This window comes from Leptospira adleri (assembly GCF_002811985.1).
Taxonomy (GTDB): domain Bacteria; phylum Spirochaetota; class Leptospiria; order Leptospirales; family Leptospiraceae; genus Leptospira; species Leptospira adleri.
The window spans coordinates 1-49,632 of record NZ_NPDU01000032.1 but is presented as its reverse complement, the minus strand read 5'-3'; the positions used below and the strand labels follow the sequence as shown (position 1 = coordinate 49,632).

Genomic DNA, 49,632 nt, shown 5'->3' with positions numbered 1-49,632 from the left:
TGAGAGCACTACGGTTCTTAAGCTGAATGCTAAAAATTTTCGAGGTTTAAAATTGGCCGCTGTTTGTTTTGTTTCAGTGATCGCCCCGCTTCCGTGTAAAAACGCAGGAGTTCCCACAAATTCCGACCTTTCAGTGATCGACACGCTTCCGTGCAAAAACGAAGGAGTTCCCACAAATTCCGTTCTTTTCCCAAAATCTCAGAGAAACGTTCGTTTTAGATGGAATCCGCCCAAAGACGGATTTGTTTTTTCGAAACAAAAGGAAAATGTTTTTTAGAAATCAGGAAGAGAAGAAAAGAGAATTAGAAAACTTTTTTCTTAGCGAGTCAGGTTTACGATGAGATTCAGTTTTTCGGAAACGGTGATCACGTCTTGCACTCGATTCTTATCCACGAGAACCGCGGTCGGACCAATCTCGTCGAGGACGATCTTCTTCCCTTTGATCTGGCCCAAAAGAAGTTCCATCGTATTTTGATCCTTTGTGCGAACGAGAACGCAATCTTCCGTGATATCGACAACGGGAAGATTTCCGCCCCAGTCTTCCAATAAGAAGAGAAGATTCTGCGCGAGATCCGCTTTGCTGGAAGTCTTTAAGAAATCGATAAACTCCGCAGGTTTGTATCCGAGAAGAATTCCCAACTGAAACGCTTCTTTCGTAAGAACGAACGTATAAACGCGGTCGTAGTCTTTGAGCTCGGTAAATGCCTTGAGAAGATGTAGCCCGTGAATGGAAACCCGATCCGGAAACGCGATGATCGTGAAATCCGGATTGATCGTGATTCCGCCTTTTTCCGTTTTGTGGGATAATTCTCCCGTTTGAAAAAAGTATTCTCCCAGTTTGGAAAGGGTCAAAAAACGATTCGGATATTCGATTTCCAAAAGTCCGAAAAGATGAAGATAAAAAATTCCGCTCATAATTTCCTTGCGGAGTTCCGCGAGGTCCGATTGGAAATTCTTCGTTCTAAATCCGGGAGAAAGAATCATGTGCTCCCGAATGATATTCGAAAAGATCACGGAAAGATGAATTCGTTTCGCCTTGATGATCAAACTCACACACTTGTCGAGGATGAGCTTATCGTAGAACGGCATCTCGGTCGCGGTGAAGACCTCGGCCGGAATGACACGTTTCATTCTCGCTTCGTTGACTTCGTGCACGACGAGTTTCATAATTTCAAAAATATCTTTTTCTATAAAACCGCTCACGTCCCCTTTGAGGACGATATTTTCACCCTTGATATCCACGAGGTTCAAAAGTTTAAGAACGGGAAGAATGAGCTCCATCTGATAGATCTGGCTCTTTTCCGGAAAAATTCCGATATCCGGGTTGAGAAGCTCCTGTTCCGTTCGTTTGTGATCGGCTTGTTTTACCTTTCCCGATTTGGCTAGAACAAGTCCCTTGCGGCTGATATAAGAGATCAATTTTTTCGTATTGAGAAAAAAGTCGAGATCATTCGCCGCGAGTTTTTCGGTTCTTTGTTTCGTTCCTTTTTTTACGGAAGGAAGAATCGGATGAGTCTGAACGTATTTAAGAATTTCATCGGGGATCGCAAACACACGAACGAACTTCTCGTCGACAAAACAAACGTCCACGACCATTCCCTTTGCGATAAGCGCCGGAACGATCTGTTCGTATTTGCCGCGGCTGGTCACGACGTAACTGCGAATGTCTTCGGCTTCGGAAACTCCGCCGCTGAGATAGATTCTTACAAGAGTGTCTCTTTCCAAATCTCCGAGAGATTGCAGATTGAGATCGATCCCTTCTTCGGAAGTCGCGATCGAATAGAACTTTTTGATCGAGTCGACTTGTTTCGGCGCCTTTACCGCCGCCTTCCATTCGTCCGCGATCTCGGTGGTTTTTTTACGATCGAGGATTTTCTCCAAGGAGATCTTGTATTTGTCACCTTTTAGATTCTGATCCAAAGGAACGAGATCTGCGATCTCCTCAAACGCATGATATTTATCTAAATTGTTTGTGAGTCTTTCCCGATTTTTTCTCTGATAAACGAGTTGGTATTTGCGGAGAAGATTGAGTTCCATCTCGACGTTGATCGGAGGAATGTTCACCTTGCGCGAAATTTCGCCCAAGGTCAGAACGTTTTTATTCTTAAGAATGCTCGTATAGATCGTAACCTGAAGTTGAGTGAGTTTTTCCAAAACCCCTTTCAGATAAAATTCATCCTGAAAGATCTCGTAGAGATAGGTTACGTTTTTATTCTTTTCTTTGTAGGGAAGTTTGGCTAGATTCCAGAGGGTGGCGACTTTCTTCAGGTCGTTGAGTTCAAGTTTATCGAGTTCCTGAAGTAATACTGAATCGCTACTCATAGAGAAGATACGCCCGCGGAGGTGTATTTTATGTAGCCATAATCAGAATTTGGCTTCGTTCGTAAACAAAAAAGCGGTTTCCTCCCGCGTTCAACCGCCCATTTTTTAAGCCTCCTTTCTGTAGTTGTATTTTGAAAGGAAGTTCGAAACCTTTGTGAATATGGCCGGATTTTTTGATTCCCTGAAAATGGGTTTTGGCGGTGCCTCCCGTATCTTAAACAGCGGTTTTGTATTCTCTACCAAAACCCTTCTTCTCTTAAAAGACCTCGCCTTGGGCGGAGGTTCTTTGGAAACATTTCCCATCCGACTCAGAGAAGCCTTCGAGGACCTCGGGGCCACCTATATCAAATTAGGTCAGTTCATCGCGTCGGCTCCGTCCTTATTTCCGGAAGAATTCGTTACCGAAATGCAAAAATGTTTGGATGGAATCCGGCCCCTTCCCTATTCCACGATCGAAAAAATCGTCAGAAAGGAACTCGGAGGTCAACTCACGGATCATTTCTACAGCGTGGAACCGATCCCGATCGCTTCGGCTTCGATCGCGCAAGTGCACGCCGCGGTCACCAAGGACGGACTCGACGTCGTCATCAAAGTGCAGAGACCCGATATCGAATCCACTCTTTCAGCCGATTTGAATCTGATCTACTTTGCCTCCGTTCTTTTCGAAAGATTCGCGCCCGGTTTGAGCAAATCGGGAATTTCGGACATGGTGGAACAGTTTCAAAGTTCTATATTAGAAGAAATTGATTTTTATAAGGAAGCCGACAACATAGAAGAATTCGAACGGGAACTTCTCGCGATGGGAGAAACCAGAGCGAGGGTTCCGAAAGTCTACAGAGAACTTTCGACAAAAAAAATTCTTACTATGGAACGTTTTTACGGAGCTCCGATCACGGACGAACAATCGATCCGCAGATATTCCTCCGATCCTCAAAAGACACTCACGGAAGCGCTCGAGATCTGGTTTTCCACTCTTGCAAGAAACGGATTTTTTCACGCGGACGTACATGCAGGAAATCTAATGATTCTTCGGGACGGAACCGTGGGTTTTATCGACTTCGGAATTGTGGGAAGAATTTCGCCTCGCGTCTGGGAAGGACTGATGATTTTTTTGGAAGGTTTAAGCCTCAACCGGACCGAAAAGATCGCGAAAGGTTTGATCCAAATGGATTCCACCGCAAAGGGTGTGGACGAAAAAAAACTTTCCAAAGACTTAGAGGCGGTGTTCTCGCGTATGACGGAGATGGTGATGAAACTTCAGATGGGGGATTTGGAATCTCTCGACGATAAGAAGTTGAACGCGATCCTTTTCGAGTTCCGCGAAATTTCTCTCAGAAACGGACTCAAAATTCCTAAAGAATTCGGACTTCTGATAAAGCAGATTCTTTACTTCGATCGATACGTCAAGACGATGGCTCCGGACATCGATCTGATCCGGGACAGAGAAAAATTTCTGATATGACATTATTGTTAAGCGAATTGAAAAAAGGCCAGGAAGCCTCCATCGTATCTCTCGTCCAAGAGCCGGGAAAAGAAGACCTTTTCCGAAATATTCTGGATATCGGTCTATTACCCGGAATCAAAGTGCTAATATTAGAAAGATACGAATCTCAGAAAAAAATCATCCTAAAAGCGGGAGACGTGAAAATCGCGATTCGAGAAGGAGAAGCGGAATTGATCCGGATAGGAGACGTCAAAGATGGGTCACTCTAAGCCTCATACGAATTCTAAAACTTCCCGGATCCTAATGGCGGGAAATCCGAACTGCGGTAAAACTACATTGTTCAATCGCCTAACAGGCCTTAGACAAAAAACCGGAAACTATCACGGAGTCACCGTGGAAAAAGCCGAAGGTGTTTTGGGTCGTCAAGGAGAAAGTTCTCTTAGAGTTTTGGATCTTCCAGGCGCGTTCAGTCTCGGCGGAAACGCGGAGGATAAACAAGTCACGAGCCGAGTTTTGATCTCTCACGAAGAAGGAGACCGAATTCTTTTCGTGATGGACGCGTCCCTCGCGGAAAGGTCGCTCCAATTTTTACTTCAGATTTTAGAATTGAACGTTCCGGTCTTAGTCGCGGTTACGATGAAAGACGTTCTGGAAAAGAAAAGAGTTCGTCTGGATCTCGAGGCCCTCTCCCGCGAATTCGGAATTTTGTTTCAATACGTAAATCCGAAAAAAGGAGAAGGAATCAAAGAGCTCAAAGAACTTCTCGTTTCTCCGGGTGCGTTTCGACTTCCGATCAAATCCTTTCAGTGGGACCAAGAACGTGAAAAATTCCTCCACCGGCTTTTAAAATCGTTCTCCTCGGAACATTCCAATTCTCTAAAGTTCGTTCTGATAAATTCCCTCAAAGAACTCTCGGGTGAAACTCTCCAGAAGGGTCTTCCCGGTCTTTCGCTTCTTCCGGAAGAATCGCAGACTTTCGTAAAAGAACAATTCTCGGAAACCAAGCTGAAATTTACTTATATGGAAGAACTCACCCAGAAATCGATCTACATCAAAAAGATTTTGGGTTCCGCGATTTCAGGAATGTCGCTTAACAACGAAGGTCTTCTTTCCGGAGTGGACCGGATTCTTCTTCATCCTTTCTGGGGCGTTCTTTCCTTTTTGGGAATCATGGCGCTTGTATTCCAAGCCTTATTTACCTGGTCCGAAGTTCCGATGGATTGGATCGAATCCGGAGTTCAGGACGTAGGAACTTTTGTAGGAGCTTATTTTACCGAAGGACCATTGCGTTCTTTAGTTCAGGAAGGAATCATCGGAGGAGTCGGAGCCGTATTGGTTTTCATTCCGCAGATCAGTCTTTTGTTTTTCTTTATAGGAATTTTGGAAGAAACCGGTTATATCGCGAGGGCTTCCTTTGTGATGGATCGTTTTATGAGCAAGTTCGGGCTTTCAGGAAAGTCCTTCATTCCTCTTCTATCTTCCGCGGCCTGCGCCGTTCCGGCGATCATGGGAACGAGAACCATCGAAAACAAGGCGGATCGTATAACGACGATTCTTGTCTCTCCGCTTATCACGTGTTCAGCGCGTTATCCGGTATATATCCTTGTCATTGGCGCGGTCTTTCCCGCGGGCGCGGTCTGGGGAATTTTCAGCGTCAAGGCATTGGCGCTTCTCGGACTCTTTCTACTCGGAATGATCGCGTCGATGCTTGCGGCCCTTGTTTTCAAAAAAACCTTCTTTCGTTCGGATTCTTCCTATTTCCTGATGGAACTTCCCGCATACAACGCTCCTTCTCTCAAAAGTTTAGGAATAACAGTATTCAAAAAATTGAAAGCGTTTTTGACGACCGCGGGAAAACTCATCCTCTTTATCTCCATTCTGCTTTGGTTTCTGGCGAATTATCCGAGAATCGACGTCTCCAAATTTCCTAACGCAGCCGAAGCGGAAGTAAAAAAAATCCAAATCCGCGAATCCTACGCGGGCGAGATGGGAAAATTTATGGAACCGGTTTTAAAACCGATCGGCTTTGACTGGAAGATGGGAATCGGAATCATCACGTCTTTCGCCGCGAGAGAGGTAATGGTCTCCACTCTTTCCATCATCTACGGAATCGGAGGGGAAGAATCGGAAGCGGATCTCAAAGAAGCGATCGCAAAGGACACGGACGCGCAAGGAAAACCGGTTTGGGGTCTTAGAAACTCGGTGAGTCTGCTCCTTTTCTTTGCGTTTGCCTGCCAGTGTATGTCCACTCTCGCCGTAGTGAAAAAGGAAACGAATTCGATGTTCTGGCCGTTGTTTCTTTTCGGATATATGACAATATTAGCATATACAGTTTCTCTTATAGTCTTTCAGACCTGGAACTTTTTTTCCTAACCCGAATCGATGTTCAAAAATTTCCCCGCAAATCTCAGGATTTTTTCGATTTACATCCTCGGATTTCTAATCCTTTTCCTCGCCTACAGACTTTTCTTTTTAGGAGTTTTTCATTCGAAGATAGAATCGGCTACGATTGCGGAAATTTTTCTTAGCTTTATCGTCGGAATCCGATTCGATCTTTCCGTTTGCGCGATGCTCCTCGGACCTTTTATGATTCTTTCGGCGGTCCATCCGCTCAATCGATGGAAAATCTACGCCTTGTTTTGGGGAATCGGACCCATTGTGTTTTTTTTCTGGACGGCCGCTCATCTCGTCGGAGACGTTCTCTATTTTGGCGAGACGAATAAACACCTCGGCTATGAAGGTTTTGTATTTTTAGGTTTGGAATTTATCGTGATTCTAAAATCCTTTTGGATCGGAAATCCGATCCTTGCCTTCGTTTCCTTAACCTTAATTCTGGCCGGATTTCCGACTGCCGCGGTTTACTACATTCGTAAATCATATTATACGTATATTCCCAAACACCGTAAAAGAGAACTGCTTCAACTCCTCTACATCCCCCCTCTTTTGTTTTTGTCGATTAGAGGCGGATTTCAATCCAGACCCTTGAGACCGAGCGATGCGATGACTTCGAAAATCCATCTAGTAAACCAACTCGCCCTCAACGGAGTTTTTACTTCGATCATGGATCTTAAGAATCAATCCATTCCGCCCAACTTAGTCGTTCCGTATCCGAAGGCGATCGAAACCGTAAGGAAGGAGATTTTTTACTCGGGAGCGAAATTCGTCTCGGAGGAATATCCGCTTTTACGCGAAACCGAGGATAAAAACTCCGAAAAACCACCTAACATCGTTTTGATTCTTCTCGAAAGTTGGACCGGAAAATACGCCTACTCCGGAGGAAGTTTCCGCCCCGAAGGAAAACTAGTAGCCCCTCATTTTGAGGAACTCGTAAAGGAAGGGATTTACTTTTCGTCCTTTTTCGCGAGCGGAGGAAGAACCACCAACGGATTACTATCAACGTTAACCGGAATACCGGACGGACCCGGACTGACGGTGGTGAGAAGTCCGCTCGTTCTAAGCAGATTCGGAGGCCTCGGATCCGTTCTCCAATCGGTCGGTTACCAGACTCTCTTTCTTCACGGAGGAGACGTTAGTTTCGACAATATGAACTTTCTGTTTTCTCACTGGGGATTTGACACGATTTTAGGTCAGGAGCACTTCGACGCTCTCAAAAAATACAAACCCGGTCCTTGGGGATATTACGACGGAGATGTGTTAAGCGAACTTCATGAAATTCTAATGCTTCAAAAATCTCCTTTCCTGACTGTGACTTTGACTCTGACCACCCACTATCCCTATCAAACGCCGAACCCAGGCGACCGGGTCTTCTCGAGCTCTCTTGAGGAAGCGGACTTCTTCAACGTCTTTCACTACTCGGACGAAGCCTTACATTCCTTTTTAGAAAAGGCAAAGAAGGCTCCTTATTTTAAGGACACAGTATTTATCTTTGTGGGAGATCACGCGCATCATCGAAACCTGGACTATTTCGAAGATAGAAACGTTCCGTTTTTAATCTACGCGCCCGGAAAATTTAAACCGAAATCCGACCGACGAATTTCGTCCCAGCTCGACGTCGTGCCGACCATTCTCGGAATCGTAGGAAAGAAAGTCAGATTTTCCGCGATGGGAAGGGATCTTCTGGACCCGAATCTCGCCGGTGGAACCGCTTACTTTGCTTTCGGAAATCTTTTCGGCTGGATCGAAGACAACTGGATCTTTTACAGTTTTACCGATAAGATCCGAAATTCTTCCTTTTCCATCGAACCTCGGATCGGGGAAACCGAAGAATGTAAAAACGAACCTGTGAAGTGCGAGTCCTATCATATCAAAGCAAAATCATTTTGGAACTTAAGTTATGAGCTGATGAGCCGAAATCTTATATATCCTCCTAAAAATCAATAAACGAAGTAAAACATGACCTTTCAAAAAGAATTCCCGATCACAAATAACGTAACCGTTGGAAACGAACATCCGCCCGTAATCGTAGCAGAAATCGGACTCAATCATAATAACGACGAAGAAATAGGAAAACGAACGATCGCCGCCGCGAAAAAAGCGGGCGCGCAAGCCGTCAAGTTTCAATCTTACATAACGGAAGAATTCATAGACGTTTCCAATCCGGAAGCGAAAGTGCTCGTGGATATATTCAAAAAATATGAACTATCGGAAGCGATGCACAGAAAATTCCAGAAGGCCGCGGAGGAAGAAGGTTTGATTTTTTTCTCCACTCCTCTTTGTGTAAGATCCTTACAACTCCTAGAGAGTTTGAAAGTTCCCGCGATTAAGATCGCGAGCGGAGACGTAACGAACAAGACGCTTCTGAAAGAAACCGCGAAGACAAAACTTCCCGTTATCTTATCCTCGGGTGCGGCCGATTTTTTCGAGGTAAACAGAGCCGTTTCTTTTTTGGAAACGGAAGGGACTACTCAACTTTGCCTTTTGCATTGTGTTTCCCTCTATCCCACTCCTCCCGAAAAGGCGAATCTGAAAATCGTTGAAACATTCCAAAATCTTTATACGTTTCCGATCGGATTTTCGGACCATACCGCGGGGAGCGTCGCCGCCCCAAACGCCGTCGCCCTTGGAGCCGCGATGATAGAAAAACACTTCACATTGGATAAAAATTTAAACGGACCCGATCACGGAATTTCAGCGGATCCGAAAGAACTCAAAGAGGTCTGCGATTCTTCCCTTCTCGCTTGGAAGATGAGAGGGGACGGAGAAAAAAAACCTTGGACGGAAGAAGTGAACGGAAGATTTTTCGGGAGAAGAGCTTTGTACGCGGACGCAAAGGGAGCGCCGATCGCGCTCAGACCGGATCTTACTCAGCGAAGCGCCGAATTTTTGGATTCCTGGGAAATAGAAAAGACCAAACATCTCAAAGCGGAAGCGGGCAAACCGTTTCATGTATAATAATTTTAGAATATTCCTAAATCGACTTCGTTTAACAAAAGTAGGATTTCTAAGTTTACTTTTGTGTGTTTCGATCACGGCCGCCCCGAATTTCGGAAACTTCGGTTCCGAAGTAGATTTTATCGATTTCGGAAGATGGACAACGGCTCCGTTCAGTTATTCCGTTTCATCCGCTTTTTCGGCCGAATACGGAGGTTTTAATCTTTTCGATTCGGATCCGCAAACGCACTGGTATTCCTCGAATCAACCTGGAAACGAATGGATCATCGTCGACTTCGGCTCCAAACGTCTCATGAACGGGCTCGAGATCACGATCCCACTTTTTCGAAAAGAAAGAGCCGTGAAAAGATACGAGATTCAAGTTTTGATCCGGGACGAATGGAGAACCATTCTTACGAACGAGCGCGTGGAACTAGTCAACTTTCACAAACTCGAAAGCCTAGACGCTTCGGTTATCAGAATTTTTTTTCCGAGTACTACGGAGCGGGGAGTCGTGATCAGCGACCTCAAACTTTTTCTCAACCAGAGACTTCTCAACGGAATCGAGGCGCGGCTCAGAGGATATTCGTTTCCGGTGATCGGCGGACTGATTCCTTCTTTGGATTTCCAGCTTCCAAACGCGCCTCGCGTTTATCGAAACGGAGTCCATAAGGGAATTGATATATACAGAAAAAAAGATATAGACGGTCAGATTCGGAATCTGAACTTCCAAGACGAGGCAGTTTCACCCGGCGACGGAGTGATCGTCCGCGCGGATCATTCTTATTTTCCTATGACTTTATCCGATTACGAATATCACACTTCCCAATCCCACAAAGGAACCGTTACTTACGTCGAAAAAGACTTCGGCGGAAGACAGGTTTGGATCGATCACGGAAACGGTGTGATGACGAGCTTCAATCATCTTTCTTCCATCAAGAGCGGCGTTCGAGTCGGAAGCAAGATCAGACAAGGCGACGTCGTTGGCACCGTTGGCAACTCAGGGTTGATAGAAGAAGCGAAAGGTTCGACCGATAACACTCATCTTCATTTTGAAATCTGGGTGGACGGAGAATTTTTCGGCAACGGCGTCCCGCCGACGCAGGTAAGAAAGATGCTCCAATACTTTTTCAAAAGAAGCGGCGGTGATTAAAAAAACGGAAGACCGAAACAATCCTGGAAAAAAATTCCTAAACGAGATCGCCCGTGATTTCAGATAAAAAAAAGTATAACGACCTAAGATCGTTTTACATCGGGAATCCGAACTTGAAAGTCCTGCATTCGTTCGCAAGTTGCCTTGGGCTTCCACAAAACCGCTTCGGACATAGATTTCGTGCCAATCGATCCGAGATCCCGTTCCATTGCTCCACAATGTTTTTCTTCGATTTGATTGCCTATTTTACGAACGCAAGACCGCAAACGTAGGAACTCACACAATTTATAGCCGGGGTACAAGAGCCTTCGTTTCATCCCATCAAATAAAAGCTCTTCCTAAATATTCAACGGTGAATATGCAAAAGTAGGAATCGCAAAGAAGGAAACTTTCCTTACCGGAACCGAATTCGTCTTTTCTAATGCGAAAGCGATGGAGGCGGAGTCAAGAAATTGGAATTCGGAAAAATCAACTCAAACCATAAGATCCAATTTCTTGACTGAAGCCGAGAGCGCGATTTTTCTCCGCAAAGCGGAGAAAAATTCGCCCCGATTGCTTTTATAACTTTGTGTTTTATGGTCTTCAATGAGCGCATAACGTGTATTTATGGATCCGATCTTACGAAAACACGCGCCTTCGCCACTACACAAAGATTCAGTACACAAGCGGAGATCTACAAACACATTCAAAATAGCGAATGCTCGCATTCCATCGCGCTTAACATTTGTGTACTAAATGAAAATTTTCTAAAAAAATTTGAAAAGGGATTGTACTTTCTTTCCGATATTTGATTATGTCCCGTATTGTAAATTCGGTGGAGATCCGTTATGCCAGAGCAGTTGCAGAAAATCATCAATAACATCCGGGAATTTTTCACGACCCTGGACACGACCAAAAAACTCATTCTCGGAGGAGTTGCGTTAACCGTCATCGTAGCGATCGGAATCCTTTCTACGATTTCTCTGCAAAAGAACCGAGTCGTCCTCTTCAAAGACCTTACGAGCAAGGATTTTGCGGAAGTCACAAAAAAACTCGATTCTCTCGGTTATCAATACGGAACTTCGGACACGAGCATCATCACCGTAGATCCGGAACAAAGACAAGAGATCGTCACAAAACTCGCGCAGGAAAACTTAATTCCGGCGGGAGTTCAAGGTTGGGAACTCTTCAACGTAGACAAGTTTACAGAGACACAGTTCGACAAGGACATCAAGAAATACCGCGCTCTCAAAGGCGCCATCGAACAATCATTGATGACTCTTCGTTCCGTTGATAAGGCATACGTCAACATCGCGTTCCCCGAAGACGAACTCTTCAGCTCCAACGCTTCGCCGGTCAAGGCCTCCGTAATTCTCCACTACATTCCCGGCGTGGAATCGCTTTCCAGAAAAGAAGTAAAAGGGATCGTAAACCTGATCTCGAGAGCGGTTCCCAAATTAAAACCCGAGAACGTTAGCGTCGCGGACGCGGACGGTAAGATCATCAGCGACTTCGAAGAGGACCTCGAAAAAGAAAGACTCGAACTCCGAATCGTTCAAGAAAAGTTAAGAATCGGCGAAGAACAAAGAATCCAAAGATTGATCGATATGAGAAACACACTCCGCTGGCTGCTCGGCGGAGAAGAAAGAGTCGATATTACACGTTTTGAATATAACTTAAACTGGGACAAAGAATCCTACAAAGACAACTCCGTTTCCCCGGTCGTCGCGATCCCCGATAACCCGAACACCCCCTACTCCGAATTAAAACTTGTGGACGGTTATTCCTTGAAAGTTTCATCCAAAGAAACCAAGGAAGACTTCAAAGGAAGAGGCTTCACTCCGGACGGACCCGCGGGAACGGAACCGAACATTCCTCCCGGATACAAAGACACGGACTATCAAAAATCGGAATACAGCAAATCCGAGAACATCAACAACTACGAATTTAACAGAAGAGTTTCTGAAGTTCAAAAACAACCTTGGAAAGTCGAAAAGATCAATCTTTCGGTCGTGATCGACGGGATGTGGGAAAAGAAAGAAAAAGAGGACGGAACCGGTTACGAAAGAAAATACGTTCCCGTTTCCGACGACGAACTCAGACAAATCAGAAAGAACTTAGAAGCCGCGGTCGGACTCGACAAGGCAAGAGGAGATCAGATCTCCGTTATCACGATTCCAAAAGACAGATCCGCTCAGTTCGCGGCGGAAGACGAAGAACTCCGCAAACAAAAAGCGATCCGCCAAATGATCATCGCGTCACTGATCATCATTCTCCTCCTGATCGTAAGCATCTTGGTTTACAGAGCGGTTAAAAAAGAAATCGCAAGAAGAAGAAGACTCAGAGAAGAAGAACTCGCAGCTCAACAGCAGATGATGAGAGAAGCCGCACTTCGGGTCATGGACGAAGGCGGAGCGGAAGTAGAACTTTCCCTCGACGAAAAGTATCGAAGAGAACTTCTCGAAAACGCAATCAACCTCGCAAGGGAAAAACCGGAAGAAGTCGCGCAACTTCTCCGCACATGGCTCTCTGAAGAGGAAGCGAGCTGATGAATTCCCTGTCCTCCAGACAAAACAGAGCGGGAAGCCTTCTCCGGATCCTGGGAGAACACCTCCCTCCGGAAGTCTACCGCCACTTAGGTCCGGAGACGACGGGGAAACTTCTCGAGACGTTTCATAAAACAGGGAAACCAGATTCCAAAGAGGAGAGAGAAATTCTCTCTTCTTTCCTCGGCTCTCTTTCCAAAATTCAAAGAGAGGAGAATATCGATCCGGAAAGTCTGAACTTGATCCGGGAATTGGAAGCCCTTCTCAAAGAGGAAAAAGAAGAAAGAGATCTTTTACAAGACCTCAAACAAAAAAGCGCGGAAGAAATTTCCAGAATCGTTTCCGGTGAGAATTCGGACATGATCGCATTGGTTCTTTGTTTCGGTGATCCGGACGCGGCGGCCGCGGTGTTAAACGACTTCCCCGAATCTCGAAAAGAGGAAATTCTTATCCAAATCCACGATCTTGACCTTTCCAGCGAATATGAGAAAAATCGTCTGGAGCGTTTTTTGAAATTCAAACTCGAAGCTCTCGCCCTGGAAGAAAAGAGTCTTCCGACTCGAAATCAAAAAGGAAAGAAGGCCGCGGACCTTTTGGGAAGACTCAATCCGGGAGATTCTCAAAAAATCTTCGATCGAATCCGCGAGAAGAGACCCGGTTTTGCCGAAAATATAATTGAACACTTCTTTCGGATGGAAGATCTGTTATTCTTGGAAAGAGAACCGTTGAACCGATTTTTCTCGTCCTTCCATCCGATCGTTCTGGCTTGTGCGCTGAAAGGCACGGAGACGGAAATCCAGCTCCGGATTCTTGAAAAATTGGAACCGGCCCTCGCCGCTTCCATTCGGCTGGAATCGGATTCGATGGGTCCGATCAGTCTTGCGGAAATGGAGACGGCTCAGAACGGAATTCTCGAAAGACTTCGGGAAGAGATCGAAGAAGGAAGTATCAAATTTTGGAGAGCTACGTAACCGATGGCCAAACTCGTCTTTAAACCGATTCAAATCGCAGACATCAAAGATCAGGTTGAATTAGCGATTCCTGATAAATACAAGAAGTTTCACAGAGACGAGGACGCGGAAGAGTTCGAAGTAGACCAAGAAGGGAACATCATCGAACAATACCAAGGCCCTTCGATCGAAGAGATCGAAGCCGAGCTGAGCCGTTACCGTGAAGAGAACGAAGAACAGGTTCGTAAACTTCTCGAAGACGCGAGAAGAAAATCGGAAGAGATCGAAGAAGAAGGACGCAAGCGCGCCTTCCAGATGATCCAAGATTCCAAAGAAAAAGTTAAATTAGAAGAAGACACCGGAAAGGCGAAAGCCGAACAGATTCTCGACCGAGCTAAGATGGAAGTCGAGAGGATGATCAAGGAAGCCGAGATGAAGGTCGCCGAGATCGAACACGAAGCCTACTTAAAAGGTTATGACGCGGGCCGGGAAGTAGGTTTTAAAAAAGGTCAAGGAGAAGTCAGACGTCTCATCGACCGTCTCGGAACGATCGTCGGTAAGGCGATCGATATTCGGGAAGAGATCATCCAAGCGTCCGAAAAACAGATGGTTGAGATGATTCTGATCATCGCGCGCAAGGTAATCAAAGACGAGATCATCGAAAGAAAGGAAATCGTTCTCAACAATATTAGAGAAGCCTTAAAGAGAATCAAGGACCGCGACCGCGTGGACATCCGAGTCAACTTCGCAGACTTGGAACTCACGACGGCGCACAAGGACGAACTCATCAAACTCATGGAATCTCTCCGCAAGGTCAATATCTACGAAGATTCTCGTGTGGATCGCGGCGGCGTCATCATCGAGACCGACGTGGGAGCGATCGACGCGAGAATTTCCACTCAGCTCAAAGAAATCGAGGAAGCCATTCGAAATGCGGAGCCGATTTAAAAACGGAAAATCTTTTTTGGGAAGCGTATGCGCTTCCTTGGTTTCCTTTTTTTCTGAATTTGTTTTTAACCAAGACATTCTTCTCCCTTCTTATCGATCTCCCGGGTTGTCCGGGAGATCTTTTCTTTTTTGGGGAGTTCCCACATTGCCTCGGAAAAGCTCCGGGAATTTTGAGGAAGTGCGGGATCTTTTGAACGAAAAATTGAATCGTTTTAAAAGTATGAGCTCCTACATTTGCGGTGAGACAATTGAACTTTTGAGAAAAGGATTCGAGAGATTCCCTCGCACGAATTTCCATCGAGCAAACTGCATTACTTACTACGGTGAGCCGAACCCAAAAAGATCGTTAGAGTGTGGGAACTCCTACACTGTGAGGACCCTCAAATTCTCCTTTACAAAAGGCATTCTTTCGATTAAGGGAAATTCCACCGACTTTTCCCCGCCATCCCGCCTCCACCACCCAACGAGGGTGGGGCGCTTTTTTTACACGGAAGATCGTCGTTTGTACGACGGGGGGAAAATACATAAGAATCAAGAACTCATCTTAGGATCGTATTTTCTCGTTAGAGACATAATTCTTTTATTTTCACATAGATACTTGACTTTCCCGCAAATCCTGGATACCAAGAGATAATTCCGAGACCTTTCGATGATTGAAAAGAAATTTCACGAGAAAATAGACGTAATGTCCAAATACTTCCTGATCATGGACCGTACCGAAACGATCCGGAAATCAGGAAAGGTCATTCGTGTCTCCGGAAACGTCATCTATTCGGAAGGCCCGCCGGATTCTAAGATCGGCGAACTCATGGACGTTCAGAAGAGCGGGAAGGAAGGCTACCTTCAATGTGAGATCGTCGGTTTTGAAGGTCATATCTATACCCTGATGCCCTTAGGTCCGGTGGAAGGAATCTACCCTGAGGCTTTCGTTTTCTCTTCCGGCAGAAAACTTGCCATTCCCGTCGGTAAAGAACTCTTGGGACGAGTTCTCAACGGCGTGGGAAGGCCGATCGATAAAAAAGGTCATATTATCACAAAGGAAGAACGTCCTCCTGACGCAGAAGTTCCGAATCCACTCGATAGACCCATCATTCGAGATATTCTCATGACCGGCGTTCGAGCGATCGACGGAATTCTTACCATAGGAAGAGGACAACGCGTGGGAATCTTTTCCGGTTCCGGAGTCGGTAAATCCAGTCTTTTAGGAATGATCGCGCGTTACACCGATGCCGACGTGAACGTCATCGCTCTCGTCGGAGAGCGCGGACGAGAAGTAAACGAATTTATAGAATTGGATCTTGGGAAAGAGGGCCTTCAGAAATCCGTCGTCCTCGCGGCCACTTCCGATTCTCCCAAAATGGAACAGGTCAACTGTGCCCTCCTCGCGACTGCGATCGCAGAATACTTTCGAGATCAGGGAAAACACGTGAATCTTATGATGGATTCTTTGACGAGATTCGCGCAGGCCAATCGAGAGATTTCCGCATCGAACCACGAACCTCCGATCACGAGAGGTTTTAGCTCTTCCGTGTTTTCCAAACTTGCAAAACTCGTAGAACGTTCCGGAACATCCAAATCGGGAGGCACGATCACCGGCTTTTACACCGTTCTTACGGAAGCGGACGAAATGGAAGATCCCGTCGCCGACGCGGTTCGAGGTTATATCGACGGTCATATCATCCTCAGTCGAAAACTCGCGGAAAGAAATCATTATCCGGCGGTGGATGTCCCGGCCTCCCTCTCTCGGGTAATGGCAAGAATCGCACCGGAAGATCAAAACCTCCGAGCCGGAATGATTCGTGAACTCATCAGCGTCTATAACTCAGCGGAAGAATTGATTCGTCTGAACGCTTACGTCTCCGGTTCCGATCCGAGAGTGGACATGGCGATCCGTAAAAAAGATAAGATAGATCGTTATCTAAAACAAAAGATTCAGGAAAGAAGCACCTTTTCACAAGCCGTCAAAGGTCTCAAAGACGTTTTAGAAGAAGAACAGGAAGACGAGGAATTCTAATCCTTTGAAACGTTTCGAATTCAATCTTGAGCCGGTCCTCAATCTCAGAAAGAAAAAGGAAGACGAAAAACTAAAAGCATTTTCACTCGTGGCCGGCGAAATCAATCAAATTCGAAACGAAATTTTAGAGAATGAAAAGCAGATCGATCTCCTCACAGGAGAATCGTATTCCCTTCATGGAGCGTCTTTAAGAGATTATCAATTGCACCAAGGTTATATTCGCTCGCTCATCACGCAGAACGAAAATTTAGAATCGGATATCGATAAAAAAAAACCGGAACTCGATTCAAAAAGAGCCGAACTGATTCTTGCGCAAAAGGATCGAAAGATCTTGGAAATCCTAAAAGACAATCAGTATAAACAATATAGAAAACTCTACTTCAAAAAAGAAAAGTTCGAATTAGAAGAGCACTACAATCAGTTAAAATCCATCCAATGGAGAGAAATCAATGAATCCACTCAACCTGAACCGTCTCCGAGAATCTTTACTTTCGATACGGGAACAAGCCCAGAAAACGCAAACGACGATGCCGGGCTCTCAGAGCTTAAAAAACTCTACGAAAGATTCAAAAAGTGAATCGATCTTTCAAAAACTTTTGAGTGCGACTTCGGTAAATTCTTCTCCTGCGCCGGATTCTATGCTCAGCCTCCAGAGGAAAATTACCGATTTTCAAGAAAAGGCCGAACAATTGGAAAGCAAGATCAATAGGAATCGGATCGATCTAAAGGTTTAATATGGCATCGTTAAGCGACAAAGCAAGGGCAATCTATCTGGTTCTGCTCATCTTCTTTTTATTAGGAATCGGCTTTTTTGTTTTTGATTATTTTCAAATCATCAACGCATCTGAAATTTTTCCGTTCCTCAGAAAGGAACCGGGGCTTGTAAATCAGGACAACGAATCTCCTTCCGAACTTCAAAAGCTCGAATTTGCAAAAGCGCAAGAGCGGTTCGCCGAAGAATTGGACGAGCTGGAAAAAAGAAAAACCGAACTTCTTAACGAAAAAGGAAGACTCGAAGCGGAGATGGAAAAGCTCGAAGAAATGAGAAAGGGACTTATCACAAAAGAAAAGGACATGAAATCCGCCGAAGCGGAAAAAAACAGCCGTCAAAAGTTAGTCAAAGTTCTCGCTGATAAGGTTGGTAATATGCCGCCCGATTCGGCGGTTGGAATGCTCTTAAACTGGCCGGACGGAGATATCATCGACGTTTTTATTCAGATGGATAAGGACGCCGAAGACGACGGAAGGCCGACGATCACTACTTATCTTTTGACCCTTTTTCCCGCAGACAGAAGAGCGATGATTACGAATAAATGGCTGAGTAGATCGGGTGGGATCAAAACTCCCGGAATTCCCGACGACGCAGTCGAAGCAAATCCATAGTTCGGAGTAAACGATGAAACAATATAATAAAATTATAATTTCCTTTTGTATCCTTTTCCTCACGATCGTTTTCCCAATTTTGGGAAAGAAAAAAAACTCCCCTCCTCCGAAAGTAAGCGGATACGAGCTCGTCTCTAATCCATCCGCGGCCTTCGGGAAAACGATCCAGATCGCAGGAACCGTTTCCGAAATATTATACAAAGGAAATTCGATTCGTTTTGTAGTTTATTTTTCCGGAAAACCCGTGGCGCTGGATTCGGATTCTCCTTCTTTGATTTCCAACGTTCAAGTGGGAAGTTCCGTTTCGGTTTGCGGATTTTATCTCAAAGATCGGGAACTCAAGGCAAACGGAGTTGCCACAACCATGCCTTTTATCTTAGTCGATTCTCCGGATTGCAGATAACGTAAGAATTTTGTTCGAAAACGTTCGCTTTATCGACTTTAAAATCGGGTGAACGTTTCAAAATGCAAAGTCCCGCGCCTTTCAAAACGTTTCAAACACCGAAACTTAAATTCACTCACAAAATCTAAAATAAATCTTAAGTTTTCCGCAGAAATCTTTTACGATCAGAACTTACTAAACTTCCAAACTTAGATTTGAAATTATAAATTACCGAATCTTCTTAATAAGAAGGCAAATTTCAAAACAAAACTTCCGCCTAACAAACTAAATTCGAAGAAGGATAGCACAAAGCGAAAAATCCGAATTCGTTCAAATCGGATCCAAGAAGTCTATGATCCGGAATCGAATTCGTTTAAAATTCTTTTCTCTTCCTCTGAAAAATTTCCATCGTGTTTTTCGATCTCATGAATTTTGCTTTCTGAAATCGAAAATTTCAATTCTTTACTTTTGGTGAAGACGACCACCTCATACTGAACTTCGGTAAATCGATGCTCGCCGGTCGAGCAGGTCGTACTGTGTCTAAAAGGAATTCCGATTTGATAGGATTTTCTCGAGTTTCTAAATTCTTTTTTGAGATTTTCCAGATGTGGATATGGATCTTCCAGAGGATCCGTTTTTGCCAATTTTTTCGATTCGACAAAGAGGTTCGGAATTTTTCGCAAACGTCTTAGAAGATCTTTAGAATCAGTCTTGGTCATATTTCTTTCACCCAAGGAAACGGAAGTCGCGAGCAGAAAAAAACTCGCTATGAGAAATGAATTTTTTAGAGGCATTGGATCGATCGAAAAAAAACACAAAAAAAAAATTTCAACCGGCCGGAAAAGACAAGATGCTTCGGTAAAATCTTCCCTGTCGGAACTCCGACTTCACCGTGAAATCGCGCGGGCCCCACCCTGATCTTGGGTGGAGGGGAGAGGCGGCGGGAAAAATTCACAGACTCTTACTTATCAGAAAATGAAAATTCTTCAAGCAAAAATCACGCTCTAAACATTGTCGGAACTCCGACAACAGGGTAAAAAATATATTGACCGGTCATTCAGTTCGAATTCGAAAATACGATTTTTTCCAATTCATTCAGAGCTTTTTCCAAATCGTCGTTCACAATTTTAAAATCGAATTCGTCTTGACGTTCCAATTCCAGCTTTCCGTTCTTAATTCTTTTTAGAATACTTTCTTCCGAATCGGTTCCCCTCCCGCGAAGACGCCTTTCCCATTCTTTTTCGTTAGGCGGAAGAATAAAAATCGTCACGATCTTTTTCGGCAGTTTTTCTTTGATGATTTTCGCGCCTTGAACGTCGATGTCCATGATCACCGAGGCGCCCTTTTGAAACGCTTCTTCGATAAATTTTAGAGGCGTCCCGTAATACTGGTCGTGAACCACGGCCCATTCCAAAAACGCAGAGTTCGAAATCCCTTTTTCAAATTCTTCTTTGGAAAGAAAATGATAAGTCACTCCTTCTTTGTCTCCTGGCCGAGGCGCGCGCGTGGTGGATGAAATGGAGAATAATATCTCCGGATGTTTTTCTCGAAGTTTTTGGATCAGAGTCGACTTCCCTCCTCCTGCGACGGAAGAGAGAACAAAAAGTTTGGGAGAATTCAGTCTAGTTCTTCCTCTTCTGAGGCGATGGAGTTATCGCGGGACTCGATTCTTCTCGTAAGAGATTCCACTCTTAAGTTGGAAAGAATCAGATGGTTGCTGTCTGTCACGATGATCGAACGGGTCTTCTTACCTTGGGTCGCATCGATCAGACTGTTGTTTGTCTTCGCTTCGTTTCGAATTCTTTTCGCGGAAGCCGAATCCGAATGAATGATGCTTACGATCTTAGAAACCAGAACGATATTCCCGAATCCTACGTTCAATACGCTAAACTGGGACATCAGAACCTCCTATTTCTGTCTAACCTGAATCTTTCTATGATATCCACTTCTCCGAGCGCCAAGTCCAAGGCGTCGGAAATTTCCTCATGAGAATATTTTCTTTTTAAAAGGAAAACAACTTTCTCGATTTTTGTGGAGTCTTCTCCTACTTCCAACAGGGCTGCTTCCGCCGAAATCTTTGCCGAATCCGGTTTCGGAGGTTTGTAGCCGGTCACGTTCTCCTGAAGAATTCTTCCGAAGTCCGATTCTTTCGATTTGAGATTGTCTTTAAAAACCGGTGTTCCGCCTAACGAGCCCGGATGTTCATCCACTGGCGCAAAAGGATCTTCGTCCAAGGAAATATCGAGGGTGGTATTTCTGGTGCCTGGAAAAAATTCGTTCGCGTCCGATTCTTCCTCCGCTACCGCCTTGATTTCTTGAATTCCGAAAAACTTTCGAACTCCCTTTCCAATCGTTTCCAGAACCAGATTGGACGTGGAACCTGGAACGACTTGTTCCTGAGTTTTTAAGACCGGAATTTCTTTTTTGGAAGTTTGAGCCTTGTTCACTTGCTTCTGAGTATAAAGATTGTTTTGCGAGTGCGTCGCCCTTTGTTGTTTCGGAATTTCGAACTCGGATTCTTCTTTGATCAGATCCAAATTTTCTTTGTAGATATTTCCGATTCCCTGTTGAACGGAGCCGGAGACACGCGTGTTTAGAGTTTTTTCGGAAGGTCTCATAGTATCTTGAAACCCTGCGCTCATTGAAAGAGAAGAATCATTCTTTTGGACCGAGTTTTCGTTTTGAATGGAATTGAGAATCCCCGGGGTTGTGGCTTGCTCGATCCTCTTGACCAATTCTTCTACTTTCAAAGTCATTTCTTTAAAGGTTAAAATTCTGGACCCGATCAGATCCACTTGTCTCATCGATTCCGTTTCCAACTCGTCCACAAAATCCCGAATTTCTTCGTTGATCTTCTTTAACATGTGAGTCCGGATTCTCTCCGTAACTTTGGATGTAATCGTATAATACAATACCACCGAAATGACGGCATTGATCGCTAAAACCGCAAAAAGCTCCATATCTTTTCCCCCGGAACCGTCTCCAACAACATTCCCACGGAAAAAAGATTAAGCGAAGAATTCGATTCTGCCTCGATTGGATGGTGCGTTAGTCGCCTTTGCACCGCCCGCGGAATAAGTGACCAATTCAGAATGACCGTCGGAAGCGGGTTTGTATGTTTTGAGTTTGTCCCGGACCTGATCGATTTTCTGATTGCGAGCGGATACCATTCTTTCCCTGGATTCGGGTGAAAGAGAAAACACGTCCGTGTACAATTCGACCGCGTATTTTCTTGTATCGTTGTACTCTTTCACCACCCGGGCCGTTTCCGAGATCGTGTGTGCCATGGTGAACGGGTTTTCCACCTGCTGCCTCCGGATCATGTCCGGGGCCTGTCCATAGCCTAAAAGAGTATCATTGAGGCGCATCCTATGGTTTAATTACCACGGTTTCGTTTTTTTCTCCAGTCTTTTTTATTATCCGGATCCGGATCCTCGTAAGGCACTTGGCGGATCATTCCGTTTTCTTCCACGAAGGTCTTATTCTTGATCTCGTTCCGGGTCTTAAAGTCGGAGTTTCGGATCTTCATCGTCACGCCGCCGTAGAGAACCTTCTCTATGCTGATCTTACCGTGAGAGGATTTTTCTTCCATGTAGTTTTTGAGGTTGTTGATTTCTGTCTCGAATTCTTTGATCCGAGAATCCAGTTTTTCCACGGCCTTCTGCATCTTCACCAATTGGTTCTGATGATCTTCCGTAAACGAGGCCGGATCGGATTCTTTTCTCGCCTGAAGCGTCTTGAGACTCTTAAAGACCTGTTCATGTTTGGACTGACTCTCGTGCATCTTCGCTTCGTAGTCCGCGATTTGCTTGAGAACCTTCGGATCGATTCCCACGACGAGTTCGGTCGCGGGATTTGCGGAAGAACCGATGCTTCGGGCGCCGATGAGTTCGGAGGCGCGCACGGTTCCGCCGACGATCTGACCGCGTTTACCGTTGCACAAAATTTTACCGCCCGCGCTTACGAACGAGTGAAGAATTCCTTCCTGAACGAGAACGTCTTTTTCGGTGATTACGGTGGCGCTCTGGATAAACTTAGCGATCACGTTTCCGCCCGTGGATTCTATATGCGCTTCCTCTCTTCCGGAAATTCCCTGACGTATGATGATGTCTCCGTCCGCTTCGACTCTTGCTTTCTGAACGGTTCCGTAGATTTCGATATTCCCGGCGGCTTTTACGGAATAGTTATCTTCCACGTTACCCGTAATCACGATGGACCCTAAGAACGTGACGTTACCCGTTTTGATACCGACATCCCCGTTGACACGGTAAACGGTTTCCACGGACAATCTTCCCGTCGCAAAAACGACCTGGCCGTTCACCTCTGCGGTGAGTTTGCTTCTGTCCTCGGAAAGAATCGTTCCCTTTCCTTGTTTGAGATCCGTATCCACTCCGTCTTTCGCAGGAAGAAGTTCGTTAAAAAGTGTACGCCCGTATTTTCCTTTTTCGGCGGGAATCTTTTCCGCAAGAAGCTGGCCCACCACGACGTTCTCGATCAGGTCGAGGTCTTTGAAGTCCACTCTTCCGCTTTCGTCTTCTCTGAAAGAAACATTTTTGCTCGTACGAACGTGATAGATGATCTGTGCGTTTTTGCCGTTGATCGGATAATCCCCTTCCGCCGCGAGGAAGGGTTGATTGAAATATTCTTCTTCGAGTCGTTTTTGAATCTCTTCTTCTTTGAATCCGTATTTGACTCCGGCGTTTTTAAGATGATTGACCACGTCCTTCATATCCAAGTCTCTTCCGCCGGGTCTTGGAGGAAGAATGGTGACTTTGGCTTTCATCTTATCGGGAGTGATGTCCAGAATCATCTTAGCTTCCATTCCCTGTCTCGGTTTTTGTTCCGAGATCATCATCGCTTCTCCCTTTGAATCTTTCACGAGTTTGCGGACGAGTTTTTCGTCCTCTACGGAAACGCCTTTCAGAGAAAGTTTTTTTGTGACCTCGTCAAACTCCACGCGGCGACCTTCGCCTAACGGTGGAAAGACGGTAAGATAAACTCCGTTTCTGAAAATTTGGACCAAGGATCTTCCGTCCTTGTCCTTGGGTTGAATGAATTCTTTGAGATCCTTGGAAACGAGTTTTCCCGAGCCGCCGGTCAGCTTTTTATCAAGCTCCGTGAGTTCGTCTAAGAAATTATCCTCCGGAAGAATGGAGACTCGGATATGCCAAGGTTCGTGACCGAAGAGCTTTTTTTTTCCCCGTTTGAGGACTACGTAATCAAGTTCGTGGATTTGTTTTTTAAGATGTTTGGCCGCGAGTCTTAAGGAATTTTCAAGAGTATCCCCGTAAACTTCCACCTGTTCTTTCTGGATACGATCCAGTTCCCGGCTTTGGTCTTCTAAGAATGGAATCAGGGAACCCATATAGATTTTTATCCTGGTAAATAAATTCTTTACTTACGAGTGATGACCGATTTCACTTTGCCGAGTTTGCTTCTCAGACGAGAAACGGCTCGGGTATGAAGTTGGGAAATTCTAGACTCGGTCACTTCCAGAACTTCTCCGATTTCCTTCAAAGTAAGATCTTCATAATAGTACAGTACGATGACTTTCTTTTCCTTTTCAGGGAGAGTTTTGATGGCTTCTACGATTACGTTTTTGATCTCTTCTTTTTCGATGATCGTATCCGGATTCATGTTCATCGGAGATTCTAAGGTTTCCATAAAAGAAACCTCGTCGTTCTCGTCCCCGAGAAACCAGATATCGTTCAAAGAAACGAGAGAGGTGCCGCTGATCTTGGTGAGAAGAGTGTTGTATTCCTCCATGGAAATACCCAACTCTTTCGCGATTGCTTCGTCGTCCACCTGCTGGCCTTCTTTGTTTTCCAGCATTCCGATGATCTGTTCGAGTTGTTTCGCTTTTTGACGGATCGATCTCGGAATCCAGTCGATCGACCGAAGTTCGTCGAAGATACTTCCTCGAATCCGAGTCATGGCGTACGTTTTGAATTTGATCAGTCGATCCGGATCGAATTTTTCAATCGCATCCAAAAGTCCGAAAACTCCGTACGACACAAGATCGTCGAACTCTACATTCTGCGGCATTCCGATCGCGATTCTACCCGCAACGTGTTTGACTAAGGGGGAATATTTTTCTACGAGATAAGCTCGGATGTCCTGATCTTTGGTATCCCGATAGGATTTCCATAGTTCCGTCTCATCCTGCTGGTTATATTGTTCATACTTTTTGGACATAAGCTCGGATCTGGAAAAACCTTGACCTTCATTCTAAAGTGTCGAGCTTCTCAGAAAATTGCAATAGCATTTTTTGAGGCAAAAACAGGGAAATCAAGCAGTTTTTTGTCTCATTGCGGTTCTACTCGGTTTCAAACGATATTTAGGAAAGAAATTGTTACTTTTCTCCCATGTCGTCTTTTGCAAGCATCGTTCGGATCGCTTCGGCCATCAGTTTCGGTTCGTTTTTGATCGCTATATTTTCGACCATGATATGATCTCCAAAGTTGCCGTTTTTCTGACGTTTCGGAGTAGCGGAAGCGAAGACTTCGGAAGAGGAAGGACCGTCCGCGGAAGCCGTAGCAAACTCGGAATCTCCCGCTTGGCTTGTATAATCCCGAAACCCGGCTGCGCCCGATCCGTCTTCACCCGAGGACGCGGATGAAAATTCTCCCGTAAGATTGGAAAGAAAATCTAAAAATTCAGGGACTTTCATTTCTAAGACCGCGTGCACTCCGAAACCGAAAACCGCAAAAGCAAGCGTGGAAAGGATGGAAACTAAAACGATATGACCGACTTGATTTCCGGCTAAGAATCCGCAGATCGGACTGACGATGAGCGCGATGACCGCAAAGACCGCGATGAATAAAACCTGGAGGTTCAAAGACTATTCTTCGTCGTCCTTGAGTTCTTTTTCTCGGACGTCCATAAAGTTGAAGAATTTTTTGAAAAACCCGCTGATGCCAGCGTCTTCCAACGGTTCCATTTCCTGATTCAAAAGGGAATACGTTATGCGATTCAGGCATGCCGCCGCCTTACTTTTCGGAGAATTGATGATATAAGGTTTTTGCTCCCGGATACTTTTCTCAACTTCTTCGTCTTGAAATATAAATCCGAGATTCTCCACCTTGACTTCGAGAAACTGTCCGCTGATATCGATCACTCGATCGGCGACTTTTTTTCCTTCGATGGCGCTTCTTACACGGTTCACAACCATCTTTAGATTCTTATCCCGACTCTGAGACACGATCGCTTTGATCAGTCCGTACGAATCCGTGATCGCAGTCGGCTCCGGAGTCGTCACGACGATGACGTCGTCCGCAGGAAGCGTAAGACCGATCACGTTGGAACTGATTCCGGCTCCGGTATCGATGATCATGATATCGTAAGTGTCCAGTTCCGAAAAACCTTTGATCAGAGCGTTTCTCTGAGTATCGTTTAAGTTTGCGAGTTGGGAATAACCGGAGGCTCCCGCGATGATGTCCACTCCTTCCGGGGTTTGAATGACGATGTCTTTTAGGCTTTTGTGACCTTTGACTACGTGGTAGAGATTGTATTTGGGAATGATTCCTAAAATTACGTTTACGTTCGCAAGGCCCAAGTCCCCGTCGAATACGAGAACCTTTTGACCGGCCCGCGCCATAGAGATAGCAAGGTTGACGGAGATGGTGCTCTTACCAACTCCTCCTTTCCCGGACGCGATCGCGATGATCTTAGTCGTGGGCTTTCTGGATGACAGAACTTTTAGACTCGTGTTCCCCTCGGTGAGTTTCCGCAAATGAGTCGCCTGGTCCATTCTTTACCTCTTTCCAGCCCGATCGGAATCAGCCACCGGCAACGGTGAACACTTCTCCTCTCAGCTCAGCAATTTTCTCCGGAATTACAACACATTCAGCCATGAGTTTTTTATCGGCAGGAAGTATATCGAAAGGAACCTCTTGCCCCACGCTGAAATATGTGAAACTCTTAGAGTATGTATCGGCCAGTTCGAGAAAACCACCTAAAAAATCTGCCTCGTCCAGTTTGGTGAGAAGAATTCTTCGATAGTTCAGAGACTCATAGGCTTTCAATACCGTACTTGTATGATGGTAAGAGGAAGTAGCGGAAAGGACAAGAAGATTTTCCACCGAGTCCTTTTCTCCGAAACAGGAAAGAAAAGAATTCATTCTCTCCAGTTGTTCGATGTTGCGGTGACTGTAACCGGCGGTGTCGATGAGGATCAATTCGGAGCCGTCGCGGGCCAGGGTTTCCTTAAACTTTTTTATGTCTTTTACGGGATAGAACGGCATTCCCATTGTGTCCGCGTAACGTTTGAGTTGTTCGATGGCAGCGATTCTATAATTATCGGTCGTATAGAGCGAAACCGACTTTCCCATGTGAAGGAAATATTTTGCCGCGAGTTTAGCGACGCTCGTCGTTTTTCCGGAACCGGTCGGTCCGACCAAGAAGACAACTTTTCTCTGATTCTTCCCGGTGCCCCGAAAGAGATCCGAATCCACGCTGACTCGTTCCTTCAAAACTTCGACGGCACGCTCGCCGACCGTATGATTGCGTCCCTGATCGATCGGAGAAAGTCTTTCTTCAATCTTGGAAAGAATCTCGTCCACATAGGTTTGGCTCATTCCTTCGCGAACCCACCTTTCTCCGAGTCTCGTAAGGGGAGAATCCTTTCTTCCCCGAAGAGATAGACTTTCTTTGGAAGTCTTTGAACTTCGATCCAAAAGTTCTTTTTCGAAGGAAAGACCGACTCTTTCGGGTTCGGTCGTTATCTCCTCAAGATCCCAATTGTCCTCGGCGGTCAAAGTCGCGATTTCTCTTTCCTCGAGAGTTCTCGAAAGAGGCTTTAAGGACTGAAGAGTTTTCTTTCTTTCCGGCGCCGCATAGGATTTTTGTTTGAGAAGATCCTTTAAGTCCTGGAGTTTTCGTTCTATCTTTTCTCGGGAAGCCTGTTTTTCGGGAATTCCGATCTGTATTTCGATCATCTTCTTCGCAAGAAGCCCGGTCCCCATCACACCGCCTTCGGTGACGACGGTCTGGGAGATTACGGTCGCCTCGGGACCGTATTTCATCTTCATTTCCATTAAACAGTCTTGGTAACTTTTACCTCGAATTTTAGCAAACTCCATGTTTGGCTCCTTGATCTTTCTGTTTTAGAAAAATCGAATATTCTAAAAATTTCATGCTTCTTCCCCTACCCCGGCTGTCGCCGCCTGCGTCTGAGGAAGTTTGAGTTCCGCTTCGATCACGGAATCCACGGAAGAATGAATCTCCTCGTAGGCAAGAACTCCGAAATTGCGGGGAGGAAATTCCTTCGCGAGAAGGTAAGAAAACGGAAGTCTGACTTCTCTGTTGACCACGAAGATAGGAAACTTTCCTTCCGTTCTAAAGTTGCGATATAACTCTGCGACCCCGTCGATCAGCCTTCTATAGAAATCGGGAGGAAGAGAAAGGACGTCTCTGTTTTCGATCCGGTCTTGAGTGATCGACTTGTTCAAGCGATCCAAAATTCTACTTTCTAACGTGATCACCCGCAATTTGCCGTCCATAGAAAGATAGTCCCGAACAACCGTCCTGGATATCGACTGACGGACGAGCTCGGTGAGAATGTAAGGATTTTGATATTTGGAAAGATTGTTTGCGATCGACTCCAAGATCGGAACGAGATTTCGTATTCCAAGTCCTTCTCTCAAGAGATTCTGCAAGACTTGTTGAATGATTCCCAAGTTGCCCGGTTTGTCCGCGTCCAATTCGCCGATGAGAGTCGGATACGTAGCCTTGTAATGATCCAGAAGTTTTTTGACTTCTTCTCGACCAAGCAACGTGGACGCGTGAGTCGCAAGAAGTTCCTTGAGATGAGTGACAACGACGGTGGAGGCGTCGACAACTGTGTAACCCTTCGCTTCCGCTTCGGCTTTGTCTTCGGAAGAAATCCATTTTGCTTTTTGTCCAAAGGAGGGTTCTAAGAAATCTTCCCCTTGGATCGCCTCAGCGTTCCCCGGACTCGTATTGAGTGCCATGAGTTTATCCGGTTTTACGGTGGAAGCTCCGACTTCGGTTCCGTTGATTTTGATCGAATACGTATCCGGATTCAAATCAAGATTATCTAATATTCTTACGGGAGGAATGACGACTCCGTTATCCTGAGCGAACTTCTTGCGAAGATTGCTGATCTGATCCAAGAGCGCTCCTCCTTGAGAAGCGTCGACGAGCGGTATAAGATGATAACCGACTTCGATTTCGATCGGATCGGTTCTTAGCTCCTCGTAAAAATCCTTCGGCTTGCGATCCTGACCGGATTCTTTTTCCTTTTTCTCGATGGACTCGAGTTGTTCTTTGACCGTTTGTTCGAGAGAATATCCCAAGTAGGCGATTCCTCCGGAAAGAATCAAAAGAGGAAAGAATGGAAGACCCGGAATGAAAGCCGAAAATCCCAAACTTCCCGCGACTACGTAGAGGACCTTGGAATTGCTGAAGAGCTGGGTTTTAAATTGAGTCGCGAGATCGGATTCGGAACCGGAGCGAGTTACGATGATACCGGTTGCGACCGTCGTAAGCAACGCTGGAATCTGAGAAACAAGTCCGTCGCCGATCGTAAACTTACCGTATGTTTCGATCGCTTGCGTGAAAGATTCTCCTCGGATCGAAGCTCCGATGATCACTCCGCCTAATAAGTTTATGGCGGTGATAATCAGACCGGCTCGGACGTCCCCTTGGACGAATTTACTCGCTCCATCCATGGATCCGTAGAAATCGACTTCTGCTTCTATCTTCTTTCTTCTTTTTTTGGCTTCTTCTTCGTTGATGTTACCGGAAGAAAGTTCCATATCGATCGCCATCTGCTTTCCGGGCAACGCATCCAAAGTGAATCGAGCGGCGACTTCCGAGATCCGAGTCGCACCTTTTGTGATCACAAGAACCTGAACGAGGACCAAGATGATGAAGATGATGAAGCCGACCACATACTTCGAAAGACCGGATTCGCTACCGATGATAAACGAACCGAAGGCGTCTATGATGTTGCTGTTCATCGCCGGTCCTTTGGAAAGAATCTGGCGCGTAGTCGATACGTTCAGAGCAAGCCGATACAAAGTCGTAATCAAGAGCAAACTCGGAAAGATCGAAAAATCGGCGGGTTCTTTTACGGAAAGTGAAGTAAGAAGAACCAAAAGTCCGATCGCCAAGCTCACAATAATCAAAATATCTAATATAAATCCCGGAAGAGGAATCACCAACATCGCGACTATCGCAACGGCTCCCACTCCCAAAATAACGTCCGACTGATTCCACCATTTCTTTTCCATAGTTTCCTCTTACACAGCTCTCCGGAAAGATTCAAGACGGGAGAGAATGGTTGCGATTGCGCGATAGAATTGCTGCGGAACCTCTGCGCCCAGTTCCACTTCTTCGTAAAGACCTCTTGCCTGAAGTCTGTCTTCGATCGTGGGAACTCCGTTCTCTCTTGCGATTCGAATGATGAGAAGAGCGAAGTCGTCCACACCCTTTGCGACGACGACCGGAGCCTTATGAATTCCGGGTTTGTATTCGAGGGCTACCGCAAAGTGAGTCGGATTCGTGATGACGACATCCGCTTCGGGCACTTTCGCGAGCATCTTACGTTTGTTCATCATATCTCTTGCGAGCTGTCTTCGTCTCGCTTGAAGAGAACGATCCCCGTCGGATTCTTTTGCTTCCCTTTTCGCCTCGGAAGGAGTCATCTTTAAGGATTCTTCATATTCGTATCTTTGATAAAGATAATCCACGACGCTGATCGCGAGAAGGATGATCCCGACGACGAGAAAGATCTTAAAGGAAGTGCTCATAACGAGCGCGACGGCTTGTTCCAAACCCATCTCTCCGGAAAGAAGAATCGGAAAAAAATCGCGACTGATGATGATATAAGAAACCCAGCCAATGAGTCCGACCTTTGCCAAAGATTTCCCGAGGTTGAAGAGCGTCTGACGTGTCGGGAGAACTTTTTTAAAATTGGGCGCAACCCTGCTGAAGTTAAAGCTCAATGCGCGAGGTGCAAACATAAACCCCACTTGAGCTACGTTGCCTATGACGGCCCCGACCAAGGTGATCCCAAGAAGAGGCCATAGAAGGGTGAAAAGATCGGTGGACGCGTTTTTTAAAAGTTCGGTTACGGATTCGGAACTGATATCGGTGCGTTGTCCGACACCGTGGATGTATTTGCGAAGAATATAAAACGTTCTCATGAAAAAATATTCTCCCATGAGATAAACAAGAATCACTCCCGCTAGAAGAACCACGGCGGCGGGGAGTTCCGGAGATTTCGGGACGTTTCCTTTTTCACGCTCTTCTCTTCTTCTACGTTCGGATCCGGGTTCGGTTCTGCCCTCGTCTTCGGCCGCAAAAAGTTGAAGATCGATCCTGAACTCGGAGACGTTAGGCGAAATCGAAAGCGATTCGGAGGTCTCAAAAATCAGCGAACGGTCGATTCTAAAAAAATCGACAATGGAAAGAAAAATCCTCAGGAGCATATAGGAGCTCCTACAAAGCCTCTGCGGGAAAATTCTTCTTGAAAGAAATGTCGTTTTGTGATAGAGAAAATTCCCCCGAGTCTTCCCGCCAACCCGCCTCCACCACCCAACGAGGGCGGGGAAATCATCGTTTCACGGAAGAAGTCGGAACTACGACAAGTGGACGAAAGGATCCTTCTCATAGTTGCGGCCACTCCTGGAGCATCAAATTCAACTTATCAAATGACAAATCGAAAGCTGCCCCCATCTGAGAAACAAGATATGGAATGATAAAAATCATAACGATCAATCCGATCGTGACCTTGATCGGAAATGAAAGTTGCAGGATATTCAACTGAGGAGCCGCCTTTCCCATCAAGGCTTCGGACACGGTCACCAAAAGAATGATCCCCAAAACCGGAAGCGACAATTTAAACGCGACAAGAAACATCGCACCCACCGCATTTTCTATCGCCTTATAAATCCCGTTTTGAATTTCAGGAGCGAAATTAAGCACCTGAATTTTTTCAAAAGAGTATGCAAGGCTTTCGAACATGATTCGATAAGCACCTAAGGTTAAAAAAAGGATCATCCCCAAAAGGTTTTTCAACGTGCTGATCACGGGCAAACTCGTCTGAGTCACGGGATCCAAAATTTCAGCGTAACCGAAGCCCAACTGAACGTTAAAAAATTCTCCGGCCATCTGAAAAGAGGCGAAGATCAAACTGATCATAAAGCCTAAGAGGACCCCGATGAGCGCCTCCCCGATCACAACGAGCCCGTAACTCCCCATATCTCCCGGAACGGGCGGTAAAAATCCGGCGGTTACCGGAAATAATATCACGGAGACCAAAAAGGAAAAAATCATTTTTTGAGGAACGCTGATCGAAGGATACGAAAAGATAGGCGCGACCGACAAGAGTCCCATCAACCTGGAAAGGATGAGAAGGAAAACTTGAAAATGATTGATAAAGTATTCCATAATATTCTAAAATTTCTCGATCATCATAAATAAATTGCGCGTATAATCGGTCATCGTCTGAATCATCCAAGACGAAAAGATCACGATCACGATAAAAATCGCGACAAGTTTCGGAACAAAGGCGATCGTCTGTTCCTGAATGGAAGTCGTCGTCTGCAAAATTCCTATGATCAAACCCACCACCAAAGCGGTGAGTAGAATCGGAGATGAGATTTTCAGAGTGATATAAAGTGCGTCCCGAATCAGAGACATCGCTTCCAGCTCCGTCATTTATAACTCCTCACGAGTTCGTAGACGATCAGGTTCCAACCGTCCACGAGCACAAAAAGAATCAGCTTAAACGGAAGACTCACCATCACCGGAGGAAGCATCATCAAACCCATCGAAAGAAGAGCGGACGCGACGACGAGATCGATCACGATAAAAGGAATAAAGATGATGATCCCTATCCAAAACGCCTTTTTGATTTCGCTTAACATAAACGCCGGAATCAAAACGTAAGAAGGAACGTCGTCAAACGATTCCACCTTCTCCACTTTTCCGATTTTTAGAAAGAGCGCGACGTCTTTCGCTCCGGAAGTTCCGATCTGGCGCATCATAAATTCCCGGATCGGAACCATTCCTTTTTCAAAGAATGCGTTCGTGTCGATTTTCCCCTCGAGATAAGGAGTTAAGGCTCTTTCGTTGACTACGTTCAAAGTCGGAGCCATGATAAAGAATGTCATAAAAAGCGCGAGACCCATCATCACTTGGTTAGGCGGAAGATTTTGAATCGAAAGCGCCCTCCTCACGAAATCCAAAACGATCACGATCTTCGTAAACGAAGTCAGAGACATCACGATCGCAGGGGCAAGAGAAAGAATGGTGACGAGAAAAAGAACCATCAGAGAAAGGCTGGTTTCTCTCGGGCTCTTCGCTTCGTTCACATTGATATTCAGATTGGGAATCGGAATCCTCGTCCCGGAAGACTGTGCTTCCAAAGTGAAAAAAGAACCCAGAGACAATCCCATCAAAAGCAGGAGTATCCACGTTACGTTCTTTATAATTTTTTTATGTCTCATTTTCACCTGAAGAATTTCCCTAAAACTTGAGTTCTTAACTTACGATCTCAAATCGAAAAGCCCGCTTTCGAGCGAGCTTGTTTTTTCTTTGAGTTCATCGAGCTTCTTGCGGGTTTGCCTTCGTTTTTCGTCCCTGGCGGCTTCCGCTTTTTCCGTTCCTCCGGGAGGACCTTCCTGATTCCCGGAGATTCTCGAATTCAAGTCCTTGATCTGTTCAAGAACCGTTACCAAAAATCCTCCCTCCGGAGGATCGAAGGTTTCCTTTTTTTGCTGAATTCTATGTTTTACTTCCGGATCGGAGATTTCGGTGATCAAATTGATCCCGTTGTCCGCGACACCTAACACCAAAAAACGACCTGAAACTTCCACGATCTGAAGCTGTTTGTTCGGTCCGAGCATCAGACTGGAAAGAACGTTCATCTCTCCGCGAACGGGAAGACGTCCTTCCCGATTCTTCGCAACGTATTTTAGAATATAATAAAGTCCTACACAAAGAAGAGCTAATATAAAGACGACTCGGAAGAGAGTTCCCGCGATCCCCGGACCTTCGTCTCCGGTTTTATATCGCTCGGCGACTGGATTTGTCTCCGCCTGACTTTCGGAATTCACAGAAGGTTTTACGACCGCGGAAGGGTTTTCCGTTTTGGAAGCATTGTCCTTCTTGGATTCTTCTTTGGGTGCGGGCGTTTGACCCAATTCTTTCTTGAGAGCCTCGTCCATGAGCTCTCTTTCCGATTGTGCTTTGAGCGGGGAAAATGAAAGAACGGTTGCGAGAAGAATCAGAAAAACGGAAACGATCGCCTTTCTGAAATCCCGGAAAACTACCAGAGACTTCACTTGCCCTCCGGCTTGATCCGATCGATAGGGCTTACGATATCCGTTACCCGAACCCCGAAGTTTTCGTCGATGACCACAACCTCGCCTTTTGCAATCAGTTTACCGTTTACTAAAAGATCCACAGGTTCGCCCGCGAGTTTGTCGAGCTCGATGATGGAACCTTCCCCTAATCCTAAGATATCTTTAATATACATCTTAGTTCTTCCCAATTCCACGGTCACGCTCATCTGAACGTCCATGAGAAGATTTAAGTTCGGCGTGCTTGAGGCCCCGCTCGCGGTTCCTAAATTTGGAAATGCAACGGACTTGACGGACATGGATCCCGCGGACATTCCCATTCCGCCCATACCCCCCATTCCCATTCCGCCCATATCTCCTCCGCCGCTTCCGGAACGACGGTATAAATTCAAAAGATCCGCGGCGGTAGAAAGGGAGAGTAAGAATTGAACTCGAAAAGAAGGAATACTTTCGATCGTAAGATTGAAAAACACTCTTACGATGGTTTCTCCGTCCGGCAAAACCAAGGCCGCCGGAGAAGTTACGTTTCTCGTCTCGGAAGGAGATCCGTTAACCCCCCCTCTGGTTTTTGTGCTAATCTGAGAAATCAACGCTCCTATCACGGGCGTCAAAGAATCGCGGAGAGTCTGCATCTGAGCTTCGTCGAGATCTCCGGAGTCAAAACCGCCCATCATCGAATTGGCGATCTTTACGGCGTTTTCTGCGGACATCGCAAGTACGACTCTTCCGTTTACGCTTCCGGATAACGTAGAATACAAAAGGAAGGATCCGGACTTAAGTTCGGACTCGATATCTTTGCGAGACTTGGTTTCCGCGTTCGGATTTAGAAATGCGGAAGAACGGGAAAGAACGGCGCCTAACGTGTTCCCGGCGACTTGAAAACAAGAAGAAAGTAGATCCGATAAGATGTCCCGGTCCACGGGGGACATTCCCGGAACGTCTTTTTGTGCGGCTGTGGAAGCTACCGCCCCCGGATCAAACGAATCGCTTGCTCCGGCCAGTAGTGCATCAATTTCTTCCTGTGAAAGGGAACCTTTGCCCATTTTGGGAACTCTCCCGGGAATTTTAGTTAATGGGACATAAGAAAAGGGTTTTTGTCACCTCCTTTTTTTCTTCCCAACTGGATTCCACTGGATTTTTGGGTTAAAACAATCTTTTTTCTAAAAAAAACTACCTTTCAAAGTGAGAGATCCCCTCCCAACCCATCCGCCAACATTCTCAGAGAATCAAACGAGTAAATTCCGGTCAGATGATTATCGCTCCAGACCGGATTGATAGCATAACGCCCCACTTTATTTACCGAGTAGAGAGAGATCTTCTGAATTCCTCCGGTGGTAGTTCCCACCTTTCCGCCGTGACCGCCCTTGCATACTACACAAGGACAACGTTTTCTCAAATCCAGAAGATCAAAGATGGAAGTGATCCCGTCTTTCCAAGTTATCTTCAAGGTCGTATCGTCGAAGTCGATCTGATCGGGAGTGGTCGCTTTCAAACTGAGTCGAGTCATTTTGTATGAGTTCCTACCTTTTCAAGATCGCACGATTCCATATGAGTTCCTACATTTCCGAAATCGTAAGAGGAGTTCCCTCTTTTTTTCCAAACTAACTTCATTTTGGAAGTTTGCACTTCTTCTCGATGAATTTTCCGATCGGAGTTCCGTAGGTGATCTTCTCGTTCAGAGGGAGAGAATCGAACGTAAATGTGTCTTTCTCCATCAAAAGAATTACGGTCGAACCCATCTCAAATCTTCCCAATTCGGCTCCCTTGTCGATCATGATCGACACGTCCTTGTATTCCACGGTTCTCGCGCTTCGGATAAGGGTGTTCGTCACGATCTTGTTGTCGTAGGTGACGCGAATTCTTCCAACGTTGGACGCTCCCACCTTGATGACCGCGACTTTCCCGTATTCGGTTTGGAGATACGTGATCAGCCTTTCGTTTTTCGGAAAAAGCCCCCGAATTCCGAAAACCGCGAGTTCGTTCACAGGAAAGAGCTTTCCTGGTTCATAATAATATCCTAATATTCTTCCGTAAGCGGGGGAATGGATCCTATGGTAATCCTGAGGAGAAAGATAGAATGTGATGTATTTTCCGTTGGAGAAATCGTCCAGATATTTGGAAGCTCCTCCTCCCAAAAGTTCCTTCAAATTGTAATCCACGCCCTTAGCCTGGATGATGATTCTCTGATTGATGTCTCCGTATCCTGTGATTTTCGCGTCCACGGGCGAAACCATCTCGTTCTCTGCGGAATCTATGATTCTTGCTTCCGCTTTCAAGGCTCTCGTGAAGAATGCGTTGAGAGAATTGTATTCCTGAATTTCCAATTCCGCTTCGTCTAGATTGATCTTATACGCCCTCGCGAACGCCTTTAATATCGGGATCAGAATAAAACGGGGAAGCCTGGAGGACGCGAGAAGTCCGAACAAAAGCGAAAGTAAATTTTTGGGAACGATCGAAAGAATCAAAAGATAAAAATCCTTTAAGACCTCGTATCTCGCGCCGCTTTCGGTAAGAAACCGCTTCAACTCCGTTCTTGCGATTTTTTCCAAAAGAACAAGAGAGATCAGAACCGGCACTGCTGTGATGATGGAAAGGGAATATCCCAAACCGAACGCGTCGTAAAGTATCGCCTCCCCCTTCTTCACATAAAGATAGGCCGCGGCGAGAATCGTTACTAAGAAAAGAATCCGAAAAAAGTTCGCGAACCTCTCTCCGAGAATGTAGAGCGCGTTCTGTTCTCCCGTATAAAACCAACCGGTGATCGAAACGATTCCGAAAAGAAGAAAGGAAATAAAAAAGGCAGCGTTGACCGGGTTTGTATGTCCTCGAAAGAGTGTGTTCAGAAAAAACATCTGCTCCTCCATCTTGAATGCTCCATAGGAAGATAGCGCGTAGATCACAAGAGTGGATACGATAAATCCTTCAAAGAAGGTCGCGAGCATGCTCACAAGTCCCTGTTTTGCCGGAAAATCCGTTCTCACAACTCCCGAAACTCCGGCGCTCTTTCCGATTCCCGTTTCAGTCGATACAAAAAAGATCCCGGAGGCCATACTGAAGGTTCTCGCGAGGACAAAAGTTCCTCCGGCGATCGCGGTCAGCGGCTGGAACGCTTCCTGAAGGGAAAGCCATAGGAAATGTTGAAAGTTCATTAGAGAATTCTTAAATAGAAAAAAATAGCCCGCGAAAAAAAGAAGAATCCCGATCGGCGCGAGATAAGCCGAGATCTTTCCAACTCTTCTTACACCCCCCAAGACGATAAACACGAGAATCACGGACAACAAAAATGGAACCGTCATTCCGGTGACTTCGAACGCCTTATTCGCGATATGGGTCACATACAACATCGGAACAGCACCTCCCATCACAAGAACCGTACAAAGTCCGGCGATGGAGAAACTTACCGCGAGCCAACGAGCCTTCAGGGCCTTTTCAATAAAATACATCGGCCCGGAAAGATATCTTCCGGAGGCGGTCTTGGTCCGAAACCGGATCGCAAGCGTAGAAGAAACAAAACGAAGAGGCATGATGAGAAAAGAGGAAACCCAAATCCAGAGAAGAACCCCCGGTCCTCCGATCATTAGCGCAAGCGCGGAACCGATGATCGCTCCCGGAAGCAGTGAAGAAGCGGTTCCCGAAAAGAATGCCTGAGAGTGAACGAGCCTTCCTCTCGAACCTTTGTAGTCCATATTCCCCGAAAAAATTTTCACCGCGAGGAAAAGAAACCGAACCTGTGGAAACCGAAGACGAAGAGTCAGATAGATTCCGATAAAACTCAAAAAGTAAAAGAAAGGTTTGAGTAAATCCCAATCGAAAAATTGAAAAAAATGAAGTTGAAACATGGTCCCACCCGATATGAAAGAAAATCCGCTTTTTTTGGAAGTCCTTGCTAGAAATCCTGTAATTATGAGGGCTACCAGCAAAATTTTCGGGATCTCATTCCGTCTTTTATTTTTTTTCCCTTTCGGTCTTGCCCTCTGGATTTACCAATCCCCTTTGGAAGCTCAGAATTCTTATCCGAAAACAAAGGAATATTCGAGTAAACCTCGGATCGAGTTGGAAAGCGAAGAAAAACTCTTTTGGGAACTCGGACTCAGAGCCGGGTTCGGTTATAAGGGAGAAGACAGACTCAATTCTTATCTGAGAGGTTTTACCGATACGTATGATCCTCGGGTTCTTTCCAAAACCAAACTCGATCCTCCGACAAACGTAGCTCAAGGGGAAATCTTTTTAAGAAGGAAGATCGGCGCCGAAAGTAAGGTCGGTTTTATCGGCGGTTATAGGGAATGGCAGAAATTCGGTCTGAAACAAATTTCGTCCGAACCATTTTACACCGACCTCAGTTTCAAACTTTCCAATCCTTATTTTCTTTTGATGTATTGGTATGACTGGAATTATAAACGTTGGACCTTCGAAGGCGGCTTGGGCGTGGGAATGTCGGAGGTTTATTGGGATTCGACAGGTTTCGGAACTTCCGGGAGAGAATATTTTAAACAAGAAGGTTCCCTAACAGGAACCGGAATCGAGTTTCGCGCGGAAGGCGCAGCAAGCCGGAAGGTCACGGACTCAACAAGTCTTCAAATGGGAATCGCACTTTCCTGGATCAACATTCCTTCTCTCACGGGTAACTTCAACGGTGAAACCGCGAGTTTTTATTTGAGAGAGGACGGACGAGTCACACCTCTTACCGAATCCACAAACCAAACCGCAATCTTCGCGACGCATCAGTTTTCCAGAAAACTCGAATTCCAGGCTTTGACTACGACCTTGTTTCTCGGGGTCGCGCAGAAATTTTAGTTTTTTGTGAGAGTTCCCACACTTCGAGAATCTTCCGTCGATTTTAGCCTTTTGTGAGAGTTCCCACACTTCGAGAATCTTCCGTGGATTTAGTTTTTTGTGAGAGTTCCCACACTTCGAGAATCTTCCGTGGATTTAGTTTTTTGTGAGAGTTCCCACACTTTCCACCGAAACTTTCGAAATGAACTCGAAGGTGGAAACATTTTGAAAAAAAAGAAATCGATTTTCAAAACACTTGCATCTTCCCAAGATCATCTACTTCAAAATTATCTTCCGAAAAGAGCACCGACTCGATCTCCACAAATATTTCTCAAATATCGAAAGAAGTTTTTTCCCTCTTATAACGGAGCGGCTTCTTGAGATATTTGATCAAGAGAACTTTGTTTCCTTTCTCGTTAAACTTGACAATGTCGAAAACCCTTCTTGTCATAACGATTCCACGACCGTGAGTCAGACTCGTCTCGTTGAGTTTTTCGATATCCAAGTTTAGAATTTTCTTATAATCGAAACCTTCTCCCTCGTCTGTGATCAAAAAACCGATCCTTCTCGCATTTAAAGAATAAGAAACCTTAACGGTCCTATAGTTATAAAACGGTTCCTTTTGACGTTTCTGAATAAACTCGAGATAACGGCCTTCCGCAAGCGCCTCGGTCTTTTCGTCAAAACTGATCGCCAGATTTCCGTGTTCAATGGAATTGATGATGATTTCCCGGATACAAGTACGAATCGCGATCACGATTTCGGTTCCCACAAAAGAGGAAAGGTTCACCGTCAGAAGACGGCTCAAAAGATCGGCGTTCCTCAGATAATTATTCAAAGTAAAGTGCATCGATTCGCTCACGATAAACTTTGCGAGAATATCCTCGTTTAATTCATAAGCCTTTCCTAATATTCCTTTTTTCTCCCCGAGATCGAGAAGCTGAAGACGGACTCGGATCTGTCTCGGCTCCAAAACGTATTTTTGCCTGAATTCCACGGCGAACTCGGAACTTTTACCTCGGCGCAAAAGTTCGTCGATCTTTTCCTGCGCGAGAATTTTCGGAAAAGAATTTTCGACTCCGCTCTGAACGTAGATCAAATCCAAAAAGTCCCAGCCGATCACTTCTTCCGGATCAAAACCCAAAAGCCGGCCCAAGGATTTATTCGCGTTTCGGATCTTACCGTCGGTATCCATCGTAAACAAAAACTCTTCCGATTCTTCAAAAAGATTTTTGAATCTTTTTTCGGAATGTTCCGCGATTAATTTTGTGGATTCGAGTTCCTCGATTTTAGAGGATAAAACTTGGGACAAAAGTTTCACACGATCGGCGAGTCCCAATCCCAAAAATACGACGTGAAGAATCGACGCGAATTCCATGATCCAAAATCTAAAATTCCAATTCGGAATCCATCCGTTCTGCAAAAGCAAAGAAAGAACGGATCCGCTTCCTAAAATTCCCCAAGCGGAAAGAAAATAAAATGCGCTTCCCTGATTCCAAAAGATGCTCCGAACTCCGTTGATAAAAAGAAGAATCACGCAGATACAAGACAAAATCGCCGCAAAAAAAACGCTGAACCGGGTGGGAATCCAGAGCGAAACGACCGCAAAGACCAAAAATAAAAACTGAGACGTTTTGAAAAAACGATACGAACTCTTGGAACGATTTTTCAGATCCAGATAAACGTTCACAAACAAACACATCAGCGAAAGACAAATCAAAAAGAAGAATGGAATACTCGGGCCGGTCCATCCCACCGCGTTCGGCCAGAGAATCTGAAATCCGAAACCTTCCAAAACGAATTGAAAAAAGGAAAATCCCAGAATATAAACCGAAAAGAAAAAGTAATTCTTTTCCTTCGTATAAATATAAAGAAGAAGGTTGTAAAAAACCAGGATCAACATGGAACCGAAAAAGAGACCGAACAAAAGTTGTTCGTAAATCACTTTTTTGTAATATTCTAAAGCGCCGTAAAATCGAAACAAAATCTGAATCCGCGACGTGGAACGGATCTTTAGGAAAACTTCCTTTTGGGAACGGGGAAGCCCGACCGAAGGAAAAGCCGGAGTTCTATTTTGAATTGGTCTTACCGAAAAAGGAATGGAGTCTCCGGCTCGGTAAAACGGAAGTTCCCCTTTTTTTTCATCGTAGTATTCGACGAGGTCGACGTTCGGAAAACGATATTCCACGACCCAACGGATCGGCGCGCTTGAAGAATTCTCGACACGAAACCGAACCCAAACCGAAGCATTTGTATATCCTAATGTGCTAATATTCGAAGCGGAAAACTTTCCGCTTTCCGCCAAAGCCCGAATCTGCGAAAAGGACAACGTCCCGCTTTCGTCCACGAAATATTCAGGAGATTCTTCCCTTCCGGTTGAAAAATCTTCGAGCCGGACCAGATCGATCCCGAATAAAGGGAATGAAATCAGTCCGAAAAAAAAGACCGCGACAAAGAATTGAATTTTTCGCACTGACATTCTTCCGATTTTGAGTCCCAGGTCATTCTTTTGGATTCGATTCTTCTTTCAATCCCGGTTCAAAGGAAAAAAAGAATCCAGGATAAAATCGCGGCGCCGAAGATAAAAATTCCCCAAACAAGCGGGGAGTTCCGCGCGTTTCCGTCCAAAACCCGCGCGGTGTGGTGAAAGCCGTAAATCAGATAAAGAACGGCCGGAAAAAGTTTCCAAACAGGAACGGTCCCGGATTTAAAAAAACGCAGGGCCAAAAGGGAAAGAATCGCCCAAAAAAAGAATTCGATCACTCCTAAAATTTTTCCCCGTTTGGAAACGATCGGATCAAATTTCGCATAACGTGTCCGATCGATCTCGGTCGGAAGCAGAGAAGGACCGATACTTGCCGGACGCCAACCCGGAGCCTTCAATAGAATCAGAATCTTATCCTTCCAACTCCGGACCTTAGCCATCAAATCTCCGATCTCTTCGTAAACATGAAGGTTCGTATAAACGGGATCAAAAGTGGTTACGGGCTTTGTGAGCCCGTAAATCGGCTCCTCTTCCTCCCTCGCAAAGGATCCGAAAATTCGATCCCAGAAAATCAAAATTCCGCCGTGATTCTTATCTATGTATTTAGGATCTCTTCCGTGATGAACCCTGTGATGGGAAGGGGTCACGAGAATTTCCTCTAAAAGCCCGAGCTTTCCGATGAGACGCGTATGAACCCAAAACTGATAGATTTTAAGAACTCCGTGCGCCAAAAGAAAAGCCTGCCAGGGAACCCCGCAGAACGCGATCGTAAGGTTGAACGCGTATTCGAAGATTCTCTGAAAACTGGATTGCCTCAGCGCGACGGAAAGGTTGAACTCTTCGCTTGAATGGTGAGTAACGTGACACGCCCAGAGAAAATTGATCTCGTGAGTAGCCCTATGAAACCAATAATATACGAAATCCACGGCGATAAAAACAAAAAACCAACCGCAGAGGTTTTTAAAATCCCAACGGATCCCGACGTGATCCCACCAAACCGGCGCCCCCAGCGGGATTTCGGGAACCCCGAACAATGTCTGCAAAGAACAGAATATTCTAAAATTCTCATATATCCAAAGCGAGACGATCGTGACGATAATTCCGGTCAAAGAAAATAGGATTCCGGTGCTCAAATCGGCGACGGTATCGTTCCAACGATAAACTTTCCTTCCGGAAACATAGGAATAAAACACTTCGATTCCGATAAGAATCATAAAAAACGGAACGGCTAAATCGATGATGGATCCTTGCATTTTTTTATCCGTTTTGATTTAAGAATTTTGCGATCTTACGAATGATAAATCGAGGTGTGATTCGCACGCTCTGAGCCAAGATCTTGTTTAAAACTCCCGCCACCACGACCGGCTTTCCTTTTTTAAGAGCCTTATAACCGATTTCCGCTACTTCCTTCGCGCTCATGATCGGCGCCATCGGGTTGTTGAGAAGTTTCGACTTTGTGATTTCCGCCCTTTCGAAAAATTCGGTTTTGGTCGGTCCCGGGCAAAGAGTCGTCACCATAACTCCGTCCTTGCGAACGTCCTCATAGATCCCTTCCGAAAGAGAAAGGACGTAAGCCTTGGTCGCATAATAATTCGCCATGTTCGGTCCCGGTTGAAAGGCCGCTGTGGAAGCCACGTTGAGAATCATTCCGGTCTTTCTTTCCACCATTCCGTGAAGAAAAAGATGAGTGAGTTCCGTAAGCGCAACGACGTTCACTTGAATCATCGCGAGTTCTTTTTTTAGATCCATCCGGTCGAACCTTCCGCTGGTTCCGAAACCGGCGTTGTTCACCAAAACTTCCACGGTGCTTTTCGTCTTTTTCGCAAAGTCGAAAATCTTCTTCGGAGATTTCGGATCTGCGAGATCCAGCGAAAGAGTTTCCACTTTTACTTTATAAGCGCCTTCGATTTCTTTTTTTACGGACTTGAGCGTTTTTTCGTTTCTTGCCACAAGAATCAAATTGTATCCGTCAGCCGCGATCAGCTTGCTCAATTCATAACCGATTCCGACGGTTCCGCCCGTGATAATTGCCGTTTTTGCCATTTTTAAGAATTCCTTTTGAAGGACGAAATTAACCCATCGAAAAAAGAGAGAAAGACTTTTTTGGACGGGAAGAAAAAAGGAAAGTAAAAGTAAAGACAAGAGGCGGATAAAAAAAACTTTTCCTCTCGGAGACGAAAGATAATTTCCTCCGGTATGATCAAACTTCACGGCGCAAGTCTCAGCAATTACGTAAACAAAGTAAAACTCGGCATTTTAGAAAAGGGCTTGGAATACGAACAGATCCGAATCGCGCCATCTCAAGAAGAATCCTTTTTGAAGATCAGTCCGATGGGAAAAATTCCGGTACTGGAAGTCGACGGAAGGTTCATTTTCGAATCGGGCGCCATCTTAGAATTCTTAGATACGGTCTATCCTCAAGAACCCAAACTTATACCGAACGATCCTTGGGAAGCCGCGGACGTAAGAGAGATCACGACGATGATCGAAACGTATATCGATCTTCCCGCGAGAAGAATTTACATCGCTTCCACAAGAGGCAAAGAAGTCCAACAAAGTCTTGTAGACGAAATCCATCCGATTCTGATGAAAGGAGTCCGCGCGCTCCAAAGGGTCGTTCGATTTTCACCTTACATCGCCGGAAAAACGTTTACGATGGCGGATTGTTCCGCGTTTGCAAATCTAACCGTGGTCGACGAAGAACTCAGAAAATTCTATCCGAACAATCATCCCTTGGATTCCTTAAAAGGCTGGAAAGAATACGTCGAGTTTATGAAAACCAAGGAAGGCCCCGCGATCATAGAAAAGGAAAAAGAAAGGCTTCGGAAAATCATCGCGAGGGCAAAAGTCAAAGTCGAGTAAACGAAACCAAATTCTTATTTTCCCATTCTAAAATTGATTTGACTCCCTTGTTGTCGGAATTAGCCTGCTCTGGTCTTTATGGAACCAGAAAAAGTAATTTCGATCCCGATCCGGGAACTTCCCCATCTCAAAGTTCTCTTGGCCGGCTGGTATAATTTTCTGAAAGAAAGTTACGATCAAAAGCAGATCAACCAGAACGAGTTCAAAGACGCGCTTCGAAGCAACGTAGTTTACAACATCGATCAGGATCAGGTCGAAGTTCTTTTGGCCGGAAAAGAATCCCTGCTTCAGAGTTTCAGAAAGAGCCTTTCTTAATCTTTCGTTCAAGCCGCCTTGAGACCGTAGAGTTTCAGAAGAGAACTCACCTTGGGTTCTCTTCCTAAAAATCTTTTAAAAAGAACCATCGCATTTTCGCTCCCGCCCTTCTCCAAGATTTCTTTAAAATACGCGCCGCTCAATTCCGCATCAAAAACTCCCTTTTCGACAAACGCGAAAAAAGCGTCCGCGCTCATAACTTCGGCCCATTTGTAACTGTAATAACCCGCGGCGTAACCCCCAGAAAAAATATGGGAAAATCCGTTTTGAAAACGATTGTAGGAAGGAGGAATCACCACGCTCACTTCCTTTCTAACGTCTTGAAGAATTTGGTGCACTTCCTCTTCGGTGCGACTTTTCTGATGGATGAGAATGTCGAAAATAGAAAACTCGAGTTGTCTCACGATCCCCATCGCCGAAAGAAAATTTTTAGTCTCTTTCAATTTCTCGATCATGGAATCCGGAATCGTTTCCCCAGTTATATGATGTTTTCCGAATATTCGAAGAACGCCCGCTTCCGTCGCAAAATTCTCCAGAAACTGGGAAGGAAATTCCACCGCGTCCCATTCCACACCGTTGATCCCGCTGACCGGAGGTTCTTCGATTTTGGTACAGAGATGATGAAGGGCGTGACCCATCTCGTGAAAAAAAGTGACCACGTCGCTGTGTTTCAAAAGCGAAGGAGAATCGGGAGTCGAAACCGGAAAATTGCAGACCACGAACGCAGTGGGAAGAATCTCCTCTCCGGAAATCCGATTTCTGGAATACCAGTTGTGCATCCAAGCTCCGCCTTGTTTGTCCTTTCTCGCTTCGAGATCCAGATACAAACGGGAAAGAAGGATTCCGTTCCGGAAGAGGTCGAAAACCTGGACCTTTTCTTCCCATACGTTTGCGGATGTTTTTTTGAATTCCAGCCCGAGGAGTTGTTGCAAGAATTGGAATGTTCCCGAAACAACCTTCTCCTTTTCGAAATAAGGACGGGTTTGTTCCTCGTCGAAATCGAATCGCGCTTTCAAAAGTTTTTCGCTCGCATAGGCGGTGTCATAGGCTTGGAGAGAATCGATCCCCAAAGTTTCCGCAAATTGAGAAAGGTCTTCGAATTCTTTTTGTGCGATCGGTTTTGCCTCCGCCGCGAGATCGCGTAAAAATTTAAGAACGGTTTCTCCCGAATCCGCTACCTTGGTCGCAAGAGAAAGTTCCACGTAATTCGGATAGCCGAGGAGTTTTGCGAGTTCGTCCCGAAGAGCGAGAATCGATTCGATGAGCTTTCCATTCTGCGGAGCTTTCGTAGTATAAGCCTTATATAACGTTTCTCGAATGGAACGATTAGGGCCGTAGGTCATGTAGGCGATATAACTCGGCATCTGAAGAGTAAAGCGAAACTTTCCGTCCTCCGTCTTTGCCGAATTCAGATCCGATTCCGGAATCCCCTCTACATCCTCTTTTTTATCCAGGATCAACTCAAACGCGTTAGTCGCGTCCAAAAGATTCTGAGAGAATTGATTGTCGAGGTCGCTCAGACGGATGGAGATTTCCTGGATTCTTTTTTTGGTTTCTTCCGGAAGGCCGATCCCGCTCAACTTGAATTGGATAATCGCGTCTTTTAGAACTTTTTTACGGGGAAGGCTCAAGGTGGATTCTTCGTTTTTTAGAATCTCCTGATAGGCCCGATTGAGTTCTTCGTTTTGTCCGAGATCGGAATAAAACGCCGTGATCTCCGGGAGAACCTCGGTATAAAGCGCCCGGATCTCTTTGGAATTTTTGACGCTGTTGAGATGGGAAAGGACCGTAAATTCGATCTGCATCTCCTGAACTAGATCGTTCAAAGGACGAATGACGGACTCGTAAGTTCTTTGCTTTTTTTCGAGAAGTTTCGGAAGTTCCTCTCGGATCGATTTGATTTTTTGAAGAATGACGTTTTTTGTAAGCTCGGGTTGTTCTGTTTTGAATTCTGGTAACATCTCCACCAATCTCTTTTCGCCTGCTGAAGACTTCATCCATTTTTCAAAGAAAGAATCCGAGTTTTGCAAAGAAGAATCGAAATTTTTTTGAGCGATTCCGTAACGGCTTTCCATTCAGAGAAGGAGCAAAGTGAAAATTCGAGGACAACTTGTATCTTTTTTCGGAGCTGTTTCGAAAAAGAAAAAAGAACGAGGACTTCAAGGATCGTTTTCGAAAACCGGATTCGAATTTTCTTCTCATAAACTTCGGACATTGCGTTAGCGGATTCTTATAAAAAGAGAGGGAAGAGAAAGAGTTTCGATTTGACCGAAACGAAGAGAGGCTTAAAACAAGAATCTATGTTCTCTCAGAAAATTCTTATCTTCTCCTTTTTTCTTTTCTGGATTGCCGGCTGCAAAATTGGAAAAAGCGAACTTCCCGATTTTAACGGAAACCCAGAATGTAAATCGGAAGAACTCCCGATCTTTGTCCAACCGGAGAACGATATCGATGACGGAAATTCTCTGGAAGTCGTTTATTGTTCCGCGAGGGAAACTCCTTCCGGAAAAAGGATCGAACTGAGTCTTGTCTTTCAAGATGAAAGACATCCTTCTCCTTGGAAGGATTTTGTGTACCGGATCTACAGAAAATTTCGATATGGAAGATCGAAGGATATCGAAAGTCTTCGCGTTCAATTTTCGGAAAAAGGAGAATGGAGCGCGATCCATCTGAAGAACGTCTACAGCGGAGATCAGACTTTCGACGCGGATCCTGTTTCACATCTGGATTCGATTCTCAAACCGGACCTGATGAAACTCGAAAATAAAAGACCGATTCTTTACGTGAACACTTGGAATCACATGTTCTCCGAAACGGATCGTAATCCCGGTCTTCCAAAAAAAAACTGGTCGGATTTTGAAATTCGTTTCGGAACAAGAGAAGACCTGGACGGTTTTTACGGCGGTAAATGATTGTTAGGCGGGATTTGTAAGAGCTCTACAAAAAGAGGGATAACTTTTTACTCGCAAAGATAAGATTTTTCTGATAGAGGAAAGTCTCCCGAGTTTTTCCCACCACCTCGCCCCAAGGAACTCAGCGCGTAACTCCCTATGGGTCGCGACGCAGGGCGGGGGCCCGCGACTTTCACGGAGGACTTGTCGGAACTCCGACATTTTGGAAAAAAATCTAACTTGAAAAGAATCAAAGGGTAGAACGGTAAGACGGAAAAAAATTCTCCGTTCCATTCTTCCGGGCTTCTCTACAAAGAGCGGTGCCTCTCCTTCCGAGAGATTTTCGTCATTTGAGAATCCGCTTTTTTTCCTTTAAATTCTCGGAATCCGAATTCTTTCCGTGACCTTTGGCAATCTTCACGTGAAAACTCTTCTGATCTTTCAAAGAATTCTTTAAATAAAAAAACTTTTCCGTAAGATTGCGGACAAAAGACTGGAAAAAACGAAAAAAGATCGAGAGGCCTATTACTATGACTAAGGTTCCAAATAAACCCTTTGCAGAACTTGCCCCCGGAACGCCCGTTTCCAAGGATCAGGTAAAAAGAAACATTTACGGAAGATATCTGGAAGAATTTACCGAAGGCGAAATTTTCGAACATCCCAGAGAAATTACGATCGATCGCGCATTCGCTCAAGAGTTTGCGACTACCTTTATGGACGCAAACCCACTTTTTCTTTCCGCAGCCTACGCCCAAGCGCACGGATTTCAGGACATGCTCGTTTCCTCTCTGCAGGTTTTTAATATCGCACTTTCCCTCGGAGTTCAAAACGATTCTGAAAAAGCCCTCGCAAACCTCGGTTATTACAACGTTCAATTTTTAAAACCGGTTTATCCCGGAGACACTCTTTCCGCGAAGACAAAAATTCTCAAAGTGGACGACAAAGGACCGGACAAACCCGGAATCGTAAGCGTTCGTACGATCTGCTTAAATCAGAAAAAAGAATTGGTCCTTCAGTACGAAAGAAAGATTATGATCTATCAGTCCAACGGAAAACCGAAAGGAAATCCGAAGCCGGTCGTCAAAGAGGCGTTTTTCCCGGAAACGGACGCACCTGTAATCGAACTCCCCGCATTAAAATTTCCGAATGAGTTCAAATCAGCGACTTGGTCCGATACTTATTTTGAGAATTTCAAACCGGGACAGATTTATATTCATCAAAACGGAAGAACGATCACGGACGAACATTTCCCTTGGACTTACAGAGTCGGAAACACACACCCTCTTCACTATGACAAACTCTATTCGGCGGGAATTTCCGGTCCTATGGGCGGCGAACCTGTAGTCTACGGAGGACTCGTCTTTGCATGGTTATGCGGAATGGCTTCCAGGGACATTACGGAAAATATGATCTGGGATCTCGGTTTCACGGAAGGTTACCATACACAACCTTCTTTCAGCGGAGATACGGTAACCGCGATCACGAGAGTCCTCTCCGTGGAAGATAGAGGAAACGACTTTGGAATCCCTGCGGGTGCGGTTCACCTTCAAATCATCGGTCTTAAAAATATCAAGGCGAACGACGCATTTGATAAATTCGGAGAGGACCTTTTCTTAAAAGAAAACGATAAGAAAAAGCTCGGCAAAGAAAAATTGGCGGAGAAAATTTTCGAAATCGAAAGAAAAATCTTAGTAAAGAAAAAAGGTTAATCTTTTTCACAAAGGCCTCCGTCCTCAAAACGGAGGCTACGCCTCCCCCTTTCTCAACAAATCAGAACATTAGAATATATAAATATTCGAATCCATTTTTTCAACCAGCCTATTGCCTCCCGAACCTGGTCTTCCGGTTTAAGCTTCTCCGTTCGAAAAAAAGTTTGTTTTGCTTTTCTCCTGCGAAAGTTTTGTCATAGTTCCCACAGAATTTTCTCTTAAAACGTTCCCGCCTCTTTCAGACTTGATCCCCAAGAGAAGGTTCGGGGAAAAACGAATCACAAAAATCTGCGAAATCAGGCTCGAAGGTGAAAAAAGAAAGAAAGAGTTAGGCCTTTCTCATAAAATTTAAATTTGTGTGAGTTCCTACATATTACGTCCCAAAAAATCGTCGCGCGATTTCAAGCGCTCAGTCTCATTCAAAAAATGTAATAGTTCCCACATGATTTTGAAAAAGATCTAAATTTAAAAAGAAAAGTATCGGCTTCGAATCACGCACGTCATAGCAGAGACCGGTGCGTGTGAGTTCCTACATATTACGTCCCAAAAAATCGTCGCGCGATTTCAAGCGCTTAGCCTCATTCAAAAAATGTAATAGTTCCCACATGACCTCTTTCAAAGAAAATCATCTGTTCCGACGCAAGAATCGGAAAGAAAAATCTTGACTCGAACTTCAGGCCCGAACTTTGGAAACATCGAGGCTAACTTAGAATCGAAGCAAATGCTCAATTTCCAATCCGAGTCTTGATTTGCAGATTATCCTTTGACAAGTTTTAAAAACGGATTTTTTGAAGGAGTTCCCACTTTCCATCA

General features: G+C 45.2%; 41 protein-coding genes and 1 pseudogene. 18 read left to right on the top strand and 24 right to left on the bottom strand.

Translation table 11 applies throughout. The annotated features are described in order from the left end of the window. Positions 1 to 318 precede the first annotated feature (318 nt). Positions 319 to 2,322, bottom strand: a complete 2,004-nt coding sequence (locus tag CH376_RS13330; RefSeq protein WP_100784358.1) for a helicase — start codon at positions 2,320 to 2,322, stop codon at positions 319 to 321. Between the two features lie 160 nt (positions 2,323 to 2,482). On the opposite strand from CH376_RS13330, the gene CH376_RS13325 reads away from it, so the two are divergent. From CH376_RS13325 to CH376_RS13255, 13 genes are all read left to right on the top strand, one after another. Further along, positions 2,483 to 3,784 (top strand): ABC1 kinase family protein, encoded by a 1,302-nt coding sequence (locus tag CH376_RS13325; protein WP_100784357.1) that lies wholly within the window; start codon positions 2,483 to 2,485, stop codon positions 3,782 to 3,784. Next, entirely contained in the window at positions 3,781 to 4,035 is a 255-nt protein-coding gene (locus CH376_RS13320; RefSeq protein ID WP_100784356.1) for a FeoA family protein, read from the top strand. Before CH376_RS13325 ends, CH376_RS13320 begins: the two co-directional genes overlap by 4 nt. Then, positions 4,022 to 6,139, top strand: a complete 2,118-nt coding sequence (gene feoB, locus CH376_RS13315) for a ferrous iron transport protein B (RefSeq protein ID WP_100784354.1) — start codon at positions 4,022 to 4,024, stop codon at positions 6,137 to 6,139. The genes CH376_RS13320 and feoB overlap by 14 nt, the downstream gene beginning before the upstream one ends. 9 nt (positions 6,140 to 6,148) lie before the next feature. Further along, a complete protein-coding gene (locus tag CH376_RS13310; RefSeq protein ID WP_100784353.1) occupies positions 6,149 to 8,107 on the top strand; it encodes an LTA synthase family protein in 1,959 nt (652 codons plus the stop codon). Positions 8,108 to 8,119: 12 nt separating this feature from the next. After that, positions 8,120 to 9,118: an N-acetylneuraminate synthase family protein gene (locus CH376_RS13305; RefSeq protein WP_100784351.1), complete on the top strand. Its 999-nt coding sequence runs from the start codon at positions 8,120 to 8,122 to the stop codon at positions 9,116 to 9,118. Beyond that, a complete protein-coding gene (locus CH376_RS13300) occupies positions 9,111 to 10,250 on the top strand; it encodes a peptidoglycan DD-metalloendopeptidase family protein (protein ID WP_100784350.1) in 1,140 nt (379 codons plus the stop codon). Before CH376_RS13305 ends, CH376_RS13300 begins: the two co-directional genes overlap by 8 nt. 827 nt (positions 10,251 to 11,077) lie before the next feature. Continuing rightward, positions 11,078 to 12,778: a flagellar basal-body MS-ring/collar protein FliF gene (gene fliF, locus CH376_RS13295; protein WP_100784349.1), complete on the top strand. Its 1,701-nt coding sequence runs from the start codon at positions 11,078 to 11,080 to the stop codon at positions 12,776 to 12,778. Continuing rightward, positions 12,778 to 13,746, top strand: coding sequence for a FliG C-terminal domain-containing protein (locus CH376_RS13290; protein ID WP_100784348.1), 969 nt, complete (start codon positions 12,778 to 12,780; stop codon positions 13,744 to 13,746). The genes fliF and CH376_RS13290 overlap by 1 nt, the downstream gene beginning before the upstream one ends. Before the next feature lie 3 nt (positions 13,747 to 13,749). Then, a complete protein-coding gene (fliH, locus tag CH376_RS13285; RefSeq protein WP_002626492.1) occupies positions 13,750 to 14,673 on the top strand; it encodes a flagellar assembly protein FliH in 924 nt (307 codons plus the stop codon). Between the two features lie 649 nt (positions 14,674 to 15,322). Continuing rightward, entirely contained in the window at positions 15,323 to 16,687 is a 1,365-nt protein-coding gene (gene fliI, locus CH376_RS13270) for a flagellar protein export ATPase FliI (protein WP_100784344.1), read from the top strand. A gap of 4 nt (positions 16,688 to 16,691) precedes the next feature. Continuing rightward, positions 16,692 to 17,264 (top strand): flagellar export protein FliJ, encoded by a 573-nt coding sequence (gene fliJ, locus CH376_RS13265; protein ID WP_100784343.1) that lies wholly within the window; start codon positions 16,692 to 16,694, stop codon positions 17,262 to 17,264. Positions 17,265 to 17,422: 158 nt separating this feature from the next. After that, on the top strand, positions 17,423 to 18,070 hold the full coding sequence (locus CH376_RS13260; RefSeq protein ID WP_100784340.1) for a periplasmic-type flagellar collar protein FlbB: 648 nt from the start codon (positions 17,423 to 17,425) through the stop codon (positions 18,068 to 18,070). Between the two features lie 13 nt (positions 18,071 to 18,083). Then, positions 18,084 to 18,473, top strand: a complete 390-nt coding sequence (locus tag CH376_RS13255) for a TOBE domain-containing protein (protein WP_100784339.1) — start codon at positions 18,084 to 18,086, stop codon at positions 18,471 to 18,473. Between the two features lie 329 nt (positions 18,474 to 18,802). On the opposite strand, the gene CH376_RS13250 is transcribed toward CH376_RS13255, so the two are convergent. The 19 genes and pseudogenes from CH376_RS13250 to asd form a co-directional block, all read right to left on the bottom strand. Continuing rightward, positions 18,803 to 19,246 carry a hypothetical protein gene (locus tag CH376_RS13250; RefSeq protein ID WP_100788130.1) on the bottom strand — a complete coding sequence of 148 codons (444 nt, stop codon included), beginning with the start codon at positions 19,244 to 19,246 and terminating at the stop codon, positions 18,803 to 18,805. Between the two features lie 263 nt (positions 19,247 to 19,509). Beyond that, on the bottom strand, positions 19,510 to 20,073 hold the full coding sequence (locus tag CH376_RS13245) for a guanylate kinase (RefSeq protein WP_100784335.1): 564 nt from the start codon (positions 20,071 to 20,073) through the stop codon (positions 19,510 to 19,512). Then, positions 20,070 to 20,351 (bottom strand): DUF370 domain-containing protein, encoded by a 282-nt coding sequence (locus CH376_RS13240; RefSeq protein ID WP_069607657.1) that lies wholly within the window; start codon positions 20,349 to 20,351, stop codon positions 20,070 to 20,072. The genes CH376_RS13245 and CH376_RS13240 overlap by 4 nt, the downstream gene beginning before the upstream one ends. Beyond that, positions 20,351 to 21,412: a hypothetical protein gene (locus CH376_RS13235; protein WP_100784334.1), complete on the bottom strand. Its 1,062-nt coding sequence runs from the start codon at positions 21,410 to 21,412 to the stop codon at positions 20,351 to 20,353. The genes CH376_RS13240 and CH376_RS13235 overlap by 1 nt, the downstream gene beginning before the upstream one ends. A 48-nt stretch (positions 21,413 to 21,460) precedes the next feature. Then, positions 21,461 to 21,820, bottom strand: a complete 360-nt coding sequence (locus CH376_RS13230) for a hypothetical protein (RefSeq protein ID WP_100784333.1) — start codon at positions 21,818 to 21,820, stop codon at positions 21,461 to 21,463. Positions 21,821 to 21,828: 8 nt separating this feature from the next. Then, a complete protein-coding gene (locus tag CH376_RS13225; RefSeq protein WP_100784332.1) occupies positions 21,829 to 23,817 on the bottom strand; it encodes a FapA family protein in 1,989 nt (662 codons plus the stop codon). Positions 23,818 to 23,846: 29 nt separating this feature from the next. Further along, a complete protein-coding gene (gene whiG, locus CH376_RS13220; protein WP_100784330.1) occupies positions 23,847 to 24,647 on the bottom strand; it encodes an RNA polymerase sigma factor WhiG in 801 nt (266 codons plus the stop codon). A gap of 157 nt (positions 24,648 to 24,804) precedes the next feature. Continuing rightward, a complete protein-coding gene (locus CH376_RS13210; RefSeq protein ID WP_100784327.1) occupies positions 24,805 to 25,290 on the bottom strand; it encodes a hypothetical protein in 486 nt (161 codons plus the stop codon). 3 nt (positions 25,291 to 25,293) lie between these two features. Then, entirely contained in the window at positions 25,294 to 26,202 is a 909-nt protein-coding gene (locus CH376_RS13205; RefSeq protein ID WP_100784326.1) for a MinD/ParA family protein, read from the bottom strand. A gap of 28 nt (positions 26,203 to 26,230) precedes the next feature. After that, positions 26,231 to 27,532, bottom strand: a complete 1,302-nt coding sequence (gene flhF, locus CH376_RS13200; protein ID WP_100784325.1) for a flagellar biosynthesis GTPase FlhF — start codon at positions 27,530 to 27,532, stop codon at positions 26,231 to 26,233. A gap of 51 nt (positions 27,533 to 27,583) precedes the next feature. Continuing rightward, a complete protein-coding gene (gene flhA, locus CH376_RS13195) occupies positions 27,584 to 29,707 on the bottom strand; it encodes a flagellar biosynthesis protein FlhA (protein WP_100784324.1) in 2,124 nt (707 codons plus the stop codon). Between the two features lie 9 nt (positions 29,708 to 29,716). Next, positions 29,717 to 31,089, bottom strand: a pseudogene (locus CH376_RS13190) (EscU/YscU/HrcU family type III secretion system export apparatus switch protein). Then, complete coding sequence (gene fliR, locus CH376_RS13180; RefSeq protein WP_100784321.1) at positions 31,086 to 31,868, bottom strand: flagellar biosynthetic protein FliR; 783 nt, start codon at positions 31,866 to 31,868, stop codon at positions 31,086 to 31,088. Before fliR ends, CH376_RS13190 begins: the two are co-directional and overlap by 4 nt. A gap of 6 nt (positions 31,869 to 31,874) precedes the next feature. Next, positions 31,875 to 32,138 (bottom strand): flagellar biosynthesis protein FliQ, encoded by a 264-nt coding sequence (gene fliQ, locus CH376_RS13175; protein WP_069607668.1) that lies wholly within the window; start codon positions 32,136 to 32,138, stop codon positions 31,875 to 31,877. Beyond that, complete coding sequence (gene fliP / locus CH376_RS13170; RefSeq protein WP_207767160.1) at positions 32,135 to 32,929, bottom strand: flagellar type III secretion system pore protein FliP; 795 nt, start codon at positions 32,927 to 32,929, stop codon at positions 32,135 to 32,137. Before fliP ends, fliQ begins: the two co-directional genes overlap by 4 nt. A 39-nt stretch (positions 32,930 to 32,968) precedes the next feature. After that, positions 32,969 to 33,757, bottom strand: coding sequence for a flagellar biosynthetic protein FliO (fliO, locus tag CH376_RS13165; protein WP_420843553.1), 789 nt, complete (start codon positions 33,755 to 33,757; stop codon positions 32,969 to 32,971). Between the two features lie 5 nt (positions 33,758 to 33,762). Next, positions 33,763 to 34,827: a flagellar motor switch protein FliN gene (gene fliN, locus CH376_RS13160; protein WP_100788127.1), complete on the bottom strand. Its 1,065-nt coding sequence runs from the start codon at positions 34,825 to 34,827 to the stop codon at positions 33,763 to 33,765. 134 nt (positions 34,828 to 34,961) lie between these two features. Continuing rightward, entirely contained in the window at positions 34,962 to 35,291 is a 330-nt protein-coding gene (locus tag CH376_RS13155; protein ID WP_100784319.1) for a DUF971 domain-containing protein, read from the bottom strand. 100 nt (positions 35,292 to 35,391) lie between these two features. Beyond that, entirely contained in the window at positions 35,392 to 37,623 is a 2,232-nt protein-coding gene (asd, locus tag CH376_RS13150; protein WP_100784318.1) for an archaetidylserine decarboxylase, read from the bottom strand. Between the two features lie 64 nt (positions 37,624 to 37,687). On the opposite strand from asd, the gene CH376_RS13145 reads away from it, so the two are divergent. Further along, positions 37,688 to 38,578 (top strand): LIC_11366 family protein, encoded by an 891-nt coding sequence (locus CH376_RS13145; protein ID WP_100784503.1) that lies wholly within the window; start codon positions 37,688 to 37,690, stop codon positions 38,576 to 38,578. Between the two features lie 310 nt (positions 38,579 to 38,888). On the opposite strand, the gene CH376_RS13135 is transcribed toward CH376_RS13145, so the two are convergent. From CH376_RS13135 to CH376_RS13125, 3 genes are all read right to left on the bottom strand, one after another. Next, positions 38,889 to 41,030, bottom strand: a complete 2,142-nt coding sequence (locus tag CH376_RS13135) for a 7TM diverse intracellular signaling domain-containing protein (RefSeq protein ID WP_420843552.1) — start codon at positions 41,028 to 41,030, stop codon at positions 38,889 to 38,891. 65 nt (positions 41,031 to 41,095) lie between these two features. After that, positions 41,096 to 42,295, bottom strand: coding sequence for a sterol desaturase family protein (locus tag CH376_RS13130; protein WP_100784316.1), 1,200 nt, complete (start codon positions 42,293 to 42,295; stop codon positions 41,096 to 41,098). 4 nt (positions 42,296 to 42,299) lie between these two features. Beyond that, positions 42,300 to 43,085 carry an SDR family NAD(P)-dependent oxidoreductase gene (locus CH376_RS13125; RefSeq protein WP_100784502.1) on the bottom strand — a complete coding sequence of 262 codons (786 nt, stop codon included), beginning with the start codon at positions 43,083 to 43,085 and terminating at the stop codon, positions 42,300 to 42,302. A gap of 153 nt (positions 43,086 to 43,238) precedes the next feature. On the opposite strand from CH376_RS13125, the gene CH376_RS13120 reads away from it, so the two are divergent. Both CH376_RS13120 and CH376_RS13115 read left to right on the top strand, forming a co-directional pair. Next, on the top strand, positions 43,239 to 43,904 hold the full coding sequence (locus tag CH376_RS13120) for a glutathione S-transferase family protein (protein WP_100784315.1): 666 nt from the start codon (positions 43,239 to 43,241) through the stop codon (positions 43,902 to 43,904). Between the two features lie 78 nt (positions 43,905 to 43,982). Further along, on the top strand, positions 43,983 to 44,219 hold the full coding sequence (locus CH376_RS13115) for a hypothetical protein (RefSeq protein WP_100784314.1): 237 nt from the start codon (positions 43,983 to 43,985) through the stop codon (positions 44,217 to 44,219). Positions 44,220 to 44,227: 8 nt separating this feature from the next. Here the strand turns inward: CH376_RS13115 and CH376_RS13110 are convergent, their stop codons facing one another. After that, on the bottom strand, positions 44,228 to 46,180 hold the full coding sequence (locus tag CH376_RS13110; protein WP_100784501.1) for a M3 family metallopeptidase: 1,953 nt from the start codon (positions 46,178 to 46,180) through the stop codon (positions 44,228 to 44,230). Between the two features lie 339 nt (positions 46,181 to 46,519). Here CH376_RS13110 and lsa23 point away from each other — a divergent pair, with 339 nt between their 5' ends. Together lsa23 and CH376_RS13095 are read left to right on the top strand one after the other, a co-directional pair. After that, complete coding sequence (gene lsa23 / locus CH376_RS13100) at positions 46,520 to 47,131, top strand: surface adhesion protein Lsa23 (protein ID WP_100784311.1); 612 nt, start codon at positions 46,520 to 46,522, stop codon at positions 47,129 to 47,131. Between the two features lie 509 nt (positions 47,132 to 47,640). Next, positions 47,641 to 48,819: a MaoC family dehydratase gene (locus CH376_RS13095; RefSeq protein ID WP_100784309.1), complete on the top strand. Its 1,179-nt coding sequence runs from the start codon at positions 47,641 to 47,643 to the stop codon at positions 48,817 to 48,819. Positions 48,820 to 49,632 lie beyond the last annotated feature (813 nt).

Bases quoted from the DNA above. Each gene is read 5' to 3' on its own strand.
- CH376_RS13115 (WP_100784314.1), top strand. From the start codon at position 43,983: ATGGAACCAGAAAAAGTAATTTCGATCCCGATCCGGGAACTTCCCCAT.
- CH376_RS13255 (WP_100784339.1), top strand. From the start codon at position 18,084: ATGAAACAATATAATAAAATTATAATTTCCTTTTGTATCCTTTTCCTC.
- fliQ (WP_069607668.1), bottom strand. From the start codon at position 32,138: ATGACGGAGCTGGAAGCGATGTCTCTGATTCGGGACGCACTTTATATC.
- whiG (WP_100784330.1), bottom strand. From the start codon at position 24,647: ATGTCCAAAAAGTATGAACAATATAACCAGCAGGATGAGACGGAACTA.
- flhA (WP_100784324.1), bottom strand. From the start codon at position 29,707: ATGGAAAAGAAATGGTGGAATCAGTCGGACGTTATTTTGGGAGTGGGA.
- fliP (WP_207767160.1), bottom strand. From the start codon at position 32,929: ATGAGACATAAAAAAATTATAAAGAACGTAACGTGGATACTCCTGCTT.
- CH376_RS13145 (WP_100784503.1), top strand. From the start codon at position 37,688: ATGAGGGCTACCAGCAAAATTTTCGGGATCTCATTCCGTCTTTTATTT.
- CH376_RS13290 (WP_100784348.1), top strand. From the start codon at position 12,778: ATGAATTCCCTGTCCTCCAGACAAAACAGAGCGGGAAGCCTTCTCCGG.
- CH376_RS13320 (WP_100784356.1), top strand. From the start codon at position 3,781: ATGACATTATTGTTAAGCGAATTGAAAAAAGGCCAGGAAGCCTCCATC.
- CH376_RS13330 (WP_100784358.1), bottom strand. From the start codon at position 2,322: ATGAGTAGCGATTCAGTATTACTTCAGGAACTCGATAAACTTGAACTC.
- CH376_RS13240 (WP_069607657.1), bottom strand. From the start codon at position 20,351: ATGTCCCAGTTTAGCGTATTGAACGTAGGATTCGGGAATATCGTTCTG.
- fliI (WP_100784344.1), top strand. From the start codon at position 15,323: ATGATTGAAAAGAAATTTCACGAGAAAATAGACGTAATGTCCAAATAC.
- CH376_RS13325 (WP_100784357.1), top strand. From the start codon at position 2,483: ATGGCCGGATTTTTTGATTCCCTGAAAATGGGTTTTGGCGGTGCCTCC.
- flhF (WP_100784325.1), bottom strand. From the start codon at position 27,532: ATGGAGTTTGCTAAAATTCGAGGTAAAAGTTACCAAGACTGTTTAATG.
- CH376_RS13230 (WP_100784333.1), bottom strand. From the start codon at position 21,820: ATGCGCCTCAATGATACTCTTTTAGGCTATGGACAGGCCCCGGACATG.
- fliN (WP_100788127.1), bottom strand. From the start codon at position 34,827: ATGGGCAAAGGTTCCCTTTCACAGGAAGAAATTGATGCACTACTGGCC.
- CH376_RS13225 (WP_100784332.1), bottom strand. From the start codon at position 23,817: ATGGGTTCCCTGATTCCATTCTTAGAAGACCAAAGCCGGGAACTGGAT.
- fliR (WP_100784321.1), bottom strand. From the start codon at position 31,868: ATGGAATACTTTATCAATCATTTTCAAGTTTTCCTTCTCATCCTTTCC.
- CH376_RS13095 (WP_100784309.1), top strand. From the start codon at position 47,641: ATGACTAAGGTTCCAAATAAACCCTTTGCAGAACTTGCCCCCGGAACG.
- fliF (WP_100784349.1), top strand. From the start codon at position 11,078: ATGCCAGAGCAGTTGCAGAAAATCATCAATAACATCCGGGAATTTTTC.
- CH376_RS13250 (WP_100788130.1), bottom strand. From the start codon at position 19,246: ATGCCTCTAAAAAATTCATTTCTCATAGCGAGTTTTTTTCTGCTCGCG.
- CH376_RS13305 (WP_100784351.1), top strand. From the start codon at position 8,120: ATGACCTTTCAAAAAGAATTCCCGATCACAAATAACGTAACCGTTGGA.
- CH376_RS13130 (WP_100784316.1), bottom strand. From the start codon at position 42,295: ATGCAAGGATCCATCATCGATTTAGCCGTTCCGTTTTTTATGATTCTT.
- CH376_RS13235 (WP_100784334.1), bottom strand. From the start codon at position 21,412: ATGGAGCTTTTTGCGGTTTTAGCGATCAATGCCGTCATTTCGGTGGTA.
- CH376_RS13120 (WP_100784315.1), top strand. From the start codon at position 43,239: ATGATCAAACTTCACGGCGCAAGTCTCAGCAATTACGTAAACAAAGTA.
- fliH (WP_002626492.1), top strand. From the start codon at position 13,750: ATGGCCAAACTCGTCTTTAAACCGATTCAAATCGCAGACATCAAAGAT.
- CH376_RS13260 (WP_100784340.1), top strand. From the start codon at position 17,423: ATGGCATCGTTAAGCGACAAAGCAAGGGCAATCTATCTGGTTCTGCTC.
- asd (WP_100784318.1), bottom strand. From the start codon at position 37,623: ATGTTTCAACTTCATTTTTTTCAATTTTTCGATTGGGATTTACTCAAA.
- CH376_RS13155 (WP_100784319.1), bottom strand. From the start codon at position 35,291: ATGACTCGACTCAGTTTGAAAGCGACCACTCCCGATCAGATCGACTTC.
- CH376_RS13205 (WP_100784326.1), bottom strand. From the start codon at position 26,202: ATGGACCAGGCGACTCATTTGCGGAAACTCACCGAGGGGAACACGAGT.
- CH376_RS13310 (WP_100784353.1), top strand. From the start codon at position 6,149: ATGTTCAAAAATTTCCCCGCAAATCTCAGGATTTTTTCGATTTACATC.
- CH376_RS13300 (WP_100784350.1), top strand. From the start codon at position 9,111: ATGTATAATAATTTTAGAATATTCCTAAATCGACTTCGTTTAACAAAA.
- feoB (WP_100784354.1), top strand. From the start codon at position 4,022: ATGGGTCACTCTAAGCCTCATACGAATTCTAAAACTTCCCGGATCCTA.
- CH376_RS13125 (WP_100784502.1), bottom strand. From the start codon at position 43,085: ATGGCAAAAACGGCAATTATCACGGGCGGAACCGTCGGAATCGGTTAT.
- lsa23 (WP_100784311.1), top strand. From the start codon at position 46,520: ATGTTCTCTCAGAAAATTCTTATCTTCTCCTTTTTTCTTTTCTGGATT.
- CH376_RS13110 (WP_100784501.1), bottom strand. From the start codon at position 46,180: ATGTTACCAGAATTCAAAACAGAACAACCCGAGCTTACAAAAAACGTC.